This is a genomic window from Janthinobacterium salmonicoloratum, from assembly GCF_051380845.1.
Lineage (GTDB): Bacteria > Pseudomonadota > Gammaproteobacteria > Burkholderiales > Burkholderiaceae_D > Janthinobacterium > Janthinobacterium lividum_F.
Genome location: NZ_JBNYXV010000005.1, coordinates 1 through 55750 on the forward strand (window position 1 = coordinate 1; position 55750 = coordinate 55750).

The 55750-nt window shown below is 62.0% G+C and carries 60 protein-coding genes (1 of these 60 cut by a window edge); 42 read left to right on the forward strand and 18 right to left on the reverse strand.

Annotated features, from left to right (window positions below; translation table 11 throughout):
* The first annotated feature begins 303 nt into the window (after window positions 1-303).
* Window positions 304-714 (forward strand): DoxX family protein, encoded by a 411-nt coding sequence (locus ACQ4WY_RS21415; RefSeq protein WP_436505814.1) that lies wholly within the window; start codon window positions 304-306, stop codon window positions 712-714.
* Window positions 715-764: 50 nt separating this feature from the next.
* Here the strand turns inward: ACQ4WY_RS21415 and ACQ4WY_RS21420 are convergent, their stop codons facing one another.
* Entirely contained in the window at window positions 765-1415 is a 651-nt protein-coding gene (locus tag ACQ4WY_RS21420; RefSeq protein WP_101480845.1) for a CoA transferase subunit B, read from the reverse strand.
* Window positions 1416-1435: 20 nt separating this feature from the next.
* Window positions 1436-2137 (reverse strand): CoA transferase subunit A, encoded by a 702-nt coding sequence (locus ACQ4WY_RS21425; protein WP_436505815.1) that lies wholly within the window; start codon window positions 2135-2137, stop codon window positions 1436-1438.
* A gap of 147 nt (window positions 2138-2284) precedes the next feature.
* Here ACQ4WY_RS21425 and ACQ4WY_RS21430 point away from each other — a divergent pair, with 147 nt between their 5' ends.
* Window positions 2285-2851: a LuxR C-terminal-related transcriptional regulator gene (locus ACQ4WY_RS21430; RefSeq protein ID WP_046684925.1), complete on the forward strand. Its 567-nt coding sequence runs from the start codon at window positions 2285-2287 to the stop codon at window positions 2849-2851.
* A gap of 142 nt (window positions 2852-2993) precedes the next feature.
* Here the strand turns inward: ACQ4WY_RS21430 and ACQ4WY_RS21435 are convergent, their stop codons facing one another.
* Complete coding sequence (locus ACQ4WY_RS21435; RefSeq protein WP_436505816.1) at window positions 2994-3770, reverse strand: SDR family oxidoreductase; 777 nt, start codon at window positions 3768-3770, stop codon at window positions 2994-2996.
* 251 nt (window positions 3771-4021) lie between these two features.
* On the opposite strand from ACQ4WY_RS21435, the gene ACQ4WY_RS21440 reads away from it, so the two are divergent.
* Window positions 4022-5698, forward strand: coding sequence for an electron transfer flavoprotein-ubiquinone oxidoreductase (locus tag ACQ4WY_RS21440; protein WP_436505817.1), 1677 nt, complete (start codon window positions 4022-4024; stop codon window positions 5696-5698).
* Window positions 5699-5772: 74 nt separating this feature from the next.
* Here ACQ4WY_RS21440 and ACQ4WY_RS21445 read toward each other — a convergent pair whose 3' ends face one another.
* Window positions 5773-6435: an acetyltransferase gene (locus ACQ4WY_RS21445; protein ID WP_436505819.1), complete on the reverse strand. Its 663-nt coding sequence runs from the start codon at window positions 6433-6435 to the stop codon at window positions 5773-5775.
* Window positions 6420-6695, reverse strand: a complete 276-nt coding sequence (locus ACQ4WY_RS21450; RefSeq protein ID WP_436505820.1) for a hypothetical protein — start codon at window positions 6693-6695, stop codon at window positions 6420-6422. The genes ACQ4WY_RS21445 and ACQ4WY_RS21450 overlap by 16 nt, the downstream gene beginning before the upstream one ends.
* 13 nt (window positions 6696-6708) lie before the next feature.
* Here ACQ4WY_RS21450 and ACQ4WY_RS21455 point away from each other — a divergent pair, with 13 nt between their 5' ends.
* From ACQ4WY_RS21455 to ACQ4WY_RS21485, 7 genes are all read left to right on the forward strand, one after another.
* On the forward strand, window positions 6709-9918 hold the full coding sequence (locus ACQ4WY_RS21455) for a tetratricopeptide repeat protein (RefSeq protein WP_436505821.1): 3210 nt from the start codon (window positions 6709-6711) through the stop codon (window positions 9916-9918).
* On the forward strand, window positions 9915-11069 hold the full coding sequence (locus ACQ4WY_RS21460; protein ID WP_436505822.1) for a DegT/DnrJ/EryC1/StrS family aminotransferase: 1155 nt from the start codon (window positions 9915-9917) through the stop codon (window positions 11067-11069). The genes ACQ4WY_RS21455 and ACQ4WY_RS21460 overlap by 4 nt, the downstream gene beginning before the upstream one ends.
* A complete protein-coding gene (locus tag ACQ4WY_RS21465) occupies window positions 11069-11797 on the forward strand; it encodes an LbetaH domain-containing protein (protein ID WP_353657615.1) in 729 nt (242 codons plus the stop codon). The genes ACQ4WY_RS21460 and ACQ4WY_RS21465 overlap by 1 nt, the downstream gene beginning before the upstream one ends.
* Window positions 11798-11939: 142 nt before the next feature.
* On the forward strand, window positions 11940-12815 hold the full coding sequence (locus tag ACQ4WY_RS21470; protein WP_070303093.1) for a flagellin N-terminal helical domain-containing protein: 876 nt from the start codon (window positions 11940-11942) through the stop codon (window positions 12813-12815).
* 242 nt (window positions 12816-13057) lie between these two features.
* Entirely contained in the window at window positions 13058-13933 is an 876-nt protein-coding gene (locus ACQ4WY_RS21475) for a flagellin N-terminal helical domain-containing protein (protein WP_070303092.1), read from the forward strand.
* Window positions 13934-14114: 181 nt separating this feature from the next.
* On the forward strand, window positions 14115-14990 hold the full coding sequence (locus ACQ4WY_RS21480) for a flagellin N-terminal helical domain-containing protein (protein WP_436505824.1): 876 nt from the start codon (window positions 14115-14117) through the stop codon (window positions 14988-14990).
* 57 nt (window positions 14991-15047) lie between these two features.
* Window positions 15048-16142 (forward strand): hypothetical protein, encoded by a 1095-nt coding sequence (locus tag ACQ4WY_RS21485; RefSeq protein WP_436505825.1) that lies wholly within the window; start codon window positions 15048-15050, stop codon window positions 16140-16142.
* A 53-nt stretch (window positions 16143-16195) separates the two neighbouring features.
* Here the strand turns inward: ACQ4WY_RS21485 and ACQ4WY_RS21490 are convergent, their stop codons facing one another.
* Genes ACQ4WY_RS21490 through ACQ4WY_RS21520 form a run of 7 tightly spaced genes read right to left on the reverse strand, consistent with a single transcriptional unit; the run spans window position 16196 to window position 22509 of the window.
* Window positions 16196-18283, reverse strand: coding sequence for a flagellar biosynthesis protein FlhA (locus ACQ4WY_RS21490; protein ID WP_436505826.1), 2088 nt, complete (start codon window positions 18281-18283; stop codon window positions 16196-16198).
* A complete protein-coding gene (locus ACQ4WY_RS21495; protein WP_436505827.1) occupies window positions 18280-19419 on the reverse strand; it encodes an EscU/YscU/HrcU family type III secretion system export apparatus switch protein in 1140 nt (379 codons plus the stop codon). The genes ACQ4WY_RS21490 and ACQ4WY_RS21495 overlap by 4 nt, the downstream gene beginning before the upstream one ends.
* On the reverse strand, window positions 19409-20209 hold the full coding sequence (locus ACQ4WY_RS21500; RefSeq protein ID WP_436505828.1) for a flagellar biosynthetic protein FliR: 801 nt from the start codon (window positions 20207-20209) through the stop codon (window positions 19409-19411). Before ACQ4WY_RS21500 ends, ACQ4WY_RS21495 begins: the two co-directional genes overlap by 11 nt.
* Window positions 20210-20220: 11 nt before the next feature.
* On the reverse strand, window positions 20221-20493 hold the full coding sequence (locus tag ACQ4WY_RS21505) for a flagellar biosynthetic protein FliQ (protein WP_034757874.1): 273 nt from the start codon (window positions 20491-20493) through the stop codon (window positions 20221-20223).
* A 3-nt stretch (window positions 20494-20496) separates the two neighbouring features.
* A complete protein-coding gene (gene fliP / locus ACQ4WY_RS21510) occupies window positions 20497-21267 on the reverse strand; it encodes a flagellar type III secretion system pore protein FliP (RefSeq protein ID WP_436505830.1) in 771 nt (256 codons plus the stop codon).
* Window positions 21264-21629, reverse strand: a complete 366-nt coding sequence (locus tag ACQ4WY_RS21515) for a FliM/FliN family flagellar motor switch protein (protein WP_152252601.1) — start codon at window positions 21627-21629, stop codon at window positions 21264-21266. The genes fliP and ACQ4WY_RS21515 overlap by 4 nt, the downstream gene beginning before the upstream one ends.
* 1 nt (window position 21630) lies before the next feature.
* Complete coding sequence (locus ACQ4WY_RS21520; protein WP_353657623.1) at window positions 21631-22509, reverse strand: FliM/FliN family flagellar motor switch protein; 879 nt, start codon at window positions 22507-22509, stop codon at window positions 21631-21633.
* Window positions 22510-23059: 550 nt separating this feature from the next.
* Between ACQ4WY_RS21520 and fliE the strand changes: the two genes are divergently transcribed.
* The 17 genes from fliE (at window position 23060) to ACQ4WY_RS21605 (ending at window position 36747) form a co-directional block, all read left to right on the forward strand.
* Window positions 23060-23398 (forward strand): flagellar hook-basal body complex protein FliE, encoded by a 339-nt coding sequence (gene fliE / locus ACQ4WY_RS21525; RefSeq protein WP_353657624.1) that lies wholly within the window; start codon window positions 23060-23062, stop codon window positions 23396-23398.
* A 60-nt stretch (window positions 23399-23458) separates the two neighbouring features.
* Complete coding sequence (gene fliF / locus ACQ4WY_RS21530; RefSeq protein WP_353657625.1) at window positions 23459-25189, forward strand: flagellar basal-body MS-ring/collar protein FliF; 1731 nt, start codon at window positions 23459-23461, stop codon at window positions 25187-25189.
* The gene (locus ACQ4WY_RS21535; RefSeq protein WP_436505831.1) at window positions 25167-26207 is read left to right on the forward strand and encodes a flagellar motor switch protein FliG; all 1041 of its coding nucleotides are present in this window, start codon (window positions 25167-25169) and stop codon (window positions 26205-26207) included. The genes fliF and ACQ4WY_RS21535 overlap by 23 nt, the downstream gene beginning before the upstream one ends.
* Window positions 26204-26893: a flagellar assembly protein FliH gene (gene fliH, locus ACQ4WY_RS21540; RefSeq protein ID WP_034787861.1), complete on the forward strand. Its 690-nt coding sequence runs from the start codon at window positions 26204-26206 to the stop codon at window positions 26891-26893. The genes ACQ4WY_RS21535 and fliH overlap by 4 nt, the downstream gene beginning before the upstream one ends.
* Window positions 26890-28200: a flagellar protein export ATPase FliI gene (gene fliI, locus ACQ4WY_RS21545; protein ID WP_436505832.1), complete on the forward strand. Its 1311-nt coding sequence runs from the start codon at window positions 26890-26892 to the stop codon at window positions 28198-28200. Before fliH ends, fliI begins: the two co-directional genes overlap by 4 nt.
* A gap of 8 nt (window positions 28201-28208) precedes the next feature.
* Entirely contained in the window at window positions 28209-28646 is a 438-nt protein-coding gene (gene fliJ, locus ACQ4WY_RS21550) for a flagellar export protein FliJ (protein WP_096235040.1), read from the forward strand.
* Between the two features lie 89 nt (window positions 28647-28735).
* Entirely contained in the window at window positions 28736-30145 is a 1410-nt protein-coding gene (gene fliD / locus ACQ4WY_RS21555; protein ID WP_436505834.1) for a flagellar filament capping protein FliD, read from the forward strand.
* Window positions 30146-30195: 50 nt separating this feature from the next.
* Entirely contained in the window at window positions 30196-30585 is a 390-nt protein-coding gene (gene fliS / locus ACQ4WY_RS21560; protein WP_034757830.1) for a flagellar export chaperone FliS, read from the forward strand.
* 31 nt (window positions 30586-30616) lie between these two features.
* Window positions 30617-30895, forward strand: coding sequence for a hypothetical protein (locus ACQ4WY_RS21565; RefSeq protein WP_436505835.1), 279 nt, complete (start codon window positions 30617-30619; stop codon window positions 30893-30895).
* A complete protein-coding gene (locus tag ACQ4WY_RS21570) occupies window positions 30892-32043 on the forward strand; it encodes a flagellar hook-length control protein FliK (RefSeq protein ID WP_436505836.1) in 1152 nt (383 codons plus the stop codon). The genes ACQ4WY_RS21565 and ACQ4WY_RS21570 overlap by 4 nt, the downstream gene beginning before the upstream one ends.
* 5 nt (window positions 32044-32048) lie before the next feature.
* A complete protein-coding gene (locus ACQ4WY_RS21575) occupies window positions 32049-32516 on the forward strand; it encodes a flagellar basal body-associated FliL family protein (RefSeq protein WP_251349230.1) in 468 nt (155 codons plus the stop codon).
* 33 nt (window positions 32517-32549) lie between these two features.
* Window positions 32550-33293 carry a FliA/WhiG family RNA polymerase sigma factor gene (locus ACQ4WY_RS21580; RefSeq protein WP_353657630.1) on the forward strand — a complete coding sequence of 248 codons (744 nt, stop codon included), beginning with the start codon at window positions 32550-32552 and terminating at the stop codon, window positions 33291-33293.
* Between the two features lie 68 nt (window positions 33294-33361).
* On the forward strand, window positions 33362-34276 hold the full coding sequence (gene motA / locus ACQ4WY_RS21585) for a flagellar motor stator protein MotA (RefSeq protein ID WP_034757817.1): 915 nt from the start codon (window positions 33362-33364) through the stop codon (window positions 34274-34276).
* Complete coding sequence (locus tag ACQ4WY_RS21590; protein WP_436505838.1) at window positions 34203-35264, forward strand: flagellar motor protein MotB; 1062 nt, start codon at window positions 34203-34205, stop codon at window positions 35262-35264. The genes motA and ACQ4WY_RS21590 overlap by 74 nt, the downstream gene beginning before the upstream one ends.
* Window positions 35265-35280: 16 nt before the next feature.
* Window positions 35281-35571: a flagellar biosynthesis anti-sigma factor FlgM gene (gene flgM, locus ACQ4WY_RS21595; protein WP_034757812.1), complete on the forward strand. Its 291-nt coding sequence runs from the start codon at window positions 35281-35283 to the stop codon at window positions 35569-35571.
* Window positions 35568-36008 (forward strand): flagellar export chaperone FlgN, encoded by a 441-nt coding sequence (flgN, locus tag ACQ4WY_RS21600; RefSeq protein WP_353657631.1) that lies wholly within the window; start codon window positions 35568-35570, stop codon window positions 36006-36008. The genes flgM and flgN overlap by 4 nt, the downstream gene beginning before the upstream one ends.
* The gene (locus tag ACQ4WY_RS21605) at window positions 35995-36747 is read left to right on the forward strand and encodes a glycoside hydrolase family 73 protein (protein WP_436505839.1); all 753 of its coding nucleotides are present in this window, start codon (window positions 35995-35997) and stop codon (window positions 36745-36747) included. The genes flgN and ACQ4WY_RS21605 overlap by 14 nt, the downstream gene beginning before the upstream one ends.
* 7 nt (window positions 36748-36754) lie before the next feature.
* On the opposite strand, the gene flgA is transcribed toward ACQ4WY_RS21605, so the two are convergent.
* Entirely contained in the window at window positions 36755-37402 is a 648-nt protein-coding gene (gene flgA, locus ACQ4WY_RS21610) for a flagellar basal body P-ring formation chaperone FlgA (protein ID WP_436505840.1), read from the reverse strand.
* A gap of 254 nt (window positions 37403-37656) precedes the next feature.
* Here flgA and flgB point away from each other — a divergent pair, with 254 nt between their 5' ends.
* From flgB to ACQ4WY_RS21675, 13 genes are all read left to right on the forward strand, one after another.
* A complete protein-coding gene (gene flgB, locus ACQ4WY_RS21615) occupies window positions 37657-38019 on the forward strand; it encodes a flagellar basal body rod protein FlgB (protein ID WP_034758109.1) in 363 nt (120 codons plus the stop codon).
* Between the two features lie 8 nt (window positions 38020-38027).
* Window positions 38028-38444, forward strand: a complete 417-nt coding sequence (flgC, locus tag ACQ4WY_RS21620; protein ID WP_436505842.1) for a flagellar basal body rod protein FlgC — start codon at window positions 38028-38030, stop codon at window positions 38442-38444.
* A gap of 3 nt (window positions 38445-38447) precedes the next feature.
* Window positions 38448-39101: a flagellar hook capping FlgD N-terminal domain-containing protein gene (locus ACQ4WY_RS21625; RefSeq protein ID WP_436505843.1), complete on the forward strand. Its 654-nt coding sequence runs from the start codon at window positions 38448-38450 to the stop codon at window positions 39099-39101.
* 58 nt (window positions 39102-39159) lie between these two features.
* A complete protein-coding gene (locus ACQ4WY_RS21630) occupies window positions 39160-40338 on the forward strand; it encodes a flagellar hook protein FlgE (protein ID WP_436505844.1) in 1179 nt (392 codons plus the stop codon).
* 26 nt (window positions 40339-40364) lie between these two features.
* Window positions 40365-41093, forward strand: a complete 729-nt coding sequence (gene flgF, locus ACQ4WY_RS21635; protein ID WP_436505845.1) for a flagellar basal-body rod protein FlgF — start codon at window positions 40365-40367, stop codon at window positions 41091-41093.
* Window positions 41094-41125: 32 nt separating this feature from the next.
* Window positions 41126-41914, forward strand: coding sequence for a flagellar basal-body rod protein FlgG (gene flgG / locus ACQ4WY_RS21640; RefSeq protein WP_326456109.1), 789 nt, complete (start codon window positions 41126-41128; stop codon window positions 41912-41914).
* 11 nt (window positions 41915-41925) lie between these two features.
* Complete coding sequence (flgH, locus tag ACQ4WY_RS21645; RefSeq protein WP_353657637.1) at window positions 41926-42588, forward strand: flagellar basal body L-ring protein FlgH; 663 nt, start codon at window positions 41926-41928, stop codon at window positions 42586-42588.
* A gap of 9 nt (window positions 42589-42597) precedes the next feature.
* On the forward strand, window positions 42598-43710 hold the full coding sequence (locus ACQ4WY_RS21650) for a flagellar basal body P-ring protein FlgI (protein ID WP_436505846.1): 1113 nt from the start codon (window positions 42598-42600) through the stop codon (window positions 43708-43710).
* Entirely contained in the window at window positions 43710-44102 is a 393-nt protein-coding gene (locus ACQ4WY_RS21655; protein ID WP_436505847.1) for a rod-binding protein, read from the forward strand. Before ACQ4WY_RS21650 ends, ACQ4WY_RS21655 begins: the two co-directional genes overlap by 1 nt.
* Before the next feature lie 81 nt (window positions 44103-44183).
* The gene (gene flgK / locus ACQ4WY_RS21660; protein ID WP_436505849.1) at window positions 44184-45545 is read left to right on the forward strand and encodes a flagellar hook-associated protein FlgK; all 1362 of its coding nucleotides are present in this window, start codon (window positions 44184-44186) and stop codon (window positions 45543-45545) included.
* A 10-nt stretch (window positions 45546-45555) separates the two neighbouring features.
* The gene (gene flgL / locus ACQ4WY_RS21665) at window positions 45556-46467 is read left to right on the forward strand and encodes a flagellar hook-associated protein FlgL (protein ID WP_436505850.1); all 912 of its coding nucleotides are present in this window, start codon (window positions 45556-45558) and stop codon (window positions 46465-46467) included.
* 5 nt (window positions 46468-46472) lie between these two features.
* Entirely contained in the window at window positions 46473-47516 is a 1044-nt protein-coding gene (locus ACQ4WY_RS21670) for a hypothetical protein (RefSeq protein ID WP_436505851.1), read from the forward strand.
* A 149-nt stretch (window positions 47517-47665) separates the two neighbouring features.
* Window positions 47666-48766: a glycosyltransferase family 9 protein gene (locus ACQ4WY_RS21675; RefSeq protein ID WP_436505852.1), complete on the forward strand. Its 1101-nt coding sequence runs from the start codon at window positions 47666-47668 to the stop codon at window positions 48764-48766.
* Here the strand turns inward: ACQ4WY_RS21675 and ACQ4WY_RS21680 are convergent.
* Both ACQ4WY_RS21680 and ACQ4WY_RS21685 read right to left on the reverse strand, forming a co-directional pair.
* A complete protein-coding gene (locus tag ACQ4WY_RS21680) occupies window positions 48751-50916 on the reverse strand; it encodes a putative bifunctional diguanylate cyclase/phosphodiesterase (protein WP_436505854.1) in 2166 nt (721 codons plus the stop codon). The genes ACQ4WY_RS21675 and ACQ4WY_RS21680 overlap by 16 nt on opposite strands.
* Window positions 50917-51032: 116 nt before the next feature.
* Entirely contained in the window at window positions 51033-51476 is a 444-nt protein-coding gene (locus tag ACQ4WY_RS21685) for a hypothetical protein (RefSeq protein WP_436505855.1), read from the reverse strand.
* 182 nt (window positions 51477-51658) lie between these two features.
* Between ACQ4WY_RS21685 and ACQ4WY_RS21690 the strand changes: the two genes are divergently transcribed.
* On the forward strand, window positions 51659-52126 hold the full coding sequence (locus ACQ4WY_RS21690; protein WP_353657648.1) for a PACE efflux transporter: 468 nt from the start codon (window positions 51659-51661) through the stop codon (window positions 52124-52126).
* Here ACQ4WY_RS21690 and ACQ4WY_RS21695 read toward each other — a convergent pair.
* The 3 genes from ACQ4WY_RS21695 to ACQ4WY_RS21705 form a co-directional block, all read right to left on the reverse strand.
* The gene (locus ACQ4WY_RS21695; protein ID WP_436505856.1) at window positions 52102-52983 is read right to left on the reverse strand and encodes a LysR family transcriptional regulator; all 882 of its coding nucleotides are present in this window, start codon (window positions 52981-52983) and stop codon (window positions 52102-52104) included. The genes ACQ4WY_RS21690 and ACQ4WY_RS21695 overlap by 25 nt on opposite strands.
* A 123-nt stretch (window positions 52984-53106) precedes the next feature.
* On the reverse strand, window positions 53107-53856 hold the full coding sequence (locus ACQ4WY_RS21700; RefSeq protein ID WP_436505857.1) for a YcbK family protein: 750 nt from the start codon (window positions 53854-53856) through the stop codon (window positions 53107-53109).
* 99 nt (window positions 53857-53955) lie between these two features.
* The gene (locus tag ACQ4WY_RS21705) at window positions 53956-54792 is read right to left on the reverse strand and encodes an EAL domain-containing protein (protein ID WP_436505858.1); all 837 of its coding nucleotides are present in this window, start codon (window positions 54790-54792) and stop codon (window positions 53956-53958) included.
* A gap of 234 nt (window positions 54793-55026) precedes the next feature.
* Between ACQ4WY_RS21705 and ACQ4WY_RS21710 the strand changes: the two genes are divergently transcribed.
* Window positions 55027-55750 carry the 5' portion of a class II glutamine amidotransferase gene (locus tag ACQ4WY_RS21710; protein WP_436505859.1) on the forward strand. 89 nt of this gene lie beyond the right edge of the window, so 724 of the gene's 813 nt are visible here — the first part of the coding sequence; the start codon lies at window positions 55027-55029; its stop codon lies beyond the right edge, outside the window.

Here is a 55750-nt window from a genome sequence, read left to right on the forward strand (position 1 = left end):
CGCGACTCTCATCGTGGCGCGGAGAACCATCTCCAACCAGACGCCGGATAGATTTAAGCAAGCCTGCTCACATCATACAAAATCAGCTTGCAAAAGGGAGGGTGACCATAGATTTTTCATGCACGCACACTGTATTCCATCATCAACACACAGTAAATCATGCATCAATATTTATCACGATGATCAATGAATAAAAAACTATTACAGTACTGTCTATTGTTCGCCGCCAGGGTCCCGCATAATGACATTGCGCTAATGCAAGCCCGACACCGAACCATCCACTTTTTTTGAATGGAGTACCTCATGTCCCTCTCGCCCGCCTTCTACGCCACCTGGAACCCACGCCTGCTGGGCCTGCTTCGCATTATCCTCGGTTTCCTCTTCCTGCAGCACGGCACGGCCAAACTGTTCGGCGCACCGCACGTGGCCATGTTCGACGGCCTGCAACTGTTGTCCGTGATGGGAGCGGCTGGCGTCATCGAGCTGGTGGGCGGCAGCTTGCTGCTGCTTGGCCTGTTCACGCGCCCCGTCGCCTTCATCCTGTCGGGCCAGATGGCGGCCGCCTACTTCATGGCGCATGCACCAAGCGGTTTCCTGCCTATCCTGAACGGCGGCGAAATGGCCGTGATGTACTGCTTCACCTTCCTGTACTTCGCAGTTGCAGGCGCCGGCGCCTACAGCCTCGACGGCTTGCGCGGCAAGGCGGGCGCATAAAAAAAGGGCGGACATCGCTGTCCGCCCTTTCATTGCATGCAAGGAGCCGCTTACACGGCCGAAACGTCCAGCTCAGCGCCCGTGGCCGCCTGCACCTGCTCCTTGGTCACGCCCGGCGCCAGTTCCACCAGCTTCAGGCCGTTTTCCGTCACGTCGATCACGCCAAGGTCGCTGATGATGACGTCGACCACGCCCACGCCCGTCAGCGGCAGGTCGCACTGTTTCAGCAGCTTGTGCGACGTCGTGCCATCCTTGGCCGTGGCCACGTGTTCCATCAGCACCACCACGCGCTTGACGCCGGCCACCAGGTCCATCGCGCCGCCCATGCCCTTGACCATCTTGCCTGGAATCATCCAGTTCGCCAGGTCGCCCTTTTCCGACACTTGCATGGCGCCCAGGATGGCCAGGTTGATCTTGCCGCCGCGAATCATGCCAAACGAGTCAGCCGAGCTGAAGTAGGCGGCGCCCGGCAAGGCCGTCACCGTCTGCTTGCCCGCGTTGATCAGGTCGGCATCGACTTCCGCATCGGTGGGGAACGGGCCGATGCCCAGCAAGCCGTTTTCCGACTGCAGGAACACTTCGATGTTCTCCGGCACATAGTTGGCCACCAGGGTCGGCAAGCCGATGCCCAGGTTCACATAAAAGCCATCCTGCAATTCCTTCGCCGCGCGCGCGGCCATTTGATCTCTAGTCCAAGCCATGATTATCTCCGTATTCTTTTTTATGCTTCAGTGCGCACGGTGCGCTGCTCGATGCGTTTTTCCGGGTTCGCGTTGACCACGATGCGGTGCACGAAGATGCTCGGCGTGTGGACCTGGTCCGGGTCGATCTCACCCACTTCAACCAGTTTTTCCACTTCGACGATGGTGATCTTGCCCGCCATGGCCACGTTCGGGTTGAAATTGCGCGCCGTCTTGCGGTACACCAAATTGCCGGCGCGGTCGGCCATGTAGGCTTTGACCAGCGCCACGTCGGCCACCAGGCTGTGCTCCATCACGTATTGCTCGCCGTCGAATTCGCGGATTTCCTTGCCGTCGGCAACGATGGTGCCCACGCCCGTCTTGGTGAAGAAGGCGGGAATACCCGCGCCGCCGGCACGCAGCTTTTCGGCCAGGGTTCCTTGCGGCGTGAATTCCAGTTCCAGCTCGCCGGCCAGGTACTGGCGCGCGAATTCCTTGTTTTCGCCCACGTAGGAGGCGATCATTTTCTTGATCTGGCGTGTGGTGAGCAACTGGCCCAGACCGAAACCATCGACACCGGCGTTATTCGAAATGGCCGTCAGGCCCGTCACGCCCGAATCGCGCAAGGCGCCGATCAGGGCTTCGGGAATGCCGCACAGGCCGAAGCCGCCGACGGCGATGGTCTGGCCATCTTGAACGATACCGGCCAGCGCCGAAGCGGCGTCAGGATAAACTTTATTCATGGGTGTCCCTCTATCTTTTGTTAAGCTTTGGTCGTGAGTCCATGACTCAGGCAGCGACTCAGCATAAAATACGCGAGTGGAAAGTACAATACCGTAGAACTACCGGCGCCGTGCCAGCAATCCCACTGTGAGAGTGATACGTATCAGATGAACGCCGCGTCAGCCATCGATTATGAAAGCATCTTCCTGCACGCGCCCGTGGGCATGTGCATGTCGGAAAACCGCATCATGCGCAGCTGCAACGAAGCGCTGGCAGCCATGTTCGGCTATGCACGCGCCCAGCTGGACGACCAATCGTTCGAAGTACTCTACCCTACGCACGACGAATTCCTGCGCACGGGTGACCGCATCATCCCCATCATGAACGCCAAAGGCCGCTATTCGGACGAGCGCATCATGCGCCGCAGTAATGGAGAATTGTTCTGGTGCCACGTCACGGGCCACGCCATGCTGCCGAAAGAACCGCTGGGGCCGGGCATCTGGACGTTCGAGGATGTCAGCGAGAAGCGTCCCGTGACGGCGGAGCTGACCCCGCGCGAGCGCGAAATCGCCGCCCTGCTGGTGGAAGGCAAGACCAGCAAGGTCATCGCCCGCCAGATCGACCTCAGCCCCCGCACGGTGGAAATGCACCGCGCCAAGCTGATGCGCAAGTTCGCCGCCTCCACGTCGTCCGAGCTGGTGCACAAGCTGGTGGGACTGCAGCTGCAGCGCTAGGGCTGCAGCCAAGGTGACTATCGTTTAACGCCAAGTAAAACCGTTGCGAGCGGCAGCGATTTGTGGCCGAGAAGCGCAACCGTGCTCTAGCACGGTGAGCATCGCAGGCCGCAAAGCGCGACGCGCAGCAGGTTTTATGGCGTTAAAAGGTGCTCATGCCGCCATCGGCGGAGATAATCGCGCCGTTGATGAAATGCGAATCCTCGCCCGCCAGCAACAGCAGCAGGCCGTCGAGGTCTTCCGGCTTGCCCGGACGTTTATTGGGCAGCATTTCGATCAGCTTCTTGCCCTGCTCGGTGGCAAAGTAATCTTCGTTGATCTCGGTGGAAATGTAGCCGGGGCAGATGGCGTTGGTGTTGATGCCGTACTTGCCCCACTCCACGGCCATGGCCCGCGTCATGTGCACCATGCCCGCCTTGCTCATGCAATACACGCCGATCTGCGGCAGCACCTGCAAGCCCGCCATCGAGGCGATATTGATGATGCGGTGCTGTTTCTTCGGGTCGCCCTTGGCGCGCGCGATCATGCGCTTGGCCGTTTGCTGGGCCACGAAGAACGATCCGCGCAAGTTGGTGTCCATCACGAACGAGTAATCGTCGGGCGTGACGTCGACCAGACGTTGCGTGGTGGAGACACCTGAATTGTTGACGAGAATATCGATGGGGCCCGCTTCCGTTTCCGCATGCGCGATGGCCGACTTGATGCTGGCGAAGTCGGTCACGTCCAGCGACACCACGTGCGCGGCGCCGCCGTCCGCTTCGATTTCGGCGCGCAATTCCTTCAGGCGTTCGGTGCGGCGCGACGCCAGCACGACCTGGGCGCCGGCCTGGGCCAGCACTTTCGCAAAGCGCGCGCCGAGGCCGCTCGATGCGCCGGTAATCAGGGCAATCTTGCCCTCGAAATTGACTTCTATGCCCACGAGCTACTCCTGTTTTATTTTAGATAACACTTTACGCCGTGCCACTAGCGCAGGGGCAAAATACCCTGCGGCGCACTTGAGCAAAGGTAAACGCCATCATTACACAAAATGGCCGGATTTAGATTGCGGCGAGGGGCAATGTCACGCAAAATGGCGCCAAAGTTGCAATCCTCGCCAAAAACAAGCACACTCGTGCTTAAATTTCTTCGAAGATTCCTCACCCACCCATTTAGTGACTATAAATCGAGACCATGACACAGCCTAATAACTTAGTTGAACAGTACGGACCGCGCGAAACCATGGAGTATGACGTGGTGATCGTCGGCGGTGGCCCCGCAGGCTTGGCCGCGGCGATCCGCCTGAAGCAGCTGGCCGCTGAAAAGAGCCAGGAAGTGTCTGTCTGCGTGCTGGAAAAAGGCGGCGAACTGGGCGCGCATATCCTGTCGGGCGCCATCATGGACCCGAAAGCGCTGACCGAACTGATTCCGAACTGGAAAGAACTGGGCGCGCCCCTGAACACGGAAGTGACGGAAGACCGCATCCTCTTCCTGACCGAAACCAAAGCGTATAAAACGCCGGGCTTCGCCGTGCCAGCCTGCTTTGAAAACCACGGCAACTACATCGTCTCCTTGGGCAATGTGGTGCGCTGGATGGGCCAGCAGGCGGAAAATCTGGGCGTGGAAATCTTCCCGGGCTTCCCTGCCGCGGAAATCCTCTACAACGACGATGGCTCCGTCAAAGGTGTGGCGACCGGCAACATGGGTGTCAAGCGCGACGGTGAGCCGGGCCCCGACTTCCAGCTGGGCATGGAATTGCACGCCAAGTACACCCTGTTCGCCGAAGGCGCGCGCGGCCACCTGGGCAAGCAATTGATGGCCAAGTATGACTTGAACGCCGGCAAGGACCCGCAATCGTATGGCATCGGCATCAAGGAATTGTGGGAAATCGACCCGGCCCAGCACAAGCCGGGCCTGGTGATCCACTCGAGCGGCTGGCCGCTGGACACGAAAACCTATGGCGGCTCCTTCCTGTACCACCTGGAAAACAACCAGGTGATGGTCGGTTATGTGGTGGGCCTGAACTATGAAAACCCATATCTGTCCCCGTACGAGGAATTCCAGCGCTATAAAACGCATCCGGAAATCCGCAAGTTCTTCGAAGGCGGCAAGCGCATTTCCTACGGCGCGCGCGCCATTGCGGCCGGCGGCCTGCAATCGTTGCCGAAACTGGTGTTTGCCGGCGGCGCGCTGATCGGCTGCGATGCGGGCTTTTTGAACATGAGCCGCATCAAGGGCAGCCACGCAGCCATCAAGAGCGGCATGCTGGCGGCGGACGCGGCCTTCGGCGCGCTGGGCGAACAGCGCCAGCACGACGAACTGACGAGCTATCCGGTAGCCTTCGAACAATCCTGGCTGCATGAAGAGCTGCACGTGGCGCGCAACGTCAAGCCATGGCTGTCCAAAGGTTTGTATCTGGGAAGCCTGATGACGGGCATCGACCAGCTGATCTTCCGCGGCAAGGCGCCGTGGACCTTGCACCACTCGCATGGCGACCATGAATGCCTGAAACCGGCCGCACAGTCGAAAAAGATCGTGTATCCGAAACCGGATGGCAAGCTGACTTTCGACAAGATGTCGTCCGTGTTCATCTCGAACACGAACCACGCGGAAGACCAGCCGATCCATCTGACCTTGAAGAACGCCAGCGTCCCGGTTGACGTCAACCTGACCACGTATGCGGGTCCGGAAGCGCGTTACTGTCCCGCCGGCGTGTACGAGTTCGTGAAGAACGACGATGGCGCCGAGCGCCTGCAGATCAATGCGCAAAACTGCGTGCACTGTAAAACCTGCGACATCAAGGATCCGACGCAGAACATCGTGTGGGTGACACCAGAAGGCGGCGGCGGCCCGAACTATCCGAATATGTAAGCTCGTCGCCCGGCATGCCGCCGCAACAGCGCTACCTCAGCCGGTAGCGCTGCTCCGCTTCGGCTGCCGTGCGCTTACAGATACTTGTCGCCGGCCAGGCGGCTGCGTATCGTCTTTGCCGGCGCGCCATAGCTGACGCACAAATCAGCCACTGGCCGCGTCACCACGGCACCGGCGCCGACCACGCAATGACTGCCTATACGCATGCGCTGCAGCAGCAAGGCGCCCATCCCCAGGGCGCTGCACGTGCCAATGAAGCAGCTGCCGCCTGTCGCAGCAGCAGGCGCCAAGCTGGAAAATGCTTCCATCACCGAATCGTGATCGAGCGAGGCGCGCGTATTGACGATACAGCCCTGCCCAACGTCGCAGCCGGGATTGATCACCGCCCCCGCCATCACCACGCTACCCGCACCAACACGCACAGCCCTGGCGACGCTTGCCTGCGGATGCACGGCGCTGACGAATGGCAGTTGCGGGCACAATGCCGCCACGCGGGCTGTCACGCTTGCCCGCACAAAGTTGTCACCTATGGCTACCAGCACCCCTGCCACGGCGAGCGTTTCCACCAGGACCGGCAAATCAGACTCGGCGCCCAGGACGCGATAGCCCGAAGTTTCCTCGCCGATCGTCCGAAACGCGTCGATCAGGCCGGCAATGCGAAAGACCCCCTGTCGTTCGACCACGTCTATGACTACCTTCGCGTGGCCCGACGAGCCTATGATTAAAATGTTTTGCATATCCCTGCTGAAAAGTGAACGATATCGGGCGACAGCCATCCTCCAGGGAAGGCGCCAATCCAGGGCATCATACCAGCAGCCCGGCGCAAGACATGCTCCCCATCCTGCGCCAAGGTTTTTAAAACAGCCACTTTTCCCCACGCTTTGGCCAGCCAGCAACACCAAGTTTGCATTGCGACAGCATTCCCGGATAAATTCCACTTGGAAAGTTTCTCAGAAGCACTTTCACCAGTTACAATTCCCTCTGCTAAATATTTCACCTTCCGCCCGCCCATGAACGCAAACGCCCTTCCCGTAGTGCCCCTCGACGCCGAATTGCAGCAGGCAATCACCGAACACCAGGCTGGCCGGTATGCCGAGGCGGAAGAGCTTTACCTGGCGATTTTGCAGGCGCAGCCGTATCACGCCATTGCCAACCACAATATGGGTTTATTGGCGGGACAGGTCGGGCAATACCAGGCGGGCTTGCCGTATCTGCACAAGGCGCTGTCGGTGAACCCCGACGAAGGCCAGTTCTGGCTGTCGTATGCGGATGGCTTGCTCAAGGCGGGCGAACGCGAACAGGCGCTGGAGATCGTCACGGCGGCTATCGCGCGCGGTCTCGACAACGAACAGTCGCAGGGCTTGCGCAGCCGCATCGAAACGGCGATCGCAAGCACGCCGACAACGCAAGAAACGCAGCACGTCATTGCGCTGTATCAAGCCGGCCACCATGCCGAACTGGAAGTGGCCAGCCACGCCCTGACGCAGCGCTACCCCGACTCGGATTTTGCCTGGAGCGTGCTGGGCACCGCCCTGCAATTACAGGGCAAGGATGCCTTCGAGGCCCTGCTGAAAACCACGCAACTGGCGCCCAACGATGCCGAAGCGCATGGCAACCTGGGCACCGCATGGCAGGAACGGGGCATGTACGACCAAGCGATCGACAGCTATACCCGGGCGCTGGAACTGAATCCGGACTTTGTCGAGGCGCATGGCAATCTGGCGGCGGCACTGCAGGCGCAAGGCAAGCTGGAGCAGGCCGAACTGGCTTACCGGCAGGCGCTGGCACTGCGTCCCGACTATGCCAAGGGCCATTTCAATCTCGGCAATACACTGCAAGCCATGCAGCGCAGCGCTGAAGCCATCGCTTGCTATCAACGCGCGCTGACCCTGCTGCCGGGCGACGCTGAAATCTACCTGAATCTGGGCAACGCCCAGCAAGACTTGCAGCAATGGCAAGCGGCCATCGTCAGCTACCGGGCCGTGCTGCAACTGGCGCCCCACACCACGGCGGCGCATGCCAATCTGGCCGCGGCGCTACATGGGGCCGAAGACTACGTGGGCGCCGTGGCCAGCTACCGCCGCGCCATCGCACTGCATCCCGACGACGCCAAGCTGCACAACAATCTGGGACGCGCCCTCCAGTCGCTGGACCAGGCGGAGGAAGCCATCGCCGCGTATGAACAGGCGATCGCGCTTGATGGCAGCTTCGCCCAGGCGTTGAGCAATCTGGGATTGCTTCAATGCAAACAAAAGAATTACACGGCGGCCATCGATTACTGCGCAAGAGTGCTGCGCCTGCAGCCGGACGATGCGCAAGCCTGCGGCCAGCTCGCGATCGCCTACGGCGCCGCCGAAGACCGGGACAATGCCTTGAAATACTTCCAGCAAGCCATCGACCTGGCCCCTGGCAAAGCGGCGAACCACAGGCAGCTGGCCGATTACTACAGCACCATCAAGCGCTATCCTCTCGCGGTGGAGGCATACCGCCGCACCCTGGAACTCGATTCCGGCGATAGCGAAACGCATAACCACCTGGGTGTCGCCCTGCAAGAGCTGGAGCAATACGAGGCAGCCACCGCCGCCTATGAGCGCGCGCTCGAACTGGAACCGAAAAACATTTCGGCGCTGTGCAACCTCGGTTCGACGCGGCAGGCGCAGAAGCAATTGGAACACGCAAAGCAGACTTATCTGGCCGCACTCGCTATCGATCCCGCGTTCGAGCGCGCGCACTTCGCACTCGGCAATTGCTACGTGCTCATGAACGAGCCCCTGCTGGCGCTGGAGTGCTACCACAAGACGCTGGAAATCAATCCCGACTATCGTGACGCCTACGTCAACATCAGCGCCACTTTCAGCAATATCGGCAGGATAGAAGAAGCGATTGAAACCTGTCGCAAGGGCCTGGCCGTCTGCCCGCTGTGGGAAACCCTGTTCAGCAACTACCTGTTCTTGCTGTCGCATAGCACCGAGATCGATCCGCAGGCGCTCTTTGCCGAGCATCAGCGCTTCAGCGACACCTTTGAAACGCATATCGCCAAAGGACGCGCGGGACACAGCAATACCCGCGACCCGCTGCGCACGCTGAAAGTCGGCTTCGTGTCGGGCGACCTGCACAATCATCCAGTGCCGCATTTCCTCATTCCGATACTGGAAAATATCGCCGATGGCGCCCGGTTGTCACTGTATGCGTACCACAACAATCCGCAAAATGACGATATAACGGAGCGCTTGCGGGAGGTCATTCCCCACTGGCGCCAGGTCGAGCACCTGTCCGATCCGGACTTGGGCCAGCTGATCCGCGACGATGGCATCGATATCCTGATCGATTTGTCCGGCCACACGGGCAAGAACCGGCTGCTCATGTTTGCCGCCAAGCCCGCCCCCGTCCAGGCCAGCTGGATCGGCTACCCGCTCACGACAGGGCTGCAATCGATCGATTACTATCTGGGCGATCAGTACTTCACACCACCGAACGAATTAGGCGAGCAATTCTCCGAGAAACTGTTGCTGCTTCCCGCCTGCGTGCCCTTCCTGCCGTCCAAGCTGGCGCCCAGCGTCCAGCCCGCGCCAGCATTGACAAATGGCTACATCACGTTTGGCAGTTTCAACCGCACCAATAAAATCAATCGCCAGGTCATCGCGCGCTGGGCCAGGGTGCTGCGCGCCGTCCCCGACTCCAAAATGATCGTGGCAGCCATGCCGAAATCGGAAGCGCCGCCACAACTGGCGGCCTGGTTCGCGGAAGAAGGCATTGCGCAGGAGCGCCTGACCTTCGAAGGACGCACGGGCATGGCCCAATTCATGGCCATCCATCACCGCATCGACATTTGCCTTGATGCCTTCCCGTATTGCGGCAGCACGACGACCCTGCATGCGCTGTGGATGGGCGTGCCCACGCTCACGACGGCAGGCCCCACCATGCCTAGCCGCGCCGGCAACATGATCTTGCGCCAGGTCGAACTCGATGACTTTATCGCCACCGACGAAGATGATCTCGTGCGCAAGAGCGTGGCCATGGCGGCCAACCCCATGTTGCTGGGCGCCTACCGCTTCAGCATGCGGCACCGCCTGGAACGCTCCGTCCTGGGCAAGCCCAAGCTGATCACGGAAGGCCTAGAAAATGGCCTGCGCATCATCTGGCAACGCTGGTGTGAAGGCTTGCCGCCAGTCTCGTTCGAAGCACCCGTGGCCGTGCCCAACCCGCCGATCGGATTATGATGAGCGCTCAAAAAAACAAACCAGTCTATGTCACCCAGCCCCTGCTGCCGCCGCTGGAGGATTTCCTGCCGTATCTGGAGACGATCTGGAACAACAAGATCCTGACCAATGGCGGCCCGTTCCACCAGCAACTGGAACAGGCGCTGTGCGACTACCTGGGCGTGAAACACATCTGCCTGTTCGCCAATGGCACGCTGGCATTGATGACGGCCTTGCAGGCGCTGCGCATCAACGGCGAAGTCATCACGACGCCGTATTCGTTTGTCGCCACCGCTCATTCGCTGCTTTGGAACAACATCAAGCCCGTCTTTGCCGATATCGAGCCGCACAGCCTGAACCTCGACCCGACCAGGATAGAGGCGGCCATCACGCCGCAGACCACCGCCATCATGCCCGTGCATTGCTACGGCCGGCCATGCGACATCGAAGCCATCGAGAAAATTGCCGACAACTACAATCTGAAGGTGATCTACGATGCGGCGCATGCGTTCGGCGTGCGCCATCGGGGCGGCAGTGTGCTCAATCACGGCGACCTTTCCGTGATCAGCTTTCATGCCACCAAGATCTTCAACACCTTCGAAGGCGGCGCCATCGTCTGCCCCGACGCCAAGACCAAGCAACGCATCGACCACCTGAAAAACTTCGGCTTCGTCGATGAAGTTACGGTCGTCGCCGCTGGCATCAATGGCAAGATGAGCGAGATCAATGCCGCCTTCGGCTTGCTGCAGCTCAAGGGCATCGACGGCGCGCGCCAAAAGCGCAAGGCGATCGATGCGCATTACCGCCAGCAACTGGCCGGCATCCCAGGTATCACCTGCCTGCAGCAAGGTGAGGGCGAGGCGACCAACCATGCGTATTTCCCTATCCTGGTCGGCCCCGGCTACCCGCTGTCGCGCGACGCCCTGTTCCAGTTGCTGCGCGACCAGGAAATCTACGCGCGCCGCTATTTTTACCCGCTGATCAGCGACTTCCCCATGTACCGCGGGATGCCGTCCGCGGCGCACACCAACCTGCCCGTGGCGCGGCTGGCGTCATCGCAGGTAATCTGCCTGCCGATCTATCCGGACCTGGAGATGGCAACCGTGGATGCCATTATCGCCATGATCGCCGCCCCCGCGCTGCAACAAGAACCTCTACGGAATATAGCCTGATGCAAATTTCCACCGAAACGAACTTTTCCGGCGTGGCGGAGAACCATCCCTGGTCGGCTCAATTCACGGTACTGGGCTACACGGATGGCGCCATCAGCACCCTGCCCCATCAATTCTTCCGCAACTGGCTGGACCAGGAACCGGAGAACGGCCACTTTTATATCGGGCGCGGCTCCTGTTTCGGCGTCGGTTCGATCGTGAAATATGACAGCGGACAGCAAAGCCTGTGCGTTGGACGCTATGTAGCCGGCGGCTCGCGTCTGAGTTTCATCCTCAATGGCCAGCATGAAATGCGCACGATCTCGACATACATGCTGTCGATCCTCGGCGGCGGCTTGAAAAATGTACCCCCGCCGCAGTATGCCGACACGGTCATCAAAAACGACGTCTGGATCGGCGACGAAGTGATGGTGCTGGGCGGCAGCGTGATCGAAAACGGCTGCATCATCGGCGCCCGGGCGCTGCTGCCACCGAATTTTCGCTCGGAACCGTATGGTATTTATGCGGGCTCGCCGGCGCGCCTGGTGCGCTACCGCTTCACGGAAAAAGTCCGTGCTGCCCTGCTGGAACTGGCCTGGTGGGAAATGCCGCTGGAATGGGTACGCAACAATAACGCCATGTTCATGGAAGACCTGTGCGCCGACGAAGTGCAGGCATTGCTGGTCATCGACATCCTGAAAAGCAGCCGTAAGCAATGGGAAGCGGAACATGGCGGCGTGGCAGACTGAACTTGATACGGCTTATCAATTAGATAAAGAAAAATAAATTTCCACACGGCATTTAATAAAGTGGAATGAATGGTCGTCTTGTACTGGTAGGAGCAGATAAACCGTCGCTCCTCACCATAACCACCCAATTAGGAATGACACCATGCTGAGTCTTCACACCAACGCTGCTTCCCTGTCGGCACAAAATTCGATCTCGAATACCCAATCCAAGCTGTCGACCTCGATGACGCGCCTGAGCACCGGCTTCCGCATCAACTCGGCCATGGACGACGCTGCCGGCCTGCAAATCGCAACCCGCCTGAAAGCACAAACCAGCGGCATGACCGTTGCAATGAACAACACGCAAAACAGCACCTCGCTGCTGCAAACGGCTGAAGGCGCGTTCGCCGAAGTCACCAACATGCTGGTCCGCATGAAAGACTTGGCTACCCAAGCTTCCGATGCCTCGTCGACCGCCGCCGACAAGACCGCCATGCAAGCTGAATACAATGCATTGGGTCAAGAGCTGTACAACGTCATGACCAACACCACGTTCGGCGGCACCAAGCTGCTGGGCAAAGGTAGCGCTGCTGCTGACGGCACGCTGTCGACGTCGATGACGTTCCAGATCGGTGCAAGCTCGACCGAAAAAATGACTTTCGACGTATCGGGCAACCTGTCCACGCTGAACACCGCCCTGAGCGGCCTGAGCGCGAACTTCTCGAGCGGCGCATCGACCGGCGCCACGGAACTGACCGCTTCCGCCAACGCCACCATCGGCCTGCTGGCTACCGCCATCGACAGCGTCAGCACCGTGCGTTCGGCACTGGGCGCGACGGCTAACCGTCTGGACCACGTCAACACCAACTTGTCGAACATCGCCACCAACACCAAAGCTGCTACCGGCCGCATCATGGACACCGACTTCGCTACCGAAAGCTCGAACATGACGTCGTCGCAAATGTTGCTGCAAGCTGGCACCGCGATGCTGAAACAAAGCAACAGCATGTCCTCGATGGTCATGTCCCTGCTGCAATAATATTGACTTGGCCGCTTGCGGCCAGTCTCTCGAAGCCAGACTCCGGTCTGGCTTTTTTTCGTCTATGCCTTGCGCAAGCATGCCGCAATACCGGCTGGACGGGCCGGCTGAGCAATAAACAGCATTTATTTTCAAAAATTTCCTTAAAGCATTTAATTAAGGTGGCAACACGGTCGTCTTGTACTGATAGGAGCAGATAAATCGTCGCTCCTCACCGTAACCACCCAATTAGGAATGACACCATGCTGAGCCTTCACACCAACGCTGCCTCCCTGTCGGCACAAAATTCGATCTCGAATACCCAATCCAAACTGTCGACCTCGATGACGCGCCTGAGCACCGGCTTCCGCATCAACTCGGCCATGGACGACGCTGCCGGCCTGCAAATCGCAACCCGCCTGAAAGCACAAACCAGCGGCATGACCGTTGCGATGAACAACACGCAAAACAGCACCTCGCTGCTGCAAACGGCTGAAGGCGCGTTCGCTGAAGTGACCAACATGCTGGTACGCATGAAAGACTTGGCTACCCAAGCTTCCGATGCCTCGTCGACCGGCGCCGACAAGACCGCCATGCAAGCTGAATACAATGCATTGGGTCAAGAGCTGTACAACGTCATGACCAACACCACGTTCGGCGGCACCAAGCTGCTGGGCGACGGCGCGGCTGCTGCCTCCGGCACGCTGTCGACGTCGATGACGTTCCAGATCGGCGCCAGCTCGACGGAAAAAATGAGCTTCGACGTGTCGGGCAACCTGACGGCGCTGAACGCAGCCCTGACCGGCCTGAGCAAAAACTTCTCGTCGGCAGCGTCGACGGGCGCAACGGAACTGACCGCTACCGCCAACGCCACCATCGGCCTGCTGGCTACCGCCATCGACAGCGTCAGCACCGTGCGTTCGGCACTGGGCGCGACGGCTAACCGTCTGGACCACGTCAACACCAACTTGTCGAACATCGCCACCAACACCAAAGCTGCTACCGGCCGCATCATGGACACCGACTTCGCTACCGAAAGCTCGAACATGACGTCGTCGCAAATGCTGCTGCAAGCTGGCACCGCGATGCTGAAACAAAGCAACAGCATGTCCTCGATGGTCATGTCCCTGCTGCAATAATATTGACTTGGCCGCTTGCGGCCAGTCTCTCGAAGCCAGACTCCGGTCTGGCTTTTTTTTCGCCTGCAATAGCAGGCAATTCCGGCATATTGAACTAAATTGCCATCATGTTTAACGATGTTGCCAGCATAGTCGCCTATACAAGGTAGAACACCGAACAATCGTCCACTGGAGCCGCCGCGTGCTGAGCATTCATACCAATACTGCCGCACTGTCAGCCCAGCGGGCCATGGGCTGGGCACAGCAAATGCTGTCGACGTCGATGACGCGCCTGAGCACGGGCTTTCGCATCAACTCGGCCATGGACGATGCTGCCGGCTTGCAGATCGCCACCAGGCTGAGCGCCCAGACCAGCGGCATGGCAGTGGCCATGCGCAACACGCAAAACAGTACTTCCCTGCTGCAAACGGCCGAAGGCGCGTTTGGCGAAGTTACCAGCATGCTGGTGCGCATGAAGGATCTGGCCACCCAGGCAGCGGACGCCTCGTCGAACCAGAAGGACCGCGACGCCATGCAAGGCGAATACGATGCGCTGGGTGCCGAGCTGTACAACGTCATGACGAACACCCGCTATGGCGGCACTTTGTTGCTGGGCAACGGCAGCGCCGGCAAGGGCACCTTGTCGCAAGCCATGACGTTCCAGATCGGCGCCACCGGCAGCGAGACCATGCAGTTCAACGTGGCGGGTGACATGGCGGGCCTGGATGCGGCACTGCAGGCGATCTCCGTCAATTTCGCGCCAGGCGCCACACCCGGCAGCGAATTTACCAGCAACAGCAGCGCCAACGGCATGATCGACCTGCTGGCGGCGGCCGTCGATAAAGTCGGCAGCGTGCGCTCGGCGCTGGGCGCCACCGCGAACCGGCTCGGCCATATCTACAATAACCTGTCCAACATGGTCACCAACACCAAGGCCGCCATCGGCCGCATCATGGATGTCGACTATGCGGCGGAAAGCGCGAACATGACCTCGGCGCAAATGCTGCTGCAAGCCAGTACGGCCATGCTCAAGCAAAGCCAGAGCATGAGCAAGCTGATCCTTTCTTTACTACAATAGTTACTGGCAGGGCGCGATGGCGCATCTGATTAATATGCACCAGCAGGAAGCAATGGCATGGCGATAGACCGCATTTCATCGGGCAACCCGGTGCCCCTGATTACCCAGCGCTTCGACGTCAGCCCCGCGACGCCGATGGTGCCGGGCGTGGTCCAGCCGCTGGTGCCCATCGGTCCCTACATGGCGCCCGCGCCCGACGCCGGCACCCTGCCCGCCCAGCTGCAGCGCCAGGACAGCCTGGCGTCCCTCATCAAGCCCAATGCCGATGGCACGGGCGGCGCCATGCCGCGCGACAGCAGCGCGATGCAAGTCAATCAACTGTTCTTCACGCGCCAGCTGGTCTGGCAGCCGCCCGACGCGGCGCAGCTGGCCGCCTCGTGGCGCGTGATGGTCAAGACGTATGGCGAGCAATATGCGGCCCTGCAGGAACAGGCGCGCGGCCAGCACGTGCCGGGCAATCTGTTCATGGCCGAGCAGCAACCGGCCCTGCTGCGCGAAGGCGCCCGTCCGCCCTTGAGCGTCGACAGCGAAGCGTGGCGCTTTGCCGTGTATGGCTGGGGTGGCCAGCGCCTGCTGCTGCGCGTGCTGGCCAGCGACGAGGAGGAAGATGCAGCGCCCAGGCGGCGCGGCAAAGTGGCGCTGCGCGTCGAACTGATCATCATCGGAATCGGCCGGGTCGTGATCCAGATGGAGCCGGCCGGCGACGGCGTGCTGCTGGAACTGGCTGCCGACGAGGAAGCCGCGCTGCGCCATTTGCGCCTGGTCCTGCCCGAGATCGCCGACGCCGTGCGGCGCGCCGGCCTGCGCGTGGTGCGCTGCCGCCTGAACCGCCAGTTGCATGCGCAGCGCGTGCATGGCAATTACCCGATGCAGGCGGGCGCCGCCTCGCTGTCGCTGGCCCTGTTCCGCGGCATGGCCGAAGTGGCGCTGCTGCTGACGCAGCCGGAAGCGGAAGTGGCGGCCAATCCCGATGTGCCCGCGCCCCCCCCGGCCGAAGCCGAAGAGGAAACCATCATCGCCTCGAAGGAAGTGGCGGCACCGCTCGGTTACGACTATGGCGATGAAGAAGAAGCGGCGCAAGGCAGCAGCGTGCTGCTGCTGGCCGACGGCCAGGAGCACGAGCTGCTGCCGCCCATCGACGAACAGGATTGATGCAGCATAAAAAAACGGCGCCCGAAGCGCCGTTTTTCTTTTCATTTCACCGTTTACCCTACCGTGCCGATAATGCTGACTTCGCGGTTTTCCGGGATTTCATTGTACGACAGCACGTGCAGGCCTGGCGCAAACAGGCGCGCATAGCGGGCCAGCAACGGACGGATCTGTGGCAGCACCAGCAGCAGCGGCGGCGTCGCCTGCTGCTTCATCTGCTCGCGCGCCACCGGCATGTTTACTTGCAGCTGCGACAGCAGATGCGGGTCGATCGGGTAATTGTCCAAGGTCACCTTGCCCGACTGGCGCGCCTGGTTCAAGGAACCAAGCAACATGTTTTCCAGCTCGCCACCCAGGTTAAACGCCTGCATTTCCATCTTCTGGCCAAACAGGCCGCTGACGATCTGGCGCCGCAGCGCACAGCGTACTTCGGCCGCCAGCAGGATCGGATCCTTGGTCGTTTCCGAGCTGTCGAGCAAGGTGGTGGCGATGGGCACGATATCCTTCAGCGACACGTTTTCCGCCAGCAAGACGCGGAACACGCGCAGCAGCTGCGTGTGCGTCAGCGCCTTGTCCAGCGCGCCGGCCAGCTTGGGCGACAGGGCCGTTAGGCGCTCCATCAAGTTCGAGACGTCTTCGTGGCGGAACAGTTCCGGCAAGTATTCGCGCACCATTTTCGACAAGTGCGTGGCAATCACGCTGGGCGCCTCGATGACCTGGTAACCGAGGCCCAGCGCATGCGCCTTTTCACTCGGTTCGATCCACGTGACGGGCATGCCGTAGGCAGGTTCGATGCCGGGAATGCCGTCCAGCTGGCCATACACGTTCGGCGACGGGATCGCCATCAGCCGGTCGGCCTGCACTTCCGCCTGCGCCACCACCGTGCCCGACAGCACGATGGCGTATTGCGACGGCTTCAGGGCCAAGTCGTCGCGCACGCCGATATTCGGCAGCAGCAAGCCCATCGCCTCGGACAGGCTCTGGCGCACGCCCTTGACGCGCTTGTTCAGCGGTTCGCCCTGGGTTTTATCCACCATGCCAACCAGCTTGTAGCCGAGCATCACCATCAGCGGCTGCACGGCAGGCAGTTGCTGCCACTCCAGTTCGGCCGGGCGCTCGTCGCGCAAGGCCGCCTCGATGGCCGCCATGCCGGCCGCGTCGGGCCCCTTCACGCGCTTGGTCAGGCGCCAGGCAACAAAAGCCAGCACGGCCGCAAAGGTCATGAACATGAACCACGGCATGCCCGGAATCAAGGCCAGCGCCACCATCATGCCCGCCGCGCTGTAGATCACCGTTGGCGAGGTCAGCACCTGGCCTGCCACTTGCTGTTCGAAGTCGCCCGAATCGCTGATGCGGGTGACCAGGATGGCGGCCGCGGCCGACAGCAGCAGCGCAGGAATCTGCGCTACCAGGCCATCACCGATGGTCAGCAACGCATATTGGCGGAAGGCATCGCCAAACGACAGGTCGTGCATCAGCGAGCCGATGGCCACCCCGCCAACCATATTGATAATCAAAATCAAAATACTGGCGACGGCATCGCCGCGCACGAACTTCGAGGCGCCGTCCATGGCGCCATAGAAATCGGCTTCGGCGGCCACGTCCTTGCGGCGGATCTGGGCTTTTTCCTGGTTGATCAGGCCGGCGTTCAGGTCGGCATCGATCGCCATCTGCTTGCCAGGCAAGGCATCGAGGGTAAAGCGCGCGGACACTTCGGAAATACGCTCGGCGCCCTTGGTGACGACGGCGAAGTTGATGATCATCAAGATCACGAAGACCACGATACCGACGACGAAGTTACCACCGATCACGACGTTACCAAACGCCTCGATCACTTTACCGGCCGCATCCGCACCCGTATGGCCGTGCAGCAGCACCACGCGCGTGGACGCCACGTTGAGGGTCAGCCGGAGCATGGTGGTGGCCAGGATCACCGTCGGGAAGACGGAGAAATCGAGCGGCCGCTTTGCCGACACGCTGACCAGGATGACGATCAGTGCCAGCACGATATTGAAAGTGAACAAGATATCGAGCAGCACCGGCGGCAGCGGCAGGATGATCATTGCCAGGATCACCAGCAGGAACAGCGGCGTGGCGAACTTGTGGCGGCGCATTTCAGCAACCACGCGGTTCAGGAAATTCATGGCGGTACGACCTCGCTCAAATGAGATGGCACGGCCATCTCGGTGGGTAATACGGGCTGGGCGGCACGCTGCCCGGACCGGAATGCTTTCAATTGCAGGATGTAGTTCAGCACCTGCGACACGGCCTGGTACAGCTGCACGGGAATCTGCTGCTGCACCTGGCTGGTGTTGTAGATGGCGCGCGCCAGCGGCGGCAACTCCAGCGTTTCGATATTGTGTTCCTTCGCCACTTGCCGGATATACAGCGCCATTTCGTCGACGCCCTTGGCAACGACAAACGGCGCCTCGGCACGGTCCTGGTCATACTTGAGCGCGACGGCGTAATGCTCGGGATTGACGATCACCACGTCGGCGTCGGGCACGGTCTTGCGCACGCTGCGCCGGCCGATCTGCTGCTGCAACTGGCGGATGCGCTGGCGCACTTCGGGGCGGCCTTCGCTACTTTTATGTTCTTCCTTGACATCCTGCTTGCTCATGCGCTGGTTGCGGGCAAAGAAAAACGCCTGCGCCGGCACGTCGATGATGGCAAACAGGACGAAGACGGATATGAGCGCCATCAAGCCGTCGAGCATCAGCGCCGAGCCATCGAGCATGGCCTGCTGCAGGGGCCGGTGTTGCAAGTCCACGTACTGCGTCAGGCTGGAGCGGCTCACATGCACCAGCACCATGCCCAGCACGGCAGCCTTGGCAATGGACAAGCCGAATTCAAAAGCATGCTTGGGCGCGAACAGACGGCCCAGGTTCTTGGCCGGGCTCAGGCGCTCCATCTTCGGCATCCAGTTCTTCGAGCTGATTACCCAGCCGCCAGGGATCAAGGAGCCGAGCACGACGAACAGGGGCACGCAGAACAGCGGCACGATCATCTTGATCAGCAAACCCACCGACGTCGTAAACGCCATCGACATGGCATTCTCCAGCGCGCCCTTGCTGTCGAGCGGCATGAAAGCCATGGCGAACAGCTCGCGAAAGCTTTGCAGGTAGCCCGGCAGCAGGTAGATGAAGACCTTCATGCTGATCAGGATGCCCAAGGCCGTCGACAGGTCGCGCGAACGCACCACCTGCCCTTCCTGGCGCGATTTCTTCAGCTTCTGCGCTGAGGCCTTTTCTGTCTTGTCGCCAGTGCTGCTATCCGCCATGGGCCACCCGCATTTGTTCCTGGATCATGTCGAGCACGCGGTTCGTCATGGCGATATAGTGCTCCGGGATAAAGCGCACGATCTGCATCAGCATCAGCAGGCCGAACATGGTGATCATGGAAAAACCCAGCGAAAACAGGTTCAGCGACGGCGCCACCCGGTTCAGGAAGCCAAAACCCAGTTGCACCACCATGGTGGAAAAGATGATGGGCAAGGCCAGCAGCATGGCGGCGGCGAAAATCCACGCCACGTTATAGGCCACCGTCTGCAGCAGCAGCGGCCCGTAGCCCTGCCCCACGGGCCAGGCCGTGAAACTGGCGCCGATCACGCCCGTCAGCACCAGGTGACCGTCGATGGCGAAAAACACGATCATGCACATGATGGTGAGCAAGCCCGTGATCACGTCCGACGAAGTGCCATTGAGCGGGTCGTTCATGACAGCCATGGAAAAGCCCACCTGGCTCGACACCAGGTAACCGAGCACCGACATGACGGACATGGCGAAGTGGAAGGCCAGGCCCAGAACGAAGCCGATGATGGCCTGCTCCAGGGTGGCGACGAGGGCGTGCAGGGAAAACGGATCGATTTTCAACAAGTCCTGCGAGATACCCGAAGCCTGCATCACGGGCAGCATCAGGATCGCCAGCACCAGCGACAGCAGCACCCGCACGGGGACGGGCACCATGGCGTCGCCGATCACGGGCGAGGCGCTGAGCATGGCCAGGATGCGGCAGAACGGCCACCAAACGGCCAGCAGAAACGGCAGCACCTGATTGAAAATCTGATCCATGGCGCGCGGCGCTATCCGACCAGGGTGGCGGCGCGCTGAAAAATGGACACGCAATAATCCATCAGATAACCGGCCATCCAGCGTCCGGCCAGGATCAGGGCCAGCAGGGTGACCAGCAGGCGCGGCAGGAAACTCATGGTCTGTTCATTGATCGAGGTGGCCGCCTGTACCAGCGCGACCAGCAAGCCCATGAGCAAACCTGGCACGACCAGGATCACCACCAGCAGCATGACGACATGCAAGGCTTCGATGATCAGGTCGACGGCGACTTCAGGGGTAAACATCGGTCAATAGCCCTGTATGCTGGTAACTAAGGTGTTGACGGTCAGGGTCCAGCCATCGACCAGCACGAACAGCAGCAGCTTGAACGGCAGCGAAATGACGAGCGGCGAGAGCATCATCATGCCCATGGCCATCAGCACGGACGCCACCACCAGATCGATGATGAGGAAGGGAATGAACAGCATGCAGCCGATCTGGAACGCCGTCTTGAGTTCGGACAAGACAAACGCCGCCAGCTTGACCGTGAAACTATGGTCTTGCGGGCGCATGGTCGACGGTTCGCCTGCCAGGTGCGCGATCTGCGCCAGCGCGGCCTTGCTCGTCTGCGCCAGCATGAAGCGCGAAATCGGCACTTCGGCAATCTTCAGGGCTTCCTGCATGCCGATCTGGTCACGGTCGTAAGGCACGAACGCCTCTTTCCACACCTGGTCGCCGATGGGGCGCATGACCAGCAAGGTGAGAATCAGGGCGATGCCGGTGACGATGCGGTTGGGCAAGCCCTGCTGCAGGCCCAGGGCCTGGCGCAGGAGGGACAGCACGATGACGAAGCGGGTAAAGCTGGTCATCATCATGACCATCACGGGCAGCAGCCCGAGCAGGGTCATGACGACCAGGATCTGCATCTTGACCGACAGGTCGGTCTTCGCGCCCGGCACCACGCCGGACAACAGGTCCTGCGCGCCAGCGGCGTTGCAGCACAGTATCAGAACGGGAACGGCCAGCGCAGCAGCCAGCGCGCCGCGGCGCCGGCTCAAACCGGGTACCGCCAGCTTCATGCTGTCATCAGGTCGAGATTGAGGCCGTCGAGGTCGATGACTTTCAGGCCATAGTTCTCGCCGGCCACCACCACTTCGGCACGGCCGATCGGCGTGCCGTTGACCTTGATCACCAGCGGTTCGCCGGCCAGCATGTCGAGTTCGATCACGCTTTCAGGGCCGATGGCCATCAATTCTTCCAGCGAAATGCGGGCCGAGCCCACTTCCAGGGTCAGGGTGACGGGAATCTTGCGCATCATCTGCGGAATGTCGCGCCGCGCGCGGCCGCTGGCCACCTCGGACACGTCGCCCTGGTCGATGATCATGTCATCGCCCAGGTCTTCCAGCAGGGTTTCGCTCTGGTTGGTATCGGTCATATTCATATTATTCGACATCTTCAAAGGAGGTTAAACAGAGCTTGCCCTTGTGTTCGGAAACAGCAGCTGTAAATAGACGGGAGTCGTCGAGCATGACGTCGGTACGGCTGAGGCTGACGGGAATCACGTCGCCCACGCGCAGGTCGAACAAGGCGCCCAGTTGCACCTGTTTGCTGACGAGGCGGCCTTCCAGGGTCACTTGCAGGCGCGAAGCGAGCGGACGCACGCTGCCACGCAAGGCTTTCTTCGCTTGCGCGCGCTCGGGCAGCAGGCCGCGCAGCACGTCGGCCATCAGGCGCTTGTCCAGCGAGAACCAGAACTGACCGCTCTGCCCCGCTTCGACGTCGCTGAGCGCTACGGTGACGATCCAGCTGCCGCGTGCCGGATGCACGCCCGACTGCACGGCGACCTCGGCACTGGTGTCTATGTCGCTGCTTTTGCCCAAGGTTTGCAGGTTCTTGTGGACGCGGGCGAACAAACTGTTCACCAACTGTTGTCCAAGCACCACAGCGAGGCGCTCTTCCGTGGCAGTCACGCGCACCTGCGCAGGATCGGGCAGCGCCCCCTTGGCGCCAGCACTACCGTAGCGATAGTTCAGCACGCTCAAGAGTATCTGCCGTTCGAGGGCAAAGCCCGTCTGGCTGGCTGGCGTGGAAAAACTCAGCCAGCGGTTCACGCTGTCCTCGTTTTCCACGCGCGACAAGGTCACGGCATCGATCTGGAAATTGCCCCAGTAGCGACGGCTCATCGGCTGGCGCAGGGCCACGGCCAGGTCGTCGCGTAGCTGGGCGCCGAATACATGCAGCAAATGGACAGGACGTCCAAGCAGACAGGAATCGAGGACTTGATGGCGCGCAGTTTGATCTGTCTTGGTAATGATTGTCATGTAGTGGTCATGTCGGTATTGCGGTGGCAGAACAAATTATACGGATCGCCCGAAATTAAATACAGCATCATCTCGACCTGGTGTACCGGTCCGCAAGCAAACGATTGCGCATCGTATCGCATGCTAGATGACTACGGTGCTGAACAATACATGAAAAAGTCAAATATTGCCATGTATCAATATTCCTTGAGGCAATCCTCTCTTTACTTTATAGTTGCCTGCAGGTAAGCTTACGGCGACAAAATAATGATTTGCAGTGCGCCATTCCGCTTACCTGATTCCGGTTTTATGGCAGTTTCCAGTTCCTCTTATTGCCATCAGTAGAAACTATTATCAGATAAATATTAGTTGTCATGGCCATGTAAATCATGTCGGCATGGGTTTGCTGGGTTTGTTTAAGTCTGCTTGAGCGGATGGTGTGGCAACTGATAAAACTGATGGGTCCTGTACATCGGGCCGGGCAAGATGGCATTGGATGTAATGCCTGCCGGAATGGCAACACCAGTAATTCTGATTGATACGTCACCGCATATTGAAAGTAGAGGGCAAGATGAGCAACGAACTCGCAGGTCTGATCAAGGCCGATCTGGCAGCACTGAGTAATGACGCGCGCGCCCTGGGCGCCAGCATCGCGCCCGCCGCCCAGTTCGGCGCGCCGGAACAATCCGGCTTTTCCTTTGCGCAAAGCATGAAAGACGCCGTCGGCAAGGTCAACGGCGATGACCGCCTGGCGGCGCAGAAAATGAGCGACGTCGACAGCGGCAAGAGCGACGACATGGTCGGCGCCATGCTGGCCAGCCAAGAAGCGAGCCTGTCCTTCTCCATGTTGATGCAAGTACGCAACAAGGTCATGGGCGCCGTCGACGAACTCATCAAACTCCCTCTGTAATCTTCACGTCCTGATCCACGCCCAGCCTCCCAGCGAAAGTTACCCCAAGTGATTACCCCCATGAAGTCCGCATTTGCGCGCTGGCGCCTTGGCGCCCAGCCCGCCATTCCGCCCGCCCTGCTGAAAAACCTGGTTCCCATCGTCGTGCTGGCCATCGGCATCACCGCCATGGTGACCATGTATGCCTGGCGCGACCAGGCCAACTACAAGCCGGTGTTTGGCGCGCGCGAAAAAGTGGCCGTGACGGACATGATGGCAACCCTGGACGCCGAGCACATTCCCTACCGCCTGCATCCGGACAGCGGCCAGGTGCTGGTGCCCGACGCCATGCTGGGCAAGGTGCGCATGCTGCTCGCCTCGAAAGGCGTGACGGCGCAACTGCCGGCCGGCCTGGAGCTGATGGACAAGAATGACCCGCTGGGCGTATCCCAATTCGTGCAGGACGTGCGCTTCCGCCGCGGCCTGGAAGGCGAATTGGCGCAAAGCATCATGACGATGGACGCGATCGCTTCGGCGCGCGTCCATCTGTCGATTGCCAAGTCGACGTCGTTCGTCGCCAGCGACGGCGACAAATCGTCCGCCTCGATCGTCGTGGCACTGAAACCGGGCCGCACCCTGGCGCCGGAACAGATTGCCGCCGTCATCAACATGGTGGCCGGCAGCGTCGCCAGCCTGGCGCCCACGCGCGTGAGCCTGGTCGACCAGGGCGGCAACCTGCTGTCCTCGCACGTCGACCTGACGGACGGTTTCGACGCCTCGGCCGCCAGCAATGAAGGCGCGAAACGCTTCCAGGATGAAATCCGCCGCAACGTCACGGGCTTGCTGGGTCCCGTCATCGGCGAAGACAACTTCAAGCTCAGCGTGACGGCCGCCGTGAACAACGACCGCGTGGACGAAACGCTGGAAAAATACGGCGAAGCCCCAAAAGTGACGAGCGAAGCGATGCGCGAAGAGCAGGAACGCAACCGCACCGTGGCCGGCATCCCGGGCAGCCTGTCGAACCGTCCGCCTGCGGCCGCCGTGCCGGCACCAGCCGATGCCGCAGGCGCCGCGCCTGCCGATGGCGCACCGAAGCCGTCCGACGACGGCACGGCCCGCAAGAACGCCACCACGCGCCAGTACGCGTACGACCGAAGCATCACGCAGATCAAGCGCAGCCGTGGCCGCCTTGAAAAACTCAGCGTCGCCGTGGTCCTCAACAGCGCCGCCGCACCGAATCCGAAAACCGGCTGGACCCCTGCCGAACTGGGCAATATTGAAAAAATGCTCAACAGCGGCCTGGGCATCAACGCCCAGCGCGGCGACAGCCTGAGCCTGACGGCGCTGGCCTTCCCGGCCAAGCCGCCCGTGGCGCAGTGGTGGGAAGAGCGCGACACCGTCGTCGATTTCAGCAGCTGGCTGCTGTACGCCCTGGGCGCCGTGCTCGGCTACTTCCTGATCCTGCGTCCGCTGCTGCGCCTGCTGACCACGCGCCTGGCGCCGCCGGCACTGAAACAGCTCGATCCGGCCCTGGCACTGGGCGGCAGCAGCGCCGCCGGCGCGAATGGCGCAGCCGTTGCCGGCGCTCCAGCCCTGGGCGTGAACGGCAGCCCGCTGGCGCTCGAGGGCGAGGCCGCCGCTGGCAACATGCCGGTGGTGCCGCTGCTGGAAAACTATGACTTGCCGCCACCAGGCTCGGCGGTCGACGTGATGGTCGACCACCTGAAAGTGCTGGCTGAAAAAGAACCCGAGCGTGTCGCCGAAGTCGTCAAACAATGGATGCAGAAAAATGGCCGAACTCAACAACAATAATCCCTCCGACGGCGCCGAATACGAAAGCGCCAGCCTGAATCCCGTGGAACAGGCGGCTATCGTGCTACTGAGCATCGGCGAAGAACAGGCCGCCAATGTGCTGCGCTGCCTGTCGCGCGAAGAATTGCTGGAAGTCACGCAAGTGATGTCGCGCATGAGCGGCATCAAGGTCGAATCCGTAAAAACGGCCATGCAGACCTTCTTCGACGACTACCGCCAGCAAAGCGGCGTGCATGGCGCCTCGCGCAGCTACCTGAAGCGCTCGCTGGACATGGCGCTGGGCAGCGATATCGCGAATAGCGTGCTGAACAATATTTACGGCGATGCGATCCGCCCCAAAATGGCGCGCCTGCAATGGGCTTCGCCAAAATGGCTGGCCGAATACATCGTCAACGAACACGTGCAGATGCAAGCCGTGTTCCTGGCCTTTTTGCCGCCCGCGCTGGCCGGCCAGATCCTCGACGCCCTGCCCGTCGAAGGGCGCGACCTGGTCTTGCTGAACCTGGCGCGCCTGGACGAGATCGACCGCGACCTGCTGGTCGAGCTCGACGAACTGGTGGGCCGCTGCCTGGGCACGCTCGACACGCAAAGCACCAGCGTGGAAGGCATCCGCCAGGCCGCCGAGATTCTCAACCGCATGCCGGGCAACCGCGCCGCACTGGTCGAACTGCTGCGCGCACACGACCCGGACGTGGTCTCGGAAATCGAACTGAGCATGTACGACTTCCTGATCCTGGCCACGCAGAGCGATGTCACGCTTACGCGCATCCTGGAAGACGTGCCGATGGAACAGTGGGCCATCGCCCTCAAGGGCGCGGAACCGGCTATCCGCGACGCCGTGCTGAAAACCATGCCGCGCCGCCAGGCGCAGAGCTTCGAAGACATGATGCGCCGCTCCGGCCCCGTGCCGCTGTCGCGCATCGAACAGACGCGCCAGGAAATCATGGCCACCGTCAAGGGCCTCGCCGATGCAGGCGAGATCGAAGTGCAATTGTTTGCCGAAGCGGTGATCGAATGAAACACTTCCGCTCGTATCGTTTCCCGCCCCTGTCGCAATTCATCGCTGCCGGCCAGCGTGCCTCCAACGAGGACACGGATGGCCAGTGGCAGGCGTCCGTCTCGGAAGGCTTCGAGCAAGGCCAGCGCGACGGCTACGAAGTGGGCCTGGTGCAAGGTCAGCAGGACGGCTACGACACCGGGCGCAACGATGGCATGGCGCAGGGCCGCGAAGAAGGCCGCAATGAAACTCTGGTGGCGCTGGACCGCCTGGCGCGCCCCGTTGACGCCATCTTGCGCGACCTGAAAAAAGTGCGCGCCGATTACCGCGAAGCGCAGCGCAAGGAAGTGGTCGACCTGGTGGCCAAGGTGGCGCGCCAGGTGATCCGCGCCGAACTGGCGCTGCAACCGGTGCAATTGCTGGCCCTGGTCGACGAGACCCTGGCCTCGATGCCGCCCACGCGCGAGGAAATCGACGTCTTCCTCAATCCGGAAGAATTGAAACGCATCAGCGAACTCGATCCGAAGCGCGCCAAGCGCTGGAACCTGATCGCCGACGCGCGCCTCGACGCGGGCGAATGCCGTATCAAGGCGGGCGACAATGAAGTCGACGCGGGCTGCCATCAGCGCCTGTCGGCCTGCATGGAACAGGTCAGCAGCCATCTGGCGCTGGCCGCCGAACACGCGGATCAGGGCGCGCCTGCATGATCGCCGACACGCTGCGCAGCTTCGAGATCGGCGATATTCCGGTCGCGACACCGACCGGCCGCCTGGTCGGCGCCTCCGGCCTGCTGCTGGAAAGCGCCGGTTGCCGCCTGCACACGGGGCAGCGTTGTCAAATTGAAACTGTGAGCGGCGACTGGCTCGATGCGCAAGTCGTCGGCTTCCGCGAAAAACTGTCCTACCTGATGCCGTTCAAGAAGGCCACGGGACTGACTACGGGCGCCAGAGTTCTCCCCTTGCCCGACAAGGCCAGCCTGCAGATCGGCCCCTCGTGGCTGGGTCGCATGGTGAATGGCCTCGGTGAGCCGATCGATGACCTGGGCCGCCTCGGTGGCGAACACATCCTGGAAGTCACGCCGCCAAAAATCAATCCCCTGAAGAAACAACCGGTGGTCGAACCGCTGGACGTGGGCGTGCGGGCGATTAACAGCATGCTGACCCTGGGCAAGGGCCAGCGCGTGGGCCTCATGGCCGGCTCCGGCGTGGGCAAGAGCGTGCTGCTGGGCCTGATCACGCGCCAGACGGTGGCCGATGTCGTCGTCGTCGGCTTGATCGGCGAACGGGGCCGCGAAGTGCGCGAATTCGTGGAAAAGTCGCTGGGCGCCGAAGGCTTGAAAAAGGCCGTGCTGGTGATCGCGCCCGCCGATGAATCGCCCTTGATGCGCATCATGGCCACCGAACTGTGCCACTCGATCGCCGCCCATTACCGCGACCAGGGCAAGCACGTGCTGCTGCTGGTCGATTCGCTGACGCGCTATGCCATGGCCTTGCGCGAAGTGGCGCTGGCCCTGGGCGAGCCGCCGGCCACGCGCGGCTACCCGCCCTCCGTCTTTTCGAACCTGCCGCAACTGGTGGAAAGCGCCGGCAATGGCGCGCACCCGGAAGGCAGCATGAGCGCCATCTACACGGTGCTGGCCGAAGGCGACGACCAGCAGGACCCCGTGGTCGACACGGCGCGCGCGATTCTCGACGGCCATATCGTGCTCACGCGCGAACTGGCCGAACGGGGCCACTACCCCGCCATCGATATCGCCGCCTCGATCAGCCGCTGCATGGCGCAGGTGATCACGCCGACCCACATGCAGGCGGCGCGCGCACTGAAAGCGTCGATGGCGCGCCATGCGCGCGTGCGCGACCTGATCCCGTTGGGCGCCTACGTGCCCGGCGCCGACCCGATCACCGACCGCGCCGTCCAACTGCACGCGCCCATCGAAGCCTTCCTGTGCCAGGGCACCAAGGAAGAGGCTCCGATGGGACCGTGCATCGAACAACTTGAACAGATCATGGCCTAGGAGCATACGTGAGCGACGCGCATACCATCCGCAACCTGACCACCCTGGTCGGCCTGCGCAGTACCGAAGTGGAACGCCTGCAGAGTGACATGGCGGCGCAGACGGCCGTGCGCGAACGCTACCAGAAGAACCTGGAGCGCCTGACGGGCCTGTACACGGATAGCGGCCCCAGCGGCGCCCTGCCCCTGGCCCTGTCCGTCAACTGCGGCAACTTCAAGCAAGCCGTGATGCAGATGGCCGACCAGCACCGTACCGACCTGCATCTGCATGAAGCCAACATGGCCGTTTCGCAGCGCGCCCTGAATACAGCCTGGGCCAAGCGCGAGGTACTGGACCAGGTGCTGACGCAAAAGCAAAAGCATGTTGCAAATGAGCAACAACGCGTCGATGCCAAGCGGCAAGACGAGCTGGCGACGCAATTCTGGTTCCGCGGGCAGGTAAAATGAGGTTTGTGTAAGTTTCTTTCAGGAAAACTTCACAAAACGGGAATGGGGGTCGCCTTGTACCGGTATATCCCTTTATTCAGGAGTCTGGCATGGCAAACGCAATTACCGCACCACGATACGATCCACTCGTCACAGCAGAACAACTGGCTACCAAATCGGTGGCGGCGCAAAAAGCAGCCCTGGCGGCGCAGACCACGCTTGCCAACAACACCACTAGCGCGCTGAGCAACCTGAAATCGGCCATCTCGACATTCCAGCTGGCGATGACGACCATGACGTCCAGCAAATCCGTGCTGAACCAGTCTGCGACCTTCAGCAATACTGCGTATGGCACGGCCACGGCCGGCATCAAGGCGACCCCTGGCAGCTATGCCTTTTTTGTCGAGCAACTGGCCACTGCCAGCCAGACCTCGTATGGCGGCGTGAGCACGGTGGATGTCGCCGACGGCACGGGTTCCCTGAAAGTGAAGATCGGTGACGGCGTGGGCGACAATACGCTCGATATCGACCTGGCCGCTGCCGACAAGGATGGCGACGGCAAGCTGACGCCGCAGGAAATGGCTGCAGCCATCAATGGCAACAGCAAGAATAATGCACGCGTCACCGCTTCCGTCATCAATATCGGTAACCAGGCACAACTGGTGCTGACGTCGAATCTGACGGGTCTGGAGAACGCCGCCACGCTCGACGCGAGCGGTGTGGCCAATGCCACGCTGAAAACCGCGCTGACGGATACGAACAACATCAAGAACATCGTCCCGCCCAAGGACGCCATCGTCTGGCTGGGCGCCCAGGGCTCCGGCACCAAAATTACCCAGGCCTCGAATACCTTCACCAACGTGCCCGACGTGAAAATGACGTTCACCAAGGCCATGACGGCTGGCGAGAACCCGATTACCGTAACCGTCGGCACCGACAGTGCCGGTACCATTGCCAATGTGCAAGCCTTCGTCGATGCCTACAACAAGCTGAAAAGCGTGATGGACGGCCTGGCTAGTCCCGGCAATCCGGAGAAGAATATCGCTGCCGGCATCTTTGCCCATGACTCCGGCCTGAACGCCCTGCGCAGCAGCATGGGCGATGCCTTGCGCCTGAACGTCGATGGCGTATCGCTGGTGGCGTATGGCATTACCGCCCAGCGCGACGGCACGATCAGCCTGAATACCGCCAAACTGACGGCCAAGCTGGCGGACAATCCTGGTGGCCTGGACAAACTGTTCGGCAATAACAGCCTGTCGGCCCCTGCCGGCGTGCTCGGTGGCCTGGACAAGGTGCTGGGCCAGTGGAGTAATGTCACCAAAGGCCAGATCACCCAACGCATGGCAGCGACGGACAAGTTGCAGAAAAGCCTGGCCAAGAGCAGCGAGCGCCTGACCAACCAGTACAACACTGCTTACAGCCGTTTCCTGGATCAGTATTCCCGCCTGCAGGTATTGCAAGAGCAAATGACGCGCAATTCCGACATGTTCGATGCCATGTTTAGTAACGATAAATCCTAAGGCGGATGTGCCTGCCGCGCCGCCACAGTTAACATAGCGAGAAGATAATAATGTTGAACAATGAAGCTTACGGCAGTTACCACGCCGTCAACCTGGACTCCCAGACCGCCCGCGCCACACCGGTCGAGCTGGTACTGGTGCTGACGGACGGCCTGCTGGAAGAACTGGCGCGCGCGCGCGGGCATATCGTGGGCAAGCGCTACGAGCAAAAGGCCATCAGCCTGGATAAATGCACGCAGATCATCAACGGTCTGTCGAGCTCGCTCGATTTCGACAATGGCGGCGAAGTGGTGGTCAACCTGGCGCGCCTGTATGACTATTGCGTGGCGCGCCTGTACACGGCCGGCATCAAGCTCGACCCTACCCTGATCGACGAAGTGACGACCTTGATGACAACCATCAAGCGCGGCTGGGTGGGCGTCCAGGCCAACAATGCCTAGGCGCGCTGCGCTGCAGCAGCTGAGCCGGCAATTGAGCACGGCGATCGCGCAGCCGGACTGGGAGGCGATGGAAAAACTCTCGGCCAGCCTGGCGAAAAACATTCCGTTGCTGGCCGAACGGGGCGCATGGAATGCGCTGGAACACGCAGAATTGTTGCAATTGCGCAAAATTCACGCGCAAGCGGTTAAAATTTGCTCTGAGGAAAAAGAACGCCTGGGTCTACACCTAGGTGCATTACAGGCAAATAAGGAAGGTTGGGTCGCCTACGCCGCGCTCGGCGAATACGACTCTGAAGGGTATCAAGCATGATCATGAACTTCAACACGGCGCCGGCCGCTCCGGCACCGGCTGCCCCCGCAGCATCTGCACCGACGCCAGCGTCGGCTCAGACGGCCACTTTGCCCGGCACGCCAGGCTATGGCAGCTATGCTGCCGCGCCCTCCGCCCTGCCCCTGTTTGCGCAGGTGCTCGATGTGACTGCCGGGGAAACGGCCGACGCCGGCACGCCTGCGGCCGTGCCCGCCAAGGACGGCGACAGCGACAGCCAGACCGACAGCAGCCTGCCTGCCATGGCCAACCCCGTCATCGGCTTGCCCGTGACGATGCTGCCGCCAACGGACGCGGCCGCAGCCGAGGCGCGCGCCGCAGCCCAGGCGCAAACACAGACACCGGTGCAGGCGAATGTGGCGCAAGCCAACCCGGCACTCAACATCAGCCTGCATCCAGCGGCCGTCACCCTCACCGCGTCCGCGCTGGCAATGGCGCCAGCGCCAGGGCGCGATACGCGCGAACCGCTGGCCGCCGCCAACCCGGCGACGTCTGCCAAAGGCAGCGCGCCGGCACAGCCGTTCGAAGCGCTGCTGCAGCAAAACGCTCCGGTGACAGCCGTCGCCGCCCCTGCCGCGCGCGAAGGCGAACGTGGCGCCGCGACGCCGGCGCCAGCCACGCCCAACCTGGGTTTGACGGGCGCGGTCAGCAATACCGCTGCGGCGGCCCCGGCCGGCGACACCATCAAGCTCAACGGCCCTGCCCAGCAATGGCAGGAACCGCTGCGCGAAGCGCTGGGCGAACGCCTGCAGACGCAGATCGGCCGCAACAGCGAACACGCGACGATCCGCCTCGACCCGCCCATGCTGGGCCGCATTGAAATTTCCATCCGCCACACGGCCGGTGCGCTGCAAGTGAATGTCACGGCATCGAACTCGGAAGTGCTGCGCCAGTTGCAAGGCATCGGCGAAAACATGCGCAGCGACCTGGCGCAGCGCCAGTACACCGAGGTGGCCGTGAATATCAGCGCCACCCCGCGCAGCCCTGCCGCCCAGGCGTTTGCCGAAGGCGATGCGCGCGGCCAGCGACAACCGGGCCGCCAGAACGACGACGCGGAACCGGGCCGCGCCCTGTCCGACGGCAGCACTGCCGCTACCACTTACGCCATGCATGAGCGAGAGACTGCCTGATGAATATGAAAATGAAACTGATAGGCGGCTTTGTCGCCGTGGCCGTACTGGCCGCCGGCGCGGCTGGCGGCGCCATGTGGTACCTGGCCAAGCCGGTTGCCGGCCATGCCGAGGTGGCCGAAGCAAAAACGCCGCCTCCCGCCACAGGCAAGAAGGCACGCAAGTTCCTCACGCTGGACAAGGTCATCGTGATGCTGCGCCGCGGCCCCGGCGAAGGTGAAACGCATTACCTGTCGGCCGACCTGGTGATCGCCACCACCGAGGAAAAGGAAAAGCTGACCAAGGACCACTTGCCGCTGATGCGCTCGATCGCCGTCAGCACCCTGTCGAGCTTTCCGATGGACAAGGCGCAGACGATGACGGTGGAGCAATTTGCCGAACAGATCAACAAGGCCTTCAATGTCAGCTATGAACGCGAACAGATGGAAAAACCTTTCACCGAAGTCATGGTCGGCAAGCTGATCATTGAATAAGCCAACACGCCAGCCGACCTAGTGGGAGATCCCTTGGCCTATGTAGAGCAATACCAGGAAGCGTATGGCGCCGGCGAATATGCCGCCGCCAGCGCTTGCGCGGCCGTGCTCAGCGTTGCTGAGGAGCAACAACATCTGGTGGCGTACTCCCCTCTGGTGAAACGCATCGTGCGCCAGCTCAATTCGCAGGTGTCGGGCGCCATCGACCGCGACGACATGGAGCAGATTGGCCTGATGGGCTTGCTCGAAGCCTTGCGCCGCTACGGCGTGCCGGACCAGTCGTTCGGCAGCTATGCCAGCCTGCGCATCCGTGGCGCCATCCTCGATGAATTGCGGCGCCAGGACTGGCGTCCGCGCGCCGTGCGCCAGGAAAGCCACCGCCTGCGCGACAGCGTGCGCGCCCTGACCCGGCGCCTGGGGCGCGAACCGCTGGAGGCGGAAATCATGGCGGCCCTGAAACTGACGCCGGAAGCTTTTCAGGAATACCAGCTGGCGGAAAACGCCGAGCTGATCGCCAGTTTTGACGAAGTGCTGCAGGAAAGCCTGGGGCAAGCCGACAGCGCACCGAGCCCGGAAGAGCAATTGATGGTGCGGCGCAGCCTGGAACAGGCGCTGCGCACGCTGGACGAACGCGAACAGCGCGTGGTGCAGATGTATTACGAATTCGAACTGAGCTACAAAGAAATTGCCGCCGTGCTGGACCTGAGCGACGCCCGCGTCTGCCAATTGAACAAGACGGCGCTGGGCAAGATGAAAACCATGCTGCAAGACGCATAGGTTTCAGCAATAGTTTCAGCAATACCCATCAAATTGACGCAGCACAATGACGCAGAAAGGCAGTTGACATGGTAATTATCGGTATCTTAATCGTGATGGGATGTGTATTCGGAGGCTTCGCCCTGATGGGCGGCACCGTCCACGCGATCTGGCAACCGGTCGAGTTGATCATCATCATCGGCGCCGCCGTCGGCGCCCTGGTGCTGGGCAACCCCAAGCATGTACTCGGTGAAATGCTGCACCAGATGCGCAAGATCGTCACGCACAAGAAGCAAGGCTCGGAATTCCAGCGCCAGTTGCTGCTGCTGATGTATGAACTGCTGCAAACGGCCGCCGGCGGTCTGAAGGCGCTCGACGCCCACGTCGAAGCGCCGCGCGAAAGCGCCCTGTTCCAGCGCTATCCGCTGGTGCTGGAAGAGCCGAAGCTGCTGGCCTTCATCGTCGACAACTTCCGTTTGATGGCAATGGGCAAGATCAACGCGCATGAGCTCGAAGGCGTGCTGGAGCAGGAACTGGAAGCCATCCATGACGAATTGCTGCAACCGTCGAAATCCCTGCACAAGATCGCCGAAGCCATGCCCGGTTTCGGTATCCTGGCCGCCGTTCTGGGCATCGTGATGGCCATGAATTCCGTGGCCGACGGCGCCGATGCGGCAGAAATTTCGGAAAAAGTGGGCGCCGCCATGGTCGGTACCTTCATCGGCATCTTTTTTTGCTACGGCGTGCTCGATCCGATGTGCAATATGATGAAACAGCTGGTGGGCGAGGAAGGCTCGACCATGGAATGCGTGAAGGTCGTGCTGGTCACGCACGTGGCGGGCAAACCGCCCCTGCTGGCCATCGATGCGGGCCGCCGCCTGGTGCAGCTGAACATCAAGCCTAGCTTCGCCCAGCTGGAAAGCTGGATCAATGCGCTGGAAGATGGCGGCGCCGAACAAGAGCAAGGCCAAGGCCGGGGAGGCCGCCGTGCTAAAGCCGCATGAGAAACATGAACAGGCCATCATCAAGCGTGCCGGTCGCAAGCACGACGACGATGGCCATGGCGGCGCCTGGAAAGTAGCGTTCGCCGACTTTTGCCTGGCCCTGCTGTCGCTCTTCCTCGTGCTGTGGCTGATGGCTGCGCGCGAGCAGCAGGCGATGAAGGAAATCATGATGGACGCGTCGGCAGGCAGCCGCCAGGGCGAAGGCCAGGGCGTCATGCCGGAACAGAAAGGCGGTCCGCGCGGCAGCCTGATCGAGCGTTTCCCCATGCCCCGCAAGGGCACGGGCGACACGCGCACGGAAGGCAAGCAGATGCAGGACGGCAAGGCCGGCGCCGCACCGCAAAACCAGACCAAGGTCAGCTACCAGTCGCCGGAAGACTTGATGGCCCTGTCGCGCGCGCTCGACAAGCTCAGCGACGAAGCGGGACTGAAGAGCAATTTGCAGTCCGTGATCACGCCGTACGGCTTGCGCGTGATGCTGCACGATACGGACAAGCAAGGCATGTTCGTGCGCGGCAGCGCCGTGCCGACCGACCGTTTCCGCAAGCTGCTGCGCCAGATGGGGCCCGTGTTTGCGCAAATGGAGAACCAGATGCTGATCGTCGGCCACACGGACTCGATGCAGTACGCCAATACCGGCTATGAAGGCTTTTCGAACTGGACCCTGTCGGCCAACCGCGCCATGTCGGCGCGCGCGCAATTGCTGATCGGCAGCATGAGTCCGGACAGCGTGCTGCAAGTGGTGGGCATGGCCGACCGCGCGCCGCTGGACATAAAAAATGCCAGCGCCGGCATCAACCGCCGCATCGAACTGTTAATATTGACGCGTGGCCAGGCCGACAGCATCGCTGCCATGTTCGGTATGGCCGGACAAAAGGCGCAGGGCGAAGAACTGCAGGTGGGTGAACCGGACTCGGGCACTTTGCAACGCCTGCGCGAGAAACTGGGCCTGCCCGCAAAGAAGGAACGCGATGAGCATGCAAATTAAGGGCAAGGGACAACGTATGAAAATCTCCTCCGGCAATACCGGTGCTGCCGTACGCAGCAGCGCCGTCGCGCCGGCCGAGGCGATCGCCGAGAACGCGGGCGCCGCAGGCGCCATGGGTGGCTCGTCGGCCGGGGCGGAACTGCAATCGGCCGTGCTGCAACCGGCCATGGCCGCCCTGCGCGCCATGCCCGAGATCGACCACGAGCGCGTGGCCATGTTGCGCGATGCGCTGGCCAAGGGCGAATTGCCGTTCGATCCATCGAAATTGGCAGGCTTGATCCAGCGTTTCCACGGCGGCGAGTCGTGACCGCGCCGCGCAAGGGCATCACGCGCCAGGAAGCCGTGCGCCGCGTGCTGCAAGGCATGGCGGACGACCGCGCCGGCTATGCCGCCCTGCAAACCTTGCTGGAAGAGCAGTTCCAGGCCACCTTGCACCACCAGAGCGCGCAGTTGACGACGCTGGCCGACCAGGTCATCGCCGCCGTCGAACCGCTCGATGCGCGCCGCCGCCAGCGGGTCAGCCTCGTCACCGCCCTGCTGGGCCCGCAAGGCGATATGCCACAATTGTTTGCGCTGTTGCAAGAAGACGCGCGCGCCACCGCCGAGCGCGACTGGGCCGCGCTCGAGCAGATGGTGCTTGAATGCAAGCGCCTGAATGCCCGCAACAGTGATTTATTAACAGAGCAGTACAGCATCATGCAGCGCGTGCTGCATGGCGAGGAAGATACCTATGCGCCAGGCTGATTTCCTGACCACCCGCGCCACGGCGGCGACGCCGTCGACGGCGGCCACTTCCGCCGTGCAAAGCAATATGCGCGCCACCGACGCCACCAGTTCCAGCGGCAACTTCAGCAGCGTGTTCCGGCAAGTACAGGGCGAAGTGGCCCGCTTCATCGAACAGGGTGGCGGCAACGCCACCAGCCTGAGCCCGCAGGGCCGCGCCTACCTGGAACAGAGCCAGCCCGTGAATGTGCTGGGCAGCATCAACCAGGGTGGCGAGATCGGCGAGGTGCAGCAACAATTTCTTGCATCGATCAAGCCATGGACGGAAGAAACGGGCGCGCGCCTGGGCGTGGCGCCGGAAATCGTCGCCGCCCACGCGGCGCTGGAATCGGGCTGGGGCCAGCGTCCGCTGCGCCAGGGCACGGGCGCGGACACGAATAACCTGTTCGGCATCAAGGCCGGCGGAAAATGGCAGGGCGACGTGGCCAGCAATCTGACCACAGAATACGAAGCGGGCAGCGGCACGGCCCTGAAGAAAACCGAGCGCTTCCGCAGCTACCCCGACCAGGCCAGCGCCTTCCGCGACTATGCGCAAGTGCTGCTGGACAATCCCCGCTACCGCGCCGCCCTGAACACGGGTGCCGATGCAGGCGCCTTCGCGCAGGGCCTGGCGCGCGGCGGCTATGCCACCGACCCGAACTACGCCGCCAAGCTGACGCAGCTGGCGACGCGTTTGCAGCGCACGGCCGCCGCAGACTGATCTCTCCTTAACGGCCGGGAATGTCGGCCGGTTCCACCACCCCCGCATCGACCACCCTGGCACGTATCACCGTGCCGCTGGTGGCGTTGCGCACGCGTATCACCTCGCCCAGCGCGCCTGGATCCATCGCTTCGCCGGCCATGCTCACTTCCACCTGCTCCTTGCGCGCCACGATATTGACCGCACTGCCCCGCTTGATCAACACGGGCGACGCCAGTTGCCCTTGCCGCAGCACTTCGCCGGCACGCAAGCTGCGCCGGCTCGACAGGCCAACGGCGCCAGGCAAGGAAGCAATACTGTCGGGCACTATCGTCACGTCGCGCCGCGCCAGGGTCACGTCGCCCGCCTGCAAGGGCGTATTCGCCGTGACGGGGACGCTGGTGACGGCCACCTGGGCCGTGATGCTGCCACGCGCCAGCATTTCATAGCGCCAACCGTTGCTTCCAGGACACACTGCAACAAAGCGCATGCGTTGCGCCGAACGGCTGTCCGCCGTTTCCAGCGCGATGGGCGCCGCGCACGCCGGCACGGGGCGCGTGCTTTTTACCACGGCCACTTGAAACTGCGGTTCCAGCAAGCCCGCCGAGGCTGCCTGCTGCGCCAATTGCTCTCGCGCCAATTGTTCCACACGCGAAAATATATTGTCGGCTGGCAATTCTGCGCGTCCTGCACTACTATATAGGCTGGTCAGTAAAAAGAGGCCCGGAAGCAGTATGTGACGACATTGCGCCTTGTTCCACATCACGGAATAGTTCTCAAAGTAAATCATTGCTAACCTTAATCAAAGATACTGAAGCGGCATGACCTTACCATGCGTCAACATGACCAGGCTGGGATTTTACCTCTGTACCACCTATTTTCTGGCCCGAACCGCAAAAAGCACGATCGAATTCAACACAAAGGATGACCATGGGGATTAATTTCAAGGATGCGCTGGGCGTGCACGCCGATGCACTCGCGCTGCGTGCCGACCGTACACGCGTACTGGCCGCCAACATCGCCAATGAAAACACGCCCGGCTTCCAGGCCATGGACATGGATTTCGGCAGCGCCCTGCAACAGTTGCAGGACAACGAGGCCGGCCTGTTGTCGACCGATGATGATGCCAGCGCCCTGTACCGCGTCCCCTACCACCCTAGCCGCGACGGCAACACCGTCGAAATCGGCGTGGAGCAGGCGGCGTTCTCGCAGAATGCCACCGACTTCCAGACCAGCCTGACTTTCGTCAACATGAAACTGAAAGGTCTGTCCAAGGCCATTTCCGGACAATAAGGATCAGCATGAGCTTCCAGGATATTTCCAAGATCGCCGGTTCGGCGATGGCGGCGCAAACCGTGCGCCTCAATACCATCGCCAGCAACCTGGCCAATGCCGATTCCGTTGCCGGCTCCGAAGGCGAAACCTACCACGCGCGTAAACCCGTGTTTGCGGCCGTGATGGACGGCCCAGGCGCCAGCGGCGCCGGTGGAAGAGTACAGGTACTCGACGTGGTGCAAAGCGATGAACCGCTGCGCAAGGTCTATGAACCGGGCCACCCGATGGCCAATGCCGATGGCATGGTGTTCTATCCCAACGTCAATCAGGTAGCCGAGATGACCGACATGATGTCGGCGTCGCGCGCGTTTGAAACAAATGTCGAAGTTCTGGGCCGCATCAAATCGATGCAGCAATCGCTCCTCAAATTAGGTGAAGCATAATCCATGGAAACCAATCTCTTTACTAATAACACCAGCGGCAGCAATAGCAACAGCAATGCCGTCAAGTCGCAAAGCAATGCCACCCAGGATATGTTCACCAAATTGCTGGTCGCGCAGATCAAGAACCAGGATCCCCTCGCGCCGACCGATCCGAGCCAGTTCGTCAATCAATTGACGCAGCAGGCGCAGACGGAAGCGATGCAAAACCTGTCGGCGCTGACCAGCGCCAATGCCAGCGTGCTGCAATCGATGCAAGTACTGGCCCTGGGCGCGCAAGTGGGCTCCGAAGTCATGGTCAACAGCGAAACGGTCCAGCTCGACAAGAGCAAGGTCAGCGGCACCATTGCGCTGGCGGCCAGCACCACCAAGACCACCGTCACCCTGAAAGGGCTGGACGACAAGGAATACAAGATCGAACTGGGCGCCAAATCGCCCGGCACGGTGCCGTTCACCATCGATCCGGTGGCCTTGGGCTTGCCTGCTGGCACCTACAGCATGAAGGTCAGCACCAGCGGCGCCGAAAAACCAACGGTCGACATCGCAGGCAAGCTTAACAGCGTGCGCCTGTCGGCCGGCGGCAGCATGATTTTGAGCGTGTCGAACCTGGGCGAAGTCAACCCTGGCGCGATCACCGGCTTTAACGGCAAGACGGCTTGATCCGCTCGCCCCTTCGTTTCCTGCACACTAATCTCGTCCTTCACTAAAGGAAGTCAACATGAGTTTCGACATCGCCCTGTCCGGTATCCAGTCCATCAACCAACAGTTGAACAGCACCAGTAACAATATCGCCAATGCCGGCACCTACGGCTTCAAGAGCAGCCGCGCCAACTTTTCGGCCATGTACGCCGGTTCGCGCGCCACGGGGACGGAAATTGGCTCGATCACGCAAAGCATGTCGCTCAATGGCGGCGTACTGAACACGGGCCGCGCGCTCGACGCGGCCATCGATGGCCGTGGCTACTTCGTCACGCGCGATGCGCAAAACACCATGACCTTCAGCCGGGTCGGCATCTTTTCGGCCAGCAATGAAGGCAAGCTGATCGACTCGAACGGCCGCCTGGTGCAGGGTTATGCCGCCGTCAAAGGCAGCACCACCCTGGGTACCATGGGCGACATGAACATTCCCACGGGCCAGATTCCCGCCGTGGCGTCGACCAAGCTGGCGTATGCCGCCAATATGTCGTCCGAATGGGCCGTCAGGACCGTGCCCTTCAGCAAGACTAGCGAACTGAGCTACAACAGCGCCAAGTCCTCGATCGTTTACGATTCGCTGGGCGGCAAGCACTCGCTGGGCCAGTACTTTGTCAAGACGGCTGCGGGCGTGGACGTGCACTACACCTTCGACAATGCCGATGTGACGCCGGTGACGAGCATGACCTTCGACACGAACGGCAAGCTGGTGACCGGCACGGCTGCCACGCCAGTGCTGCCGACGCCACCTGGCGCGGCGGCGATGTCGATCGCCATCGACTACACGGGCACCACCCAGTTCGCTGGCGAATCCACCACCTCGACCGACCGCGCAGACGGTTATGCCTCGGGCACCTACACGGGCGTGGAACTGGCCGATGACGGCTCCGTCGTGGCGAAATACACGAACGGCCAAAAGCAAAGCATCGGCGTGATCGCCCTGGCTACCTTCCCCGACGAAGGCGCGTTGACGGCCGTCAACGATACCAGCTGGGTCGCCTCGACCACCTCCGGCACCCCCATGTTTGACCGTCCGGGCGTCGGCATGGCCGGCAAACTGACGACGAGCTCGCTGGAACAGTCGAACGTCGACATCACATCCGAACTGGTGGGCCTGATGACGTCGCAGCGTAACTACCAGGCCAACTCGAAGGTCATCTCGACCGAGAACGCCATGCTGCAATCGCTGATGCAAGCGCTGTAATCCACGAGACGCAAAGGTAAAGAGCAATGGATGCGCTGATTTATACCGCCATGAGCGGGGCCGACCGTGCCCTGCGGGCACAGCAGGTACACGCCAACAACCTGGCCAACATCGAGACAGGCGGCTTTCGCGCCAACCTGGAAGTGTCCACTGCCCAGCCGTTGCAAAACGGCTATGGCTACGACGACCGCCACATGACGCAGACGCAGTCGAGCGCCATCGGTACGCGCACGGGCGCCATCAAGGAAACGGGACGCGAACTCGACGTGGCCGTCACGGGCCACGGCTTTCTCGCGGTACAGTGGCAAAACGGCGAAGCCTACACGCGCGCCGGCGCCATGGACCTCGATGAAACGGGCGCGCTGACCATCAACGGCCGGCCCGTGCTGGGCGAAGGCGGTCCGATCACGATTCCGGAGCACACCAGCCTGTCGATCGGCGCCGATGGCACGATTTCCATCCAGGTGCCGGGCACTGCGCAAATGCAGACGGTCGACAAGCTCAAGCTGGTCAACGCCGAAGCGGGCGAGCTGACCAAGAACGAGGCGGGCCTGATCGTGGCGCGCGGCGGCGAAGACTTGCAAGCTGATCCGACGGTACGTATCCGCGACCGCCACCTGGAAGGCAGCAACGTTTCGGCCGTCGAGGAAATGGTCGCCACCATGAGCCTGAACCGCAGTTTCGAAATGCAGATGAAAGTATTCAAGGCCAGCGATTCCATGACGGAATCGGGTAACCGCCTGCTGGGCGCCTAAGCCCAACGCCAATCTATTACTAGGAGTAAACCATGAATCCAGCAATGTGGATCAGCAAGACCGGCGTGCAGGCACAAGATGCCAAACTGCAAGCCATCGCGAATAACCTGGCCAACGTCAATACCGTGGGCTTCAAGCGCGACCGCGTCGTCTTCGAAGACCTGTTTTACCAGGTCGAGCAGCAACCGGGCACGCAGCGCGCCGACAACACCCTCTCGCCATCGGGCGTACAACTGGGTAACGGCACGCATATGGTCGGTACGCAAAAGGTGTTTACCACCGGCAGCCTGCAAACGACGAGCCGCGAATTCGACGTCGCCATCACGGGCAACGGCTTCCTGCAAGTCTTGCGCCCGAACGGCGAAGCGGCCTACACGCGCGCCGGCCAGTTGAGCCTGAATGAAAACGGCGTGATGGTCAACGCCCAGGGCTTGCCCCTGGTGCCGCAGATCACCGTGCCGAACAATGCGACGGCGATCACCATCGGCGAAAACGGCATGGTCACGGCCACCGTGCCGGGCAATGTCAACGGCACCCAGTTGGGTCAGCTGAACCTGAGCAGCTTCGTCAACCCGACCGGCCTGCTGGCACTCGGTGAAAACCTGTTCCAGGAAACGGCATCGAGCGGCACGCCGACGGAAGGCCGTCCCGGCGAAGGCGCACTGGGTAAATTGAAGCAGTTCGCGCTGGAAGGCTCGAACGTGCAGGTGGTCGAAGAGATGGTCGACATGATCGCTGCCCAGCGCACCTATGAAATGAATACCAAGGTGCTGTCGGCCGCCGACAATATGCTGCAATACCTGGCGCAAGCGGCACGCTGATGACAGTCGCCATGAAAGCCACGGCGGCCCTGCTGCTGGTGTTGATGGCCGGTTGCGCCAGTCAGCCGGCCGCGCCGGTGGCGCCCAGCTTTTCCGATACGCCGCTGCCCGTGGCGCCGCGCAGCGCTGCGCGCGGCGGCGTAGGCGGCGGCGTTTTCAATCCTGATGCGGGCCTGGACTTGATCTCGGACAGCCGCGCCTTCCGCGTCGGCGACGTCGTCACGGTGGCCCTGCAGGAAACCACGCAAGCGAGCAAGAAGGCGGGCACTTCGTTCAACAAGGGTTCGTCCGTCGGCGTGAAGGCGGCCAACATCCTCGGCAAGACCTTGCCCAAGACAGGCATCGACCTGTCGGCCGACCGCAACTTCGCCGGCGACTCGACCAGCACGCAGCAAAATGCATTGTCCGGCGCCATCACCGTGATCGTGCAGGAAGTGTTGCCGAACGGCTTGCTGCGCGTGCAGGGCGAGAAAACGCTGACCCTGAATCAGGGCGAGGAATTCGTGCGCCTGCGCGGCTACCTGCGCGCGGCCGACATCGATTCCAACAACCAGGTGTCATCGTTGCGCATCGCCAATGCGCAGATCGCCTATTCCGGCCAGGGCACCCTGGCCGAAGCCAATACACCAGGCTGGCTGACGCGCTTTTTCGTCGGCCCATGGATGCCGTTTTAAGGTGAGCTCATGAAATTTCGTTCCGCCCTGCCCCTGGCAGCCACGCTGGCCCTGCTCTCCGGCCTGTCCCTGCCCGCCAGCGCCGCGCAAGTGCTGCGCAACCTGGTCAGCATCGAGGGTGTGCGCGACAACCCGCTGGTCGGCTATGGCCTCGTCGTAGGCCTGAACGGCAGCGGCGACACCACCCAGGTGAAGTTTTCCAGCCAGTCGGTGGTCAATATGCTCAAGCAGTTCGGCGTGAAGATGCCCGATGGCGCCGAAGCGAAAAGCAAGAACGTCGCCACCGTCATGGTCAGCGCCGTGTTTCCCCCAGGATACCGCCGTGGCCAGGCCATCGACGTCACGGTATCGTCGCTGGGCGATGCGAAAAGCTTGCGCGGCGGTACCTTGCTGCTGACGCAATTGCGCGCGGCCGACAATGAAACGTATGCGCTGGCGCAAGGCAACGTCGTCGTCGGCGGCTTGAACGCCACCGGCAAGAGCGGCTCGTCCGTCACCGTCAACACGCCCACCTCGGGCCGCATTCCCAACGGCGCCAACATCGAGCGCGAAATTCTCAGCGACTTTTCCACCAGGCCTTCCGTCACCCTGAACTTGCGCCACCCGCATTTCGAGACGGCCATCAATATCGTCGAAGCCGTCAACCGCCGCTTCGGCGCCGTCGCCACCACCCGCGACGCCACCAGCGTGGACGTGCTGGCGCCGGAAAACCCGACCCAGCGCGTGGCCTTCATGGCCAAGCTCGAAGCGCTGTCCGTCGATGTCGGCGTCGATACGCCGAAAGTGGTCTTCAATTCGCGCACGGGCACCGTGGTCATCGCCGAAGGCTTGCGCGTGAAGGCAGCCGCCGTCACGCACGGCTCGCTCAAGGTCGTCATTTCCGAAAGCTCGGCAGTGAGCCAGCCGGCGCCGTTCGGCCGCGGCCAGACCACCGTCACGCCGCAGTCGAAGGTCTCCGTCGACCAGGGTAACGGCAATATGTTCAAATGGCCGGCCGGCGCCAAGCTGCAATCCATCATCGACGTGGTCAACAGCCTGGGCGCCTCGCCCGATGACATCATGGCAATTTTACAAGCCCTCGACCAGGCAGGAGCCATCGAAGGCGAACTGGTGGTGATCTGATGCTCAATATCAACGACAGCAGCAGCGCCCTGCCCTCGGCGCTCGACGACCGCTCTCCCGCAGCGGCCACGCCGGCCGATCCCCGCTACGCGGCCAAGGCCACCGAGGCGGCCGTCAAGTTCGAAGCGTTCTTCATCTCGCACATGCTGCGCCAGATGCGTTCGGGTACGCGCGAGATGGCGGGCGAAGACAGCGTCTTCAAGGACCCCATCAATAACGACATGCTGGAGATGGCCGACAACCTGGTGGCCGACAAGATGGCCGGCCAGCGCGCCTTCGGCATCGCCGACGCCATCCTGCGCCAGTTGCTGCCAGCGGCCGGCGCCCCCGTAGCAGCCAGCAGCGCTGCCAAAACCGACAATATTGCAGCGCCGCTTAATAAATCCGTCTGAAGCGTCGCCTGTACAAGGTAACAACGATTCAATGCCTGCCCACCCGCACGCGCCACTCTCTTCACGAAAGAAACTTGCCCAATGAGCATCATCAGCAATGCATTGTCAGGCAGCATCGCCGCCCAGGCCGCACTCAATGCGGCCAGCCAGAACATCGCCAACCTGCAAACGGCGGGCTATACGCGTCAGGGCGTGCTGTTGTCTTCGCTTGGCGCCGGCGTGGGCGTGCGCTCGGCCGGCAATGGCGTGGAAGTGTCCGCGCTGCTGCGCTTTGCCGATGCGTATAAAAGCCAGCAAATGTGGCGTGCCGCGTCCGACCAAGGCGCCCGTTCGCAGACCCAGCCTTACCTGACACAGCTCGAACGCGTGATGGGTGACGATGCCTCCAGCATCAGCAACGGCATCGACGGCTTTTTCGCCGCCCTCAACGCCTCGGCCGTCGACCCGACGTCGACGCCGCTGCGCCAGCAGATCGTCACCTCCGCCGACGCCATGGCGCAGCGCTTCAACAGCATCAGCACCGTCATGAGCAACCAGTTGCTGTCGGTGCAGCAACAACGCGCGGCGATTGTGCCTCAAGCCAATACCACCCTGGCCAATATCGCCGCGCTGAACCAGCGCATCAGCACCTCCACGGCCTCGGGCACGAACGTGTCGTCGCTGATGGATGCACGCGACCAGCTGATCGACGGCCTGGCCGCGCAAATGGGCATCGACGTCCTCGACCAGCCGGACGGCTCGCGCAATATCGCGCTGAAATCGGGACAGCCGCTGGTCATCGGCAGCATTGCCGGCACCCTGAGCAGCAATATGACGAACACGGGCGACCAAACCCTGAGCCTCGATTTCGCCAAGTCGACGTACAACCTCGACCCGGTAGCCATCGGCGGGCAGATGGGCGGCCTGGGCGAGTTCGAACAAAATACCCTGAAACCGCTGCAACAGTCGCTGCAAGACATGGCCACCCAGTTGACCAGCAAGGTCAACGCGCAGCTGGCACTGGGCAAGACCATGGCTGGCACCGCCGGCGGTCCCCTGCTGGCCTACGCGAATGGCAAGCTGAGCATTACTCCCGGCTTCAACGCCAAGGATCTGGCCCTGTCGCTGACGGGTGCAACAGGCGACAGCGGCAACTTGCAGAAATTGATCGATATCAAGAATCAACCGATCACCGTCAGCTGGGTCGGTTCTGTCCTGATGAGCGACGCGGATACGCAACTGGTCGGCAAGCTGGCTATCTACAGCCAGCAGAACCAGGCCTTGCTGAAGACGTCCAACACGGTGCGCGCGCAAGCGATCGATGACTGGAAGTCCACTAGCGGCGTGAACAAGGACGAGGAAGCGATGAATCTGGTCGAATTCGGGAATATGTACCAGGCAAACATGAAAGTCATTTCTGTGGCGAATACCTTGTTTGATGCCACTTTACAAATGATGGGTTAAGGAGAAGATCATGCGTGTCGCCAGTAGCCAGTACCAATCGCTGATCAATATTTCGCTTCAGCAAAATCAGGAACGCATCAATTACCTGACCCAGCAGATGGCCTCGGGCTTGCGCATCCAGCTGCCATCGGACGATCCGATCGGCAACGTGCGCATTTCGCGCCTGACCCGCGAGCAAGCCATGGTCACGCAATACCAGGACAATATCGCCACGGTCAAAGTGCGCCTGCTGAAGAATGAAAACTACCTGTCGAGCATGGTCACCGACATGGGCCAGGCACGCGACCTGCTGGTGTGGGCGGCTGACGGCAGCAATACACCCGGCGACCTGAATGCGATGACGCAATCACTGACGGCAATGCGCGACAGCGTGTTGTACACGGCCAACCTGAAGGACCAGGAAGGCCGCTACATGTTTTCCGGCACCGCTACCGACCAGCCCGCGATCAAATACGACCCGACGGCAGCCGTCGGGTCGCGCTACAGCTACATCGGCAATACCGACACGCAGACCGTGGTGGTGGGCAATGGCGTGACGCAGGCGGCCAACGTCGACGTGAAGAACCTGGAAGTGTGGCTCAACAAGATCGACCAGGTTGTCACCACGCTCGGTACGCCGGGCGTCAACCCCAACGACCCGGCCGTGCGCGCCATCGTCAACGACGGTCTCGGTGGCACCGATGATGGCATGGATTTGCTCTCCGGCAAGATCGCCATCTTTGGCGGCGCGCAAAACATCCTCACCACGCTCTCCGGCAACCTGGCCAATGTGTCGCTGTCGAACAATTCAGCCCTGCTGGACCTGAAAAAGACCGACATGGGTGCAGCGGCCATTGAACTGACCGGTTACCAGACGGCCCTGCAGGCAACCTACAAAGCCTACACCAAGGTTGGCACCATTTCCCTGTTTGATCTTCTCTGACCATCATGCAAATCGTTCAGACTTCCTCCTCTTCCGGCGTCAATGCCAAAGGCGCCGGCACAGCCCGCGTCGTCGATGACGCGTCCGCCGCAGTCAAAGGCAGCGCCAGCGCGCGCAGCGAGGCGCCGGCAACGAGGAGTTCGACGGCGAGCCTGCAGCGTGGCCTGAGCAACTGGGATCACCAGTTGCAGGGGGAAATTTCTAACGCGCAACAAACCCTGGACTACCTGGAACGCAGCAGCAGCCAGTTGCAAGCGCTGAAAAGCGAGCTGGCGGCCAAGCTGGCCGCGCGCCAGGGCCGCGAAGGGCAAGTCGAGGCAAGGGTACGCCAGTTCAGCAATACCTGGCGCCAGCGCGCCAGCGCCTCGGGTGGCACACTCGACGCACAACTCAGCTATACCAGCCCGCAGACGGCACAGCAGAACTTCAGCATCCGCGGCCTGACCATGGCCAGCTTGCAGGAAGGCCCGCAGGAAGTGCTGGCCTTTTCCGTCGGCGGCGCGAACCAGGCCTTGCGCTCGGTGAATATCGAACCTAGCCTGAGCGCGAACGAAATCGTCTCCCGCTTCGACCGCGCACTGATGCCGTCTGGCATCGGCGTCAAGCTGGGCGAGAATGGCGAACTGGTATTCAGCACCTCGGAAGTGGCCTGGGCCAACGTGCGCGACAGCCTGTCAGTGCGTGGCAGCGGCATCCGCTACCCGACCGGCCAGATGAGCCGCGTGCGCACGGATGCGGAACCGGCCGCCATTGCCCCGGAAGAATGGCATACCGGCGATACGGAAGCCCTGCGCGCCACCTTGCAGCAAGTGGTACAGGCGCTGGCGCAGTTGCAGGCGGCGCGCAGCTCCGTCAGCCTGGCCCTGGCGCAAGCCACGGGACGGGTGGCCCGTGCGCAACCAGTCCAAGTGAACGTCAGCATGGATACGCTGGCGGAAAACTTCACGGAAAAGGCCAGCCAACCCGGCTATGAATCGCTGCTGGCGATCAGCTCGGCGCTGGTCGGCATCAGCCGCGAGCGCGTCGTCGCCCTGCTGGGCCTGGAATAAGCCCCCTTCCGCGTGCGCTGCCCTGGCGCACGCGGCACTGAATTGGGCACGCCCCCTAGCTCAGGACGGCTAAAAACCGTAAGATGCCGCTGTCGCTGGCGCTTTTCCCCATACGCCAGCGCATCCCGTCATCCACCTCCGGAGTTCCCTTGATAAAGACCGTCGCCCGGCTGATCAGTTACGCCCTGCTGGGCAAATCCCACAAGCAGCCCCTCGATATCGCCAAGGTGCGCAAAGTATTGATTTTGCGCAACGACAAGATCGGCGACATGATCGTCACCACGGCCCTGCTGCGCGAGCTGAAAAAAAACTATCCGCACTGGCAGATCGACGTGGCCGCCAGTAGTGCCAACCTGGCGGTGATCGCCGATAATCCACATGTGAGCGAGATCATCGTGTGGGATAAGCAGCCGCTGCTGCGCGACTTGCGCACCAGCATCACCGAGCTGCGCCGGCGCCGCTATGATGTCATCTTCTACCCCTACAACCGCTTTTCGATTCCCTTGCTGCTGCGCATTAAATGGCTGGGTGCGCGTTATTTGACGGGCTTTGCCATTCCCAAGTACGGTACCTCGACAGCAAATCTGGGCATGTTCGACCATACGGTGCCCTGCGACCGCAGCCGCCACATCCTGCACAGCTATTTCGCCACCTTCGGGCAATTTGAGCTGCGCGACATCGATACGCGCTATGAACTGTTTGGCGTGGACGCGCACGCGGCGCAGGTCGACGCCACCTGCGACACCCTGCTGCGCACGCATGAAGGCTTGTTCTGCCTCAATTTCCAGGGCAGCAATGCGCAACGCACGGTCAGCGTGGCCGATGCCCAGCGCTGCTGCGCCGCCCTGGCGGCACGCTATCCGCGCCATGCGCTGCTGGTGATCGCCGCACCGGGCACCGAGGCGCGCGCTGCCGAAATCGTGCGCGGCGCCGGCCATGCCAACGTGATGGGCGCGCCGTCCACCGGCCACATCCTGGAGCTGGCGGCCCTGATACGCCGCTGCGAACTGGTGCTGTCGCCCGACACGTCGGTGATCCACATCGCCTCGGCATATGACAGGAAAATCGTCGGCTACTACATCCGCACCGACAACTACCGCTGGTTTTATCCGGCCAGCCACCACTACCGCGTGATACTGGCGCCTGGCCTGACCCTGGCCACAGTCAGCGCCGCCGAGACCCTTGCCGCCGTGGAACAACTGATGGAGGGCGACGGGCAGGCGCAAACGACGATTCAAGCCGCCGGCTGAGCCGCCAGCAAGCGGTCCATCAGCCCTGCCGGCAACACGCGGGAAAAGAAATACCCTTGCGCATAGTCGCAGCCGGCGGCGCGCAGCAAATCGCGCTGCGACGCCGTCTCCACGCCTTCGGCCACGACTTTCACCCCCAGCCGCTGCGCCAGCCCTATGATCGCCTCACACAGGCCCAGCCCGGCATCGTCGCGTCCCAGTTCGCCAACCAGCGTACGGTCGATCTTGAGAAAGTCGATATCGGCCTTCTTGATGCACCCCAGCGACACCTGGCCGCTGCCGAAATCGCCGAGCGCCAGCGACAGGCCCATGGCGCGAAACTGGCGCAGGCGCTCCGCCACCTGGCGCGCCTGGTCGAGCAGCACGGCTTCCGTTGTTTCGATGACGATCGCGCCCGGCGCCAGGCCCTGGCGCACCAGATGTCCGCCCCACTCCTGGTACAGCGCGGCGTCGCAGCGAAATTCAGCGGCTGACTTGTTGATGCAGATCTGGAACGTGGTGCCATGCGCGTCCTGCCACTGCCGCGCCTGGCGCACGACCTGGCGAAACACCCACTCACCGATATCGATGATCAAGCCGTTCGCTTCGGCAAAGGCGATGAAATCGGCGGGTACCAGCAAGCCGCGCAGCGGATGGCGCCAGCGCAGCAGCGCCTCGGCCCGCCCGATGGCGCCGTCACACAGGCGGACGATGGGCTGGTAATGCACTTCAAACTGATCCTGCGCCAGCGCCAGGCGTATCTCGCGCACCGTGCTGCGGCGCAATTCGGCCGCCTGCTGCAAGGCCGGCGTGAAATAGCTGTAGCCGTTACGCCCCGCACTCTTGGCCGCATACATGGCCTGGTCGGCATGCCGCAGCAAGGTTTCCGTTGCCTCGGCATCGGCCGGATACAGGGCCACGCCCACGCTGGCCGACACTTGCGCCGTGTCGCCGTCGAGCATGAAAGGCAGGGCCAGCGCGGCAGTCAGTTCCTGCAGCACGCGCTCGATGCCACCGAGCTGCCCCACGCCGGCCAGGATGACGCTGAACTCGTCGCCGCCCAGGCGCGCGACCGTATCGATGGCGCGTACGCGCTCGCTGATGCGCCGCGCCGCCTGGCGCAGCAGCATGTCGCCCTTCTCGTGGCCGAGGCGGTCATTCACCTGCTTGAAATGGTCGAGGTCGATGAACAGCAAGGCCAGGCAAGCGCCCTCACGTTTAGCATGGTCCGCCTCATGCTGCAGACGATCGAGAAACATGTGGCGGTTTGGCAAGCCCGTCAGCTGGTCAAAATTGGCCTGCCGCCAGATGCGCTCGGACGCTGCGCGCTGCGCCGTGATGTCGCTGACCAGCGCCAGCGCGCCCAGGTAGCTGCCGCCGGAGTCGAAGATGGGATTGGTGGCCAGGGTGGCCCACAAGGTGCTGCCGTCACGCCGCAGGAACTTGAATTCGTGGCGCTCGACTATGCCGTCCTGGCGCCGCGCAATGTTGCGCTCCAGGATGGCTCGCCCTTCGTCATCCATGAAGGCCGCCAGCGGCTGGCCCAGCATGTCCTCGATCTGGTAACCGAGCATGAGCGCCATCTTCGGATTGACAAAACTGGTCAGCGCCTGCGCATCGATTTCCCAGATGCCCTCCTCGGCGCTGTGCACGATGCGCCGGAAGCGCTCCTCGCTGCGTTCGAGCGCGGCCAGCTTGCCCTCGGCCTGCTCCAGCACCAGCCGCAGCGCCTGGCCGTTCGGATCGGCGCTGCCCAGCAAACTGACGGGCAAACACTCCCCGGGCGCATCAGGGCGCAGCCGTAGCTGCAGCTGGATGCGCTCGGGCTCGCTGCTATTGAGCACGCGCTGCACGAACTGCTCGAAATCGTGGCGGAACGCCTCATGCACATAAGAACGGAACAGCACGTGGCCAGGACATTCGCGCACCAGGCCGAACAATTCGGCCGCCACCAGATTGACCTGCACGATCACGCCATCGAGACCGAGCACGAAATAGGCGACGGGCGCCAGCAGGTACAAATCGTTGAAATAGGCTTGCTCGCGTTCGGCCTTCACCCGTTCCGGACTGAAGACGCCATCGTCAAGCAGGGGCGCGGCATGCCGCAGCATGCCGTCGTGGCCGCGCGGGGAGGAATCCGGAGCAGGTAGCGCTTGCGGTGGCGTATCCATGGCTGTCCTTGGCACCGCCGCCCTGACGACAAGGTGGGTGCAGCAGCAAGACTAGCATGCGTAATGCGCGGTGTCGAGCGATGCCTGCCATGGATGCCGTTTCTGCAACATGGCCCTCAGCGCCCCATGCCGCGCCGGCGCAAGCCGAAATCATGGCCCACCACCAGCAAGGTGCTGGCCACCAGGCTCGATAGCCCCACGATCAGCTGGATCAATTTGTCGTCAGGCAAGATCCACAGCGACGAGGCCGGCGTCTCGCAGCCCGTGGCCGCGCTGATCAGGGGAGAGACCCAGGCTGCGTCCGGCGTCACGTCGAGCACGACGGCGCCGTCGGCGCTCGTCTGCATATAGATATCGCCCCCTTCGGCCAGGGTAAAGCAGATGCCCACGCCCGTTTCCGTGGCGCGGATATTGTCCTGCATGCTGCGGTTATGTTCCTCGATCCATACTTCCACGTCGTACGGCGTTTCCAGGTGCTCCCACGGACGGGGGCGGAAACGGGGACGTTCGTCCGCGCTGGCGGGAGTATCGGGGATGTTGCTGTCTGCTGCGCCTTGCATGCTCGTTGACCTTTTCTGCGGTGATGCGGCAGGACCGGCTGCCTGCCAACCGACATTATCCACCGTTCATGGCAAGCATGGTATTCACACACCGAACCTATCAGAAAAACTGATAGCTATCGACTTCAAACATCAGCAAGCCTGACTTAAAATACGCGCCATCTCTTCTTTACAGGCTTTACATGCAAGGCATCAAACGCAAGATCGTCTACGTCACCGCCTTTGAAATCATCGGCATGGCCATTTCCACGGCCTGGCTGACCCTGCTTTCGGGCGAATCGCCCACCAGCACGGGACCGCTGGCGATCATGATCACCACCATCGCCGTGATCTGGAACCTGCTCTACAACACGGCTTTCGAATACTGGGAAATCCGGCAAGTGTCGCGCACGCGCACCGTCTGGCGCCGCATCCTGCATGCGATCGGCTTCCAGATCACCCTCGTCATCTACCTGATCCCGCTGATCGCCTGGTGGCTCAATATCAGCCTGTGGCAAGCCTTCGTGCTGGACTTCGCGCTGATGCTGATCATCCCGTGCTACAGCTTCATCTTCAATTACTTCTTCGACGGCCTGTTCGGCGTGCCCCTGTCGGCGCAGCAGCCGAAAGAGGAACCGTCCGACGTTCAGGCAGCTTCGCTGAGCAACTGAAGAAAGGACCGCGCCGCCATGCCCAGCGGCCGGTCCTTCATCCACACCAGGTGGATGGGCACGACCAGGCCATTGCCCGTATTCTTGAACGCCACGCAGCGCACCCGCCCCGCCGCCAGCGAATGCTGGATCGCCGAGGCGGCAAAGTTACCCCAGCCCAAACCCGCTTCCACCATAGACAGCGCCATCGGCAAGCTGTCCGTGCGCCAGTAGGACAGGCCCACCACAGGGCGCGCATCGGCCAGGTCGAGTTCGCGGCTGGCGACGATGATCTGGCGCAAATTCACCAATTCCTCGATATACAGGGGCCGGCCCGCCACGTCAGGCGGATGTTGGGTGGAGATAATCGCCAGCAAGGCATCGCTGCCCACCAGCTGGAACTGCTCCGCATGATTGATGCGCCCGCCCGCGAAGGCCATGCAGGCGCTGATGCGGCCCCGGTGCAGCATGTCGAGCACATCGTCCTGCGGCGCCGTCAGCACTTCGATGTCGAGCAGCGGATGGCGCTGTGACAGCGCGCGCACGGCGGCCAGGAAGGGTGTATGGTCGAGTTCGGCCGCGATGCCCAGCGAAATGCGGCTTTCCAATCCCTGCGACAATTCCTGCACGTGCAAGTGCAACTGTTTCAACTGCTCGGCGATCAGGCGCGCATGCGGTATCAGGGCCGTCGCCGCCGCCGTGGGCACGGCTTCGCGCGCGCCGCGGTCGAACAGGGCGATGCCCAGTTCCGCCTCAATGTTGGCAATCGCCATGCTGACGGCCGACGGCGCCCGCCGCAGGGCGCGCGCAGCGGCCGAGAACGAGCCGCCGTCGACGACGGCCAGGAACAGTTCGATATTATGACTGGAGAGTTTCATGGAGTGGAAAAGGGTGGCACTTTTTGACGCGCCGACGGTCAAATCGGCAATGACCGGGCCGACATGCCTCATCCACCGCCCTATCGCTGCGGCGGCCACATAGCGCTAGCCTGGCGTGGGCGTTTACCCTTTCCAGGTGCGCTGCAATCCCGTATCCGCATGGATCCAGCCGCCACGCGGGCCGGAGCGGTAGTAGAAGCCTACGCCGCCCTGCTTGAAGCTGCGCACCAGCGAACCGAGCACTTCCGCGTTCAGATTGGCCACGCGGATGTCGGCGGCGCGGCCCGAGATGTGCAGCGACTGGCGCGCGGCCGGCACGCCCGCTTCGCGCAGGCGGCTGTTCGACTCGGCCGTGCGGTAGCCCGACAGGATCTCCAGCGGTTGCTCGATACCGTAGCGGGCCACAAACGCTTGCGTGCCCCACAGGGTTTCCAGCAGTTTCGGGTCGATGGGCGCCGTCTTCTTGCCGTTCACGTCGCGCAGCAAGTGGCACAGCTCCTGGTAAGCCGAATCGATGACTTCGCCATCTTTCCAGTACAGCAGCCTGGCCTTTTCATTGCTGGCCGGGCGCACCACTTCCAGGGTGCGGGGCTTGAGCCAGAATTCCAGGTCCAGCGCCTGCGCGTCGAAGATGTCGGGCGGCGGTTCCATCTCGGTGATGGCCTGGCGCGACTGCGAAGTGATCGAGCGGTCGACGCTGGCCAGTTGCGTGGGCTGGGGCGGCACGCCCGTGCGCGGTGCGCGCGGCTTGGCGCTGGCCGAAGCCGAGGCGGGAGCGGCCGTGCGCGAGGCGCAGCCGATGAGCGGGGTGGCAACCAAGCCCAGCGCGGCCAGGCCCATACCGTGATGTAGAAAATTTCTGCGCGATGCCATAGTCAGTCCAATTTAACGATGGGAATACTATAGCGTATTGTGCTGCGAAGAAAAACCCTCAATGCCTATCGTGTCGCCCTCATTTCCATGCATTTTGCTTCAGGCGGCGGCCGCGACGGAGATGGCGGCCCCTTTCGCCTGCGCCAGCGCCGTCAAGGGCTTGTCCAGCAGATATCCCTGGGCGACGATGGGCAAGCCCGTGGCGGCGGCAACGCGCTGCAGCGCGGCCAGCGCGGCCGGCGTGTCGAGGCGCTTGAAGATGACGCGAATTTTCGCCGCATGGCACAGGGTGACGAAGCTGGCGACGGCCTGTTCATCGCTGAGGTTGCCCGCATCGAGCTTGAAAGCATGCGGGTGCAAGCGCTCCAGCATGCCCGTTGCCTCATGCACGCTGGACACGTTGATGGCCAGGCGGAAACCGTTGCGACGATAATTGTCGGCCACGTAGTTGAGCAGCCAGCCCTGGTTCGGCGTGACCGTCGGCAATTGCAGCACGATGCGCTCGATGGGCAAGCCCAGCGCGTCGAGGATGCGCTGGAAGGCGTGGCCGTGATTGCTGCTGACGGCGCTCAGCAAACGGTCATGTACGTTCAGGTACAGGTCGGACTGCTCCGCCTCGCTCTGGCGGAAGAAATTGATGGCATGCAGCATGCGGCACAGCCGGTCCAGCTCCACAGACTCATCGTCGCTGGCCGCGTGATCGAGCAGGCGCCACAGCGACAAGCCCTCGTCCGCCTTCGACACGCTGCGCGCCAGGCCCTCGAACGCCACCAGCTTGCCGCTGTCCAGTTCGCGCAGCGGCTGGAAGGCGCTGGTCATGGTGCAATTGAAAAAGCGCCCCAGCGCCCTGCCCTCCCCGTCGAGCCAGACGCTGGTGCCGGCCTGGGTTTGGTGCGACAAACGGGCCAGGTAGTTCTTCAGGACGGGAAATGGCATGGATGCTCCTTCATCGGGCTGCGCCAGCTGCCCTCATGGGGCAGGCGGCGCCAAAGTGTGCAGAGTAAGGCAGCGTCAAGCAAAGGAGAACGAATGGTTTCGCCATTTGATATGCGCCCAGCACATATGGGCGCAACAACGGCCGACGCATAACGATAGTCGGAAACATTCCTTCCAGCGACCTGCCCCGGCCTTTACTGTGGGCATGTACCGTTACCATCAGGAAGGGCCGCCATGTGCCAGTTACTCGCAATGAACAGCAGCAAGCCTGCAGCGCTGGGATTTTCCTTTGCCGGCTTTGCCGAACGGGGCGGGCGCACGGACGAGCACCGGGACGGCTGGGGCATCGCCTATCATTCCAGTAGCGGCTGCACCTTGCTGACGGATCATCTGGCCGCCATCGATTCGCCGCTGGCGGCCCAGGTGCAGCAGCACCCGGTGAAGGCGAAAAACATCGTCGCGCACATCCGCAAGGCCACGCAGGGCCGCATCGCGCCAGAAAACACTCACCCGTTCGCCCGCGAACTGTGGGGCAAGACCTGGTCCTTCGCCCACAATGGCGACTTGAAAACGTGGCGCGCGCCCGCCAATGCGTACTACCACGCCAGTGGCGACACGGACAGCGAACAAGCGTTCTGCCACCTGCTGGCCCACTTGCGCACGCGCTTTCCCCTGGGCGAACCGACGCGCGCCGACTTGCGCGCCGCCATCGCCGAGGTCGCCACGGACATCGCCGCGCACGGCAGCTTCAATTTCATCCTGTCGGATGGCGAGCTGCTATTTGCCCACTGCTCCACGCATTTGCACTATGTCATACGCGAATATCCGTTTTCCGTGGCGCAACTGATCGACTGCGAGCGCAGCATCGACTTTCGCCAGCACAACCATCTGGACGACCGCATCGCCGTCATCGCCACGCATCCGCTGACGCAAAACGAAGACTGGCTGGCATTCGCGC

Bases quoted from the DNA above. Each gene is read 5' to 3' on its own strand.
- fliD (WP_436505834.1), top strand. From the start codon at position 28,736: ATGGCAAACGCAATTACCGCACCACGATACGATCCACTCGTCACAGCA.
- ACQ4WY_RS21430 (WP_046684925.1), top strand. From the start codon at position 2,285: ATGAACGCCGCGTCAGCCATCGATTATGAAAGCATCTTCCTGCACGCG.
- ACQ4WY_RS21465 (WP_353657615.1), top strand. From the start codon at position 11,069: ATGCAAATTTCCACCGAAACGAACTTTTCCGGCGTGGCGGAGAACCAT.
- ACQ4WY_RS21630 (WP_436505844.1), top strand. From the start codon at position 39,160: ATGAGTTTCGACATCGCCCTGTCCGGTATCCAGTCCATCAACCAACAG.
- ACQ4WY_RS21695 (WP_436505856.1), bottom strand. From the start codon at position 52,983: ATGAAACTCTCCAGTCATAATATCGAACTGTTCCTGGCCGTCGTCGAC.
- ACQ4WY_RS21700 (WP_436505857.1), bottom strand. From the start codon at position 53,856: ATGGCATCGCGCAGAAATTTTCTACATCACGGTATGGGCCTGGCCGCG.
- ACQ4WY_RS21570 (WP_436505836.1), top strand. From the start codon at position 30,892: ATGATCATGAACTTCAACACGGCGCCGGCCGCTCCGGCACCGGCTGCC.
- ACQ4WY_RS21590 (WP_436505838.1), top strand. From the start codon at position 34,203: ATGCGCTGGAAGATGGCGGCGCCGAACAAGAGCAAGGCCAAGGCCGGG.
- ACQ4WY_RS21705 (WP_436505858.1), bottom strand. From the start codon at position 54,792: ATGCCATTTCCCGTCCTGAAGAACTACCTGGCCCGTTTGTCGCACCAA.
- ACQ4WY_RS21515 (WP_152252601.1), bottom strand. From the start codon at position 21,629: ATGAATATGACCGATACCAACCAGAGCGAAACCCTGCTGGAAGACCTG.
- ACQ4WY_RS21670 (WP_436505851.1), top strand. From the start codon at position 46,473: ATGCAAATCGTTCAGACTTCCTCCTCTTCCGGCGTCAATGCCAAAGGC.
- flgC (WP_436505842.1), top strand. From the start codon at position 38,028: ATGAGCTTCCAGGATATTTCCAAGATCGCCGGTTCGGCGATGGCGGCG.
- ACQ4WY_RS21505 (WP_034757874.1), bottom strand. From the start codon at position 20,493: ATGTTTACCCCTGAAGTCGCCGTCGACCTGATCATCGAAGCCTTGCAT.
- fliP (WP_436505830.1), bottom strand. From the start codon at position 21,267: ATGAAGCTGGCGGTACCCGGTTTGAGCCGGCGCCGCGGCGCGCTGGCT.
- ACQ4WY_RS21475 (WP_070303092.1), top strand. From the start codon at position 13,058: ATGCTGAGCCTTCACACCAACGCTGCCTCCCTGTCGGCACAAAATTCG.
- ACQ4WY_RS21495 (WP_436505827.1), bottom strand. From the start codon at position 19,419: ATGGCGGATAGCAGCACTGGCGACAAGACAGAAAAGGCCTCAGCGCAG.
- flgH (WP_353657637.1), top strand. From the start codon at position 41,926: ATGAAAGCCACGGCGGCCCTGCTGCTGGTGTTGATGGCCGGTTGCGCC.
- ACQ4WY_RS21605 (WP_436505839.1), top strand. From the start codon at position 35,995: ATGCGCCAGGCTGATTTCCTGACCACCCGCGCCACGGCGGCGACGCCG.
- fliS (WP_034757830.1), top strand. From the start codon at position 30,196: ATGTTGAACAATGAAGCTTACGGCAGTTACCACGCCGTCAACCTGGAC.
- ACQ4WY_RS21690 (WP_353657648.1), top strand. From the start codon at position 51,659: ATGCAAGGCATCAAACGCAAGATCGTCTACGTCACCGCCTTTGAAATC.
- fliI (WP_436505832.1), top strand. From the start codon at position 26,890: ATGATCGCCGACACGCTGCGCAGCTTCGAGATCGGCGATATTCCGGTC.
- ACQ4WY_RS21535 (WP_436505831.1), top strand. From the start codon at position 25,167: ATGGCCGAACTCAACAACAATAATCCCTCCGACGGCGCCGAATACGAA.
- ACQ4WY_RS21520 (WP_353657623.1), bottom strand. From the start codon at position 22,509: ATGACAATCATTACCAAGACAGATCAAACTGCGCGCCATCAAGTCCTC.
- ACQ4WY_RS21655 (WP_436505847.1), top strand. From the start codon at position 43,710: ATGCTCAATATCAACGACAGCAGCAGCGCCCTGCCCTCGGCGCTCGAC.
- fliE (WP_353657624.1), top strand. From the start codon at position 23,060: ATGAGCAACGAACTCGCAGGTCTGATCAAGGCCGATCTGGCAGCACTG.
- ACQ4WY_RS21460 (WP_436505822.1), top strand. From the start codon at position 9,915: ATGATGAGCGCTCAAAAAAACAAACCAGTCTATGTCACCCAGCCCCTG.
- ACQ4WY_RS21420 (WP_101480845.1), bottom strand. From the start codon at position 1,415: ATGGCTTGGACTAGAGATCAAATGGCCGCGCGCGCGGCGAAGGAATTG.
- ACQ4WY_RS21455 (WP_436505821.1), top strand. From the start codon at position 6,709: ATGAACGCAAACGCCCTTCCCGTAGTGCCCCTCGACGCCGAATTGCAG.
- ACQ4WY_RS21440 (WP_436505817.1), top strand. From the start codon at position 4,022: ATGACACAGCCTAATAACTTAGTTGAACAGTACGGACCGCGCGAAACC.
- flgM (WP_034757812.1), top strand. From the start codon at position 35,281: ATGAAAATCTCCTCCGGCAATACCGGTGCTGCCGTACGCAGCAGCGCC.
- ACQ4WY_RS21490 (WP_436505826.1), bottom strand. From the start codon at position 18,283: ATGAATTTCCTGAACCGCGTGGTTGCTGAAATGCGCCGCCACAAGTTC.
- ACQ4WY_RS21575 (WP_251349230.1), top strand. From the start codon at position 32,049: ATGAAAATGAAACTGATAGGCGGCTTTGTCGCCGTGGCCGTACTGGCC.
- ACQ4WY_RS21685 (WP_436505855.1), bottom strand. From the start codon at position 51,476: ATGCAAGGCGCAGCAGACAGCAACATCCCCGATACTCCCGCCAGCGCG.
- ACQ4WY_RS21425 (WP_436505815.1), bottom strand. From the start codon at position 2,137: ATGAATAAAGTTTATCCTGACGCCGCTTCGGCGCTGGCCGGTATCGTT.
- fliF (WP_353657625.1), top strand. From the start codon at position 23,459: ATGAAGTCCGCATTTGCGCGCTGGCGCCTTGGCGCCCAGCCCGCCATT.
- ACQ4WY_RS21500 (WP_436505828.1), bottom strand. From the start codon at position 20,209: ATGGATCAGATTTTCAATCAGGTGCTGCCGTTTCTGCTGGCCGTTTGG.
- flgK (WP_436505849.1), top strand. From the start codon at position 44,184: ATGAGCATCATCAGCAATGCATTGTCAGGCAGCATCGCCGCCCAGGCC.
- ACQ4WY_RS21485 (WP_436505825.1), top strand. From the start codon at position 15,048: ATGGCGATAGACCGCATTTCATCGGGCAACCCGGTGCCCCTGATTACC.
- ACQ4WY_RS21470 (WP_070303093.1), top strand. From the start codon at position 11,940: ATGCTGAGTCTTCACACCAACGCTGCTTCCCTGTCGGCACAAAATTCG.
- fliH (WP_034787861.1), top strand. From the start codon at position 26,204: ATGAAACACTTCCGCTCGTATCGTTTCCCGCCCCTGTCGCAATTCATC.
- ACQ4WY_RS21680 (WP_436505854.1), bottom strand. From the start codon at position 50,916: ATGGATACGCCACCGCAAGCGCTACCTGCTCCGGATTCCTCCCCGCGC.
- flgG (WP_326456109.1), top strand. From the start codon at position 41,126: ATGAATCCAGCAATGTGGATCAGCAAGACCGGCGTGCAGGCACAAGAT.
- motA (WP_034757817.1), top strand. From the start codon at position 33,362: ATGGTAATTATCGGTATCTTAATCGTGATGGGATGTGTATTCGGAGGC.
- ACQ4WY_RS21650 (WP_436505846.1), top strand. From the start codon at position 42,598: ATGAAATTTCGTTCCGCCCTGCCCCTGGCAGCCACGCTGGCCCTGCTC.
- flgF (WP_436505845.1), top strand. From the start codon at position 40,365: ATGGATGCGCTGATTTATACCGCCATGAGCGGGGCCGACCGTGCCCTG.
- ACQ4WY_RS21415 (WP_436505814.1), top strand. From the start codon at position 304: ATGTCCCTCTCGCCCGCCTTCTACGCCACCTGGAACCCACGCCTGCTG.
- flgB (WP_034758109.1), top strand. From the start codon at position 37,657: ATGGGGATTAATTTCAAGGATGCGCTGGGCGTGCACGCCGATGCACTC.
- ACQ4WY_RS21625 (WP_436505843.1), top strand. From the start codon at position 38,448: ATGGAAACCAATCTCTTTACTAATAACACCAGCGGCAGCAATAGCAAC.
- flgL (WP_436505850.1), top strand. From the start codon at position 45,556: ATGCGTGTCGCCAGTAGCCAGTACCAATCGCTGATCAATATTTCGCTT.
- ACQ4WY_RS21445 (WP_436505819.1), bottom strand. From the start codon at position 6,435: ATGCAAAACATTTTAATCATAGGCTCGTCGGGCCACGCGAAGGTAGTC.